We start from the raw sequence: 57671 nt of genomic DNA on the forward strand, positions 1-57671 counted from the left end.
GCTCAGTGGTAGAGCTATCGGCTGTTAACCGATCGGTCGTAGGTTCGAGTCCTACCTGCGGAGCCATTTTTATGGAGAGCTGTCCGAGTGGCCGAAGGAGCACGATTGGAAATCGTGTAGGCGGGTAACCCTGTCTCAAGGGTTCAAATCCCTTGCTCTCCGCCATTAAATTATTAAAGATATGGCCCCTTGGTCAAGCGGTTAAGACACCGCCCTTTCACGGCGGTAACACGGGTTCGAATCCCGTAGGGGTCACCATTTGGAGGATTAGCTCAGCTGGGAGAGCATCTGCCTTACAAGCAGAGGGTCGGCGGTTCGATCCCGTCATCCTCCACCATTTCTACTTATTTTTATTGTCGCGGGGTGGAGCAGTCCGGTAGCTCGTCGGGCTCATAACCCGAAGGTCGCAGGTTCAAATCCTGTCCCCGCAATTCGGTCTGGTAGTTCAGTTGGTTAGAATGCCTGCCTGTCACGCAGGAGGTCGCGGGTTCGAGTCCCGTCCAGACCGCCATTTGTTGGCTCAGTAGCTCAGTCGGTAGAGCAAAGGACTGAAAATCCTTGTGTCGGCGGTTCGATTCCGTCCTGAGCCACCATTTAAATTGATTGCCGATGTAGCTCAATTGGTAGAGCAACTGAATCGTAATCAGTAGGTTGGGGGTTCAATTCCTCTCGTCGGCACCTTAAGCTGACAATGGAGTATTATATGTGGAGGGGTAGCGAAGTGGCTAAACGCGGCGGACTGTAAATCCGCTCCCTCCGGGTTCGGCGGTTCGAATCCGTCCCCCTCCACCATTTTTAGGGGTATAGTTTAAAGGTAGAACGAAGGTCTCCAAAACCTTTGGTGTGGGTTCGATTCCTACTACCCCTGCCAATTTTATATTGTGGCGATTGTGGCGAAGTGGTTAACGCACCTGATTGTGGTTCAGGCATTCGTGGGTTCGATTCCCATCAGTCGCCCCATTAATATTCATTATTGGGCTATAGCCAAGCGGTAAGGCATCGCACTTTGACTGCGACATGCGTTGGTTCAAATCCAGCTAGCCCAGCCAATTTGCGGAAGTAGTTCAGTGGTAGAACACCACCTTGCCAAGGTGGGGGTCGCGGGTTCGAATCCCGTCTTCCGCTCCAACATATGGCGGCATAGCCAAGTGGTAAGGCAGAGGTCTGCAAAACCTTTACCACCGGTTCGAATCCGGTTGCCGCCTCCATAAGAAACTGCCAAGTATGGATAAGAATAGGTATTTAGATTTCGCCGGGGTGGCGGAACTGGCAGACGCACAGGACTTAAAATCCTGCGGTAGGTGACTACCGTACCGGTTCGATTCCGGTTCTCGGCACATGCTTTACCTAACATTTTAATATGCCGGTGTGGCGGAATTGGCAGACGCGCACGACTCAAAATCGTGTTCCGTGAGGAGTGTCGGTTCGACCCCGACCACCGGTATCATCTCATCGCTTGCCAATGCGATGAAATCAACGTTTCTTACACTTTTGTAAGGAGCGTTTTTTATTTGTCAATATTACAATTTTTACTGAAATATCGTCTATGTATCTTTCATTAAGCAAGGAGAATCAAAAAAAGGAACGGCGAACAAACAAATTATCCATTGAAGAATTATCCGATATTAACTCACCGAGTGGAGTAAAAGAAAAACCGAGCGTTTTCCGCTCGATTAATGTTTCTTTCCGTATTGTGTTATACCAAAATAATCACTAGTTGCATATCCGTTATATTTCACATCTAAATCATGAAAAATTCTATGTACACGGATCAAGTACTTTACATCCTTCTTTTCATTGGCAATTTCAAGTAATTCTTGAGCTTGCAGAAAATCCGCTTTTAAATCTGGATTATCAACCCCATTAATTATTTCAGTTAGATTTTGTTTGTACTTGTCATATTGATTTTGAAAGGCAGCAAAACTAAATTTTTCGCTTCTTCCCCAACATAGCGCATTATTCCAATATTCATGGTTACTAGAGATGTATTTTCCTATTATCCCCTCATTAATATTCGATCGTTCCAGTTGTTGTACTGGCAGTTCCTTAGTTGTCATCGTGCTATTCTTGGTAAAAAACATCGCAGTTAAACCAATCACAATAACTAGGAAAATAAGAATAGCAATAATGATCGGTTTACGTTTAATCATTCTCACCTCAATCGATAAAGATTGGCTTTTAAACTAGATTAGCAAATATTCCCGAGAAAGTCATTTATTAACCCTGATAAAGAAGTAAACAAACAAGCGTAGAAATGCAATATCATTCGACAAAATTCGCAAATTCCTCTTGACGATTGTAAAAAAGATATGTATCATTATAGAGGTCAGTTGGTTCATAAAATTGTCACACATTTAAACCAATGCGGGTGTAGTTTACTGGTAAAACCTCAGCCTTCCAAGCTGATGTAGTGGGTTCGATTCCCATCACCCATACATATTAACTAACGCAGTGTATCGTTACATAGGAGAACGATGCATTGCGTTTTTTCTTTTTTAGGATGATCCGCCCCATTTTCAAAAAAAGATGCCTTATTGGCACCCAAGAATACGGAAGGAAGCTTCTCCGCCGTGTATTTGTGTAAACATGTTCATTAATGATTCCGTTAGCTTTTTAGCATTTTCCAAATCAGTTGAGGGTCTTAAATAAATGATTTGCAAAGCATTTTTTGTTTCAAAAGTTACAGGTGTTCTTTCAGAATCGACAAAAGGACTTCCAAACGGTCCTTTTTGGTCAGAAGAAACAATGAGGCGTTCCAACGAATTGTTTCTCCCATTTAATCCTGTGTACTCCTCGGCTTTAATACCAATGCGAATTTCTACTAATCCTTGTAACCGATCTAGATCGTAGATTCCAATCGGTACTTGATATTGCAGTGAGAAAAAATTATTGATATCAATGGCGCTTTGAACGGAAGGAAGATAATTTTGCTTTTGTACTCTTCTATATAGTGCTTCAACAGAAGGACGATAGCGATTTGGGTCTTTACCAGTCCTTTTAAAAATGCCTCGCCATTCATGGATGCCAGGCAGGTCTGTAACAGGTTTATTCTCCAAATCAAAGAAAATTGACTCTTGAAAAAGCTGGAGCCTTCCTCTTAGCATTTGTGGTGAATCCCCAACCGTGATATTTCTGTATTCAATAACCCCTAGCTTAAAGTTAGAGATTTGCTCGATTATTTCCGATGAAAGTTGAATTTCCAACCATTCCACCTCCAAAATTGATTGAAAATAGTTTATCATAAATAGATGTGCTACTAATAATATAACAACTTTAATAGATGAAATAAGTTGGAAAGGGGGTTAAGACATTGGATGTAAAAATGTTAAAACAAGAACTAATTGCTTATAGTAAAGAAATCGGAATTGATAAAATTGGATTTACTTCTGCTGACCCATTCACTGAGTTGAAAAACCGGTTAATAAGACAGCAGGAACTTGGTTTTCAATCGGGGTTTGAAGAACCTGATATTGATAAAAGGGTTACACCTGGATTATTACTAGAGGAGCCACGGTCAATTATCTCAATCGCACTCGCTTATCCCTCCAAAATGACTGTTCGTGTGGAAGGGAAAAAGGGAGAACGAAGGGGTATTTTTAGCAGGGCATCGTGGGGGCTGGACTATCATCATATTCTTAAAGACAGGTTGAAAAAGCTGGAAGAATTCATCATCACCAAGCAACCAGATGCACGGTTGAAATCAATGGTCGATACAGGGGAGCTTTCTGACCGTGCCGTCGCTGAAAGAGCGGGAATTGGCTGGAGCGGAAAGAATTGTGCCATTATAACACCGGAGTTTGGCTCCTATGTATACATTGGCGAAATGATAACCAGCCTGCCATTTGAGTCGGATACGCCAATTGAGGATCAATGCGGGTCCTGTACAAAGTGTTTGGAGGCTTGTCCGACAGGTGCTTTGGTGCAGGGGGGACAGATTAATGCCCAGCGTTGTATATCCTTTTTAACACAAACGAAAGGGTTTATTCCTGATGAATTTAGGGATAAGATTGGCAATCGTGTCTATGGATGTGACTCCTGTCAAACAGCTTGTCCGCACAATAAAGGGAAGAACTTTCATTTCCATGATGAAATGGAACCAGATCCAGAAGTGGCCAAACCATTATTGAAGCCGATATTAAAATTAAGTAACCGTGAATTCAAAAACCAGTTTGGCGATGTATCAGGATCCTGGAGAGGGAAGAAGCCAATTCAAAGGAATGCCATCATGGCACTCGCCCATTTTAAGGATGAAACAGCAGTGCCTAACTTAATTGAGGTCCTAGAAAATGAAGCTAGTCCTGTTTCGAGAGGGACGGCTGCCTGGGCGCTTGGAAAAATTGGCGGCGAAACGGCTTTAATTGCCTTAAAAAGTGCACTAAGCAGTGAATCAGATAAAAATGTGCTAACTGAAATCGAAAAAGGATTAAAGTTTTACAGCTAAAGGGTTGGAAGCTGCAACTCTTGTTAGTTTTGAAATTCTCCTTTCTCTCATATGTATGAATTGAGAGGAGTGGAAGGCTGTGAATAAATCGTTTCAGAAGCTATTTGATACGAGGGTACAACAATTTGTCTCTGATAAAAGAAGTCACAAGATTTTTTTTCCAAAGGCTGAAAAAAAGCAACAGGCGTTTGCCAAGAGATCCGCAGAAATTGTAAAAGTGAAAGCAGCCGGCAGAATCATGGAAGAATCGGACGAAGAAGAATTTCAAACCGTTAAATACCTTGCCCATTATCAATACTTAATAAAACAAAAGGGTATTCTTTATATGGAAGAAGAAGTGGAAATAAGAGTGGCCAAGTTTTATAAAGACGTGTTGGTTTCGGACGAGGAAATAAAACCAGAGTATCAAGAACACGATGCGACCACTGCTATACCTGATTTTGATAGTGATGAAGAGCGCTTAAGCTATCAATATAATCGCTTAAGGGCGGTGCAGTACGCGGAGCGCTGGTGGAATAGTTATAATCCCGCCTATAAAAGGTTTGAAAATGATTGTACGAACTTTATCTCCCAATGTGTTCGAGCAGGCGGGGCACCGATGAGGGGATTTCCGAATCGTGGGAGTGGGTGGTGGCTGCAAAATAAAAACTGGAGCTATAGCTGGACGATGGCCCATTCATTGCGCATGTACTTGGCTAATTCCAAAATCGGCTTAAGAGCAAGAGAAGTGAGCAGTCCGGATCAGCTGTTATTAGGAGATGTCATTTGCTACGATTTTGAAGGGGACGGGCGATTCAATCATAATACGATTGTTACGGGCAAAGATGCAAATGGGGAGCCGTTAGTTAATGCCCATACTTATAACAGCAGGATGAGGTACTGGGCCTATGAGGATTCTTCTGCCTATACTCCAAATATCAAATATAAGTTTTTTACCATTGTCGATGAATAATTGTTAGTCCTTGAACGGATGAAGGAAAGTGGTATAATTCTTGTTAGAGTTTTAATAATTGTCTAGAGCAAGCACCCTAGCGGCGAGACGCCTTTGAACAGGGGGCTTGCGCTTTTCTTATGAGGTGAAATTCGTGTCCATTCATGTAGTTTTATATCAACCACAAATTCCTTCTAACACGGGGAACATTGCCCGGACCTGTGCCGGTACAGATACCACTTTGCACCTAATTCGGCCATTAGGCTTTTCAACGGATGATAAGATGTTAAAAAGAGCCGGATTGGATTATTGGCAATATGTAAACATCGTTTATTATGATTCCTTAGATGAATTTTATCAAAAAAATGCTGGTGGTCAATTTTTCTATCTAACCAAATTCGGGAATAAGCCACATAGTACTTTTGATTATAGTGATCCAAGCCAAGATTATTATTTTATATTTGGCCGGGAAACAACGGGACTCCCAAAAGATGTTATTGAAAAAAACAAAGATGTTGCACTAAGGATTCCGATGACCGATCATATTCGTTCCTTAAATTTATCTAATACGGCGGCCATTCTCATTTACGAGGCATTGCGCCAGCAAAACTACGCTCATTTAACCTAAACGAAAAAGCTGCCTGATTACGGCAGCTTTTTTCGTACTTATTTAGTTGAGCCTGGCTTATCATTATAACCTGAAGTGAAGATTGCTGCTAAGAATGCAATCATTACTAAAATAACAATGAAAGTGTTCATGTTATGTATTGCCCCCTTCGTCATACAACTTTTCATTATGGATGTATATATATATTTTTATTATAGCCTAACTTTCAAAAATGAAAAGGGCAAGATTCGTTTTATTGTAACAAAAAAGATAGACAGTAACTCATTTGGGTCACGCATGTTCAAGTCTATAGGTGCATAGAGTATATTAATCGTCTCTGATTAAGCTACAGGGGAGGGTATAAATGGATATTCTAAAAAAAATCGAGATGTTTCGTGAAGAAGAGGAAAAGCTCCGTTGGGAAGGATCGTTTGCTGATTATTTACAGTTGTTGAAAGAGAAGCCATGGGTAGCACAATCTGCGCATTCACGGGTTTATAATATGCTTAAGGACGCTGGAATCACCGAAGAAAAAGGGACGAAGAAGTATGAGTTTTTTAGCAACCAATTATTTGGATTAGAGGAATCACTTGAGCGGCTTGTTGAAGAATACTTTCATCCGGCAGCAAAAAGGCTTGATGTAAGAAAGCGTATTTTACTGTTAATGGGTCCGGTAAGCGGGGGAAAGTCCACGCTTGTCACGATGCTAAAAAGAGGGCTAGAAGCCTATTCACTCACGGATAGAGGCTCTGTATTTGCTATTAAAGGATGTCCGATGCATGAGGATCCACTTCACCTAATTCCACATCATTTACGCAAGGATTTCCATGAGGAGTATGGGATTCGGATTGAAGGCAATCTTTCACCGCTGAACATGATGCGGCTTGAACAAGAATATGGCGGTCGTATTGAGGACGTATTAGTGGAACGAATCTTCTTCTCAGAAGATAAACGAACAGGAATCGGTACGTTTAGTCCATCCGATCCTAAGTCACAGGATATTGCCGACTTAACAGGAAGTATTGATTTTTCAACGATTGCGGAGTTTGGGTCGGAATCAGATCCAAGGGCCTATCGTTTCGATGGCGAACTTAATAAAGCGAACCGGGGAATGATGGAGTTCCAGGAGATGTTAAAATGTGACGAGAAATTCCTCTGGCATTTGCTGTCGCTAACACAAGAAGGGAACTTTAAAGCAGGCAGGTTTGCGTTAATTAGTGCTGATGAATTGATCGTCGCGCACACCAACGAAACAGAATATCGCTCTTTTATCTCTAATAAGAAAAATGAAGCGCTCCATTCCAGGATTATTGTTATGCCAATTCCCTATAATTTAAAGGCATCTCAAGAAGAGAGAATTTATGAAAAGATGATCAACGAAAGTGATGTATCTGATGTTCATATTGCCCCGCATACGTTAAAGGTGGCAGCCATGTTTACCATTCTTACACGACTTAAGGAACCGAAAAAAGGCGATGTTGATTTGTTGAAGAAAATGCGCCTCTATGATGGTGAAAGCGTGGAAGGGTTTAATATGGCAGACATTGATGAATTGAAAAAGGAATATCCAGATGAAGGCATGAGCGGGATTGACCCGAGGTATGTGATAAACCGAATTTCATCCACTATCATTCGAAAAGAAGTGCCTTCTATTAATGCTCTAGATGTTTTAAGATCTCTTAAAGACGGGCTGGATCAACATCCGTCAATAACGGCTGAGCTCAGGGAACGATATATGAATTATATCTCCTTAGCCCGAAAAGAATATGATAATATTGCCAAGAATGAGGTTCAAAAAGCATTTGTCTACTCGTATGAAGAGTCGGCAAAAACATTAATGGATAATTATCTGGACAATGTTGAGGCATATTGCAATAAATCAAAGCTTCGTGACCAGTTAACTGGGGAAGAAATCAATCCGGATGAAAAACTGATGCGCTCGATTGAGGAACAAATTGGTATTTCTGAAAATGCGAAAAAGGCCTTCAGGGAAGAGGTATTAATTAGAATTTCAGCCTTTGCTAGAAAAGGTAAAAGGTTTGATTATAACTCCCATGACCGCCTGCGTGAGGCGATCCAGAAGAAGCTGTTCGCTGATTTAAAAGATGTAGTGAAGATTACCACCTCATCAAAAACGCCTGACGAACAACAGTTGAAGAAAATCAATAATGTTGTGGCCCGGTTAATTGACGAACATGGCTACAACTCGACATCAGCAAATGAATTGCTGAGATATGTCGGAAGCCTATTAAATAGATAATTGAGGGTTAATATAGTGAGGACTGGCAGAACGAATCTGCCAGTCCTATTTTTTAAAAAGATAAGAACGCATTCTGACTTTGAGAATTGTCCAGCTCCAGCGCCCTAGCGGCTAATGTCCTTCGCTCTCCGCCCTACGATAAGTCAACATCGGGCAGCGAAGCNCCGTGTTTCCTTCAGTTGGAGCGCTCCGGGCCATACGCCGCTGACCAGGGCGCTTGCGCTTTTCGTATATCCTGTCCAAATTTAATAGGCAAAAAACCAATTGTCGAAATTCTTTGTAAATTATTTTTCGTTTCTGCATAGGATAAAGTAATCTATCTTTTATCTAATTTTTTCATTCGCGTTATTGTATGTTAGTGATTCAAAAGTGTGCAGTTTGAAGTTGAATAATTTGATAAGGAGGGGTTTACATTGTCTGTTAACAACCATCAATTTGTCATTTCAAGAGAAGATTGGTCCCTCCACCGTAAAGGCCACGATGACCAGCAGCGGCATCAGGAAAAAGTCCAGGAGGCAATACGCAACAATCTTCCAGACTTAATTACAGAAGAGAGCATTATCATGTCAAATGGCCGGGATGTTGTTAAAATTCCAATACGTTCATTGGACGAATATAAAATTCGGTATAATTATGACAAAAACAAACACGTGGGCCAGGGAAACGGTGACAGTCAAGTTGGGGACGTAGTGGCACGTGACGGCTCAAGCGGGCAGAAAGGACCAGGCAAAGGCCAAGGAGCAGGGGATCAAGCCGGTGAGGATTATTTTGAGGCAGAAGTGTCATTAATGGAGCTGGAGGAAGCATTATTTAAGCAATTAGAGCTTCCAAATCTTAAAAGAAAAGAAGAGCAAGAACATTTAGTTGAAAACATTGAATTCAACGATATCCGCAAAACGGGTTTAATGGGGAATATTGATAAGAAACGGACGATGATGTCTGCTTTTAAACGGAATGCCATGAGTGGAAAACCGGCATTTCACCCGATTTATAAGGATGACTTGAAATTCAAAACATGGAATGAAATCGTGAAACCAGATTCGAAAGCAGTAGTCATCGCAATGATGGATACGAGCGGAAGTATGGGAATATGGGAAAAATATATGGCGCGCAGCTTTTTCTTTTGGATGACCCGTTTCTTAAGAACAAAGTATGAAACGGTCGAAATTGAGTTTATTGCCCATCATACTGAGGCAAAGGTTGTTTCTGAGGAAGACTTCTTTTCGAAAGGAGAAAGCGGTGGAACGATTTGTTCATCCGCATACCGCAAAGCCCTGGAGATCATTGATGCCAAATATAGCCCACGAAAGTTCAACATTTACCCATTCCACTTTTCAGACGGTGATAATCTCACATCGGATAATGCCCGCTGTGTGAAATTAGTCGAAGAATTAATGAAGGTATCGAATATGTTCGGATATGGTGAGGTCAATCAGTATAACCGCCATTCGACCTTAATGTCTGCTTACAAGAACATCAAGGATGAACATTTCCGCTATTATATTCTCAAACAAAAAGCAGATGTTTTTCATGCGATGAAGAGCTTCTTTCAAAAAGAAGAAACAAGTTTGAATGCGTAAAGAAAAATTGGCAGGTGCCTCACACCTGCCAATTTTTGGTCTGACTATTGGTATAGACTACTATACACCGCTAATGTTAAGATTAAGGTATAACCCGAAAGGATGTAATAAAGATGACCTTGAAAGATATTCCTATTTTACTTAAAGGAATCCAAGTTTATACAGAAAAAAATATGATTGAAAAAGGATATGTGCGCATAAAAGGCCAAAAAATAATGGAAATAGGATCAATCGATCAGCTAACAAATGAAGATGAATGTGAAGTAATTGAACTTCCAGCCAGCTTTAAGGCAATTCCAGGCTTTATCGATGTTCATATTCATGGAGTTAATGGAGCCGATACAATGGATGCGACAAAGGAAGCGCTTGATACAATGGTCAGAGCTCTCCCTAAAGAAGGAACAACTAGCTTCTTAGCGACCACTATAACGCAAGAAGGGAAACAAATTGAACGGGCATTAATAAATGCCGGACACTATATCGAAGGTCAGCAATCTGTGGGTAAAGCTGAAATACTTGGTCTGCATCTTGAAGGACCATTTGTGAACGCTAAAAGAGCAGGCGCACAGCCAATCCAACATATCATCGACCCAGATCTTGCCTTATTTAAGGAGTGGCAGGAGCTGACAAAAGGAAATATTAGACTTGTCACCTTAGCACCCGAACGGCCTGGGGGATTAGAAATGATTCGTTATTTAAAGGAAGAGGGAATCATTGCTTCAATTGGTCATACAGATGCAACCTTTGAAGAGGTAAACGAAGCAATTGAAGCAGGTGCAAATCACGTTACCCATCTCTTTAATCAAATGAGAGGATTACACCATCGTGAACCAGGTGTGGTTGGTGCCGCCTTTTTGCGCGATGAATTAATCGCTGAAATCATTGTCGATGGGGTCCATGTTCATCCAGAAATGGTAAAGCTCGCTTTCAAACAAAAACAGAGCGAGGGGTTAATTTTAATTACAGATTCGATGCGGGCAAAATGCTTGAAAAATGGCCAATATGACCTCGGTGGTCAAGAAGTTACCGTAAAAGATGGGAAGGCAGTTCTTGAGGACGGAACACTTGCAGGAAGCATTTTGAAGCTTGGACATGCTGTGAAAAATACTTTGACCTATACAGGCTGTTCCCTTATGGAGGCTATTCAAATGGCAGCTGTGAATCCTGCCAAACAATTGAATATTTATGATCGGAAAGGCAGTATAACAGTAGGGAAAGATGCAGATATCGTTATTATCGATGATAATATGGAGGTCTATATGACCATTTGCCGCGGATTAACCGCTTTTAGAAAGGATGATAAAAATGAAAATGATTAAAGTAGACAATTATCAGCAAATGAGTGAAAAGGCTGCTGAATATATTATCGACAGGGTAACGAAAGTTCCAGGTATTAAACTTGGCTTAGCTACAGGTGGGACACCAATCGGTACTTATAAACATTTAATCGAAGATTATCAAAACAACGGGACATCTTATCTAAACGTAACCACTTTTAATTTAGACGAATACATCGGACTATCAGGTGAAGATAAGAATAGTTACCGCTATTACATGAATGACTTGTTTTTCAATCATATTGATATTAACAAAGAGAAAACACATGTCCCACAAGGAGATGTTGGTGATATGCAAACCGAATGTCTTCGTTATGAAGAATTAATCGCAGAAAACGGAGGAATTGATTTACAAATCCTTGGAATTGGCAGTAATGGCCATATTGGATTTAATGAGCCTGGGACATCCTTTCAATCCAAAACACATATTGTCGATTTAGCTCCCTCTACAATTGAAGCAAACGCAAGATTTTTTAACCAATTGGAGGAAGTTCCTACAATGGCAATCACGATGGGGATTTCAACCATAATGAAAAGTAAAGAAATTTTGCTCCTCGTTTCCGGGGAAAGTAAAAAAGAAGCACTGGAAAAACTTATGAACGGTCATGTCGATGAAAAATTCCCTGCATCTATTTTGAAAAATCATCCACATGTTACGATAATTGCGGATAAAGCGGCAGTTGCTGATTAACGGGTTAGCCCCTGAAATATTGTTCCTTTAAATAAGATATTCAAAATCCCGTATCTGGCGGGTTAATTCAGAAAGGTGTAAGAGGAGAATGATTAATAAGAATTCCCCCATTCCGCTTTATTATCAACTGGAAGAACACATTAAACAGTTAATTGAAAAAGGTGAGTTAAGACCTGGAGATTCATTGCCAGCAGAAAGAGAATATGCAGAGAAATACCAAATTAGTCGAATGACAGTGAGACAGGCCTTCACACAGCTAGTCAATGAGGGATATCTACATCGTATCCAAGGAAAGGGAACTTTTGTCTCTGAGCGGAAAATTGAACAAACGCTTCAAGGTTTGACAAGTTTTACGGAGGATATGAAAGCTAGGGGGTTGGAGCCGGGGAGCGAACTGATTCACTTGAAGATTATTCCGGCCACAAGTCAGATTTCCGCACAGCTATCTATTTCCGAAGATGATCCAGTCTATGATATCAAACGAATTCGCTTAGCAGATGGGGTACCAATGGCCTTAGAAACTAATTATATTTCAGCGAATCTCATTAAGGGTATTACCGAACAAATTGTGAACCAATCTTTATACGCGCATATTGAAAATCAATTAGACCTAAGCATTGACAGCGCCTCACAAATTATCGAGTCGTCAATTGCTAGTCTAGACGAAGCAAAATATTTAAAAATCACTAAAGGGGCACCAGTACTGCTAATCCAAAGAAATTCTTTTCTAAAAGATGGTACTCCTGTTGAATTTGTGAAATCAGTATACCGTGCGGACCGTTACAAATTTATGATTCAGATGAAACGATCATAGTGATATTGGTCCTTAAGACGTTTATTACCATTCATACTTTCTCCTGAACAAAAGAAAAATAATAAAGTAAGAAATTTTTTTTCAAAAGGAGGAAGTTAGCTTGATAAAAAAACCTGTCGGTGTCTTATTAACAGCGATCTTGACAATGGGACTTGCTGCTTGTAATACCAACAATAAAAATAATCTTAATGACCATACAAACGATAGGATAGGGATGAATACAAACCGAAACAATCCTCTTGATGTTCGTTATAATAACGGAATTGACAATAATGGACCATTTACTGTGAATGACCGTTATCGAGGACGGGATGATTTAAATCTCTTTAATGTAAAAGATAATAACAGAAAAAACGATGATATGATTTCAGCTTATCAAACAACCATGAACAGCGATCAGTATCCTCACACAAGGGCTGTGTTAATAAAAGATGCGAAATATCAATTTATTACCATTGATCCAAGTCAAGGAAATGGGTTTCAGTCAGGCGTAGTTCAACAAGCTCCATCGTATTATCAGCAGCAAAGACCAACAGCCAAAGAACCGGTACAATATAATGTGCCGCAGCAGACACAACCAATTCCAAAGCAAACACAACCAGCACCAGCAGCGCCGAAGCAAACACAACCAGCACCAGCAGCGCCGAAGCAAACACAACCAGCACCAGCAGCACCAAAGCAAACGCCAGGAACAAAGCAGCCTGGACAGACACAATCCAACGCACCAGCGACTGGAACTGTTAGTCAATTTGTCCAACAGGTCATCGATTTAACCAATACACAGCGAAGTAAAAATGGGCTTCCGGCGTTAAAAGCAGATACTCAGTTGAACAGCGTTGCACAAAAGAAGGCGCTAGATATGCAGCAAAATCATTATTTTTCACATACTAGTCCAACTTATGGCTCCCCGTTTGACATGATGAGAGATTTTGGCGTGACATATAAATCTGCGGGAGAAAATATTGCCCAAGGACAACCCTCGCCGCAAGAAGTGGTAACTGCTTGGATGAATAGTGAAGGACATCGAAAAAATATTCTCAGCGCAAATTATACTCATATTGGGGTAGGATTTGAAGAAGCAGGAAAACATTGGTCACAAATGTTTATTGGGAAATAAGAAAAGCGCAAACTCACTGGCCAGCGGTGTCTTGCCGCTAGGGCGCTGGAGCAGGATAATTCTCGAAGTCCAATGATATATATTTAATATAAAGAACCGGCGGTTGAAGAAAAACACCGTCGGTTCTTAATTGTTTTTGCTAATGGACGTAATGGCGGGAAATTCAAAATAAAAAGTTGTACCTGCACCCATAATACTTTCTACATGCAAGTTACCGTCCATAGCACGGACAATACTATAAACAACCATCATTCCTAGCCCAGTGCCATTTTTCCCTTTTGTTGAATAAAAAGGCTCTCCTAGTCGTTCGAGTTGTTCTTTCGACATTCCAATTCCTGTGTCTCTGATAATAATTGTAACATAATTCTGACTATATTCGGTTGAGATTGTTAAATAACCGCCATTTGGCATTGCCTCAATCGCATTTTTGATCACATTGACAAAGCATTGGCGAAACGCTTGTGGATCTCCTGTTATAAAACCAATGATTGAAAAATCCGTTACTATTTCAACCGAATTTTTATTAGCTAGTGGCTGGAGTAGTTTGATTATTTGCCTTAGTTCACTTTTTACATTAATCTCCTTTGACATCTCAATTGAGGGCTTGGCAAAAGTTAAATAATCTTGAATTACCCTTTCAGCTGAACGTAGTTCTTCTCTTACAATAGTCAAGTACTCTTTTCTTTTCTGCCTTGAAAGATGATCATCTTCGAGCAGCTGGACAAATCCGCTCGCGGCTGTCAGTGGATTTCGAATCTCATGGGAAATGGCAGCTCCCATTTGTTCAACAGCTTTTAACTTCTCTGCTTTAATTAGCTGTTGCTTCAATTGAATATTCTCTTTGAAATATTCAATTGAATAGGAAATAATCCCAATTCCGCCTGCCGGAATAACAAGGTAAGCAAACCAAGCATCCAGCCAATAGGAGTTGTCATTGCCCAGTTCCATCCCGAAAACTGTAAGGGCACCAATCACCATGCCAAAACAAATAGAAATGAAAACCCGGCGCAAGGGCAGCTGCTTTATGAACCAAGGATATAACCGCCATACGGCAATAGAAAATGGAACATAAAGCATGATTGATTGGTAAAAGCCTTCATCAATTCCGTAGAAACTCCTGATAACAATTGTTGCCACAACAAGAATTGGACCAATCCCGAGATAAAGAGCACCAATGACCAATGGTATACTTCTTAGATCATACCTTGCATAAGAAATCGGATTATAGGAGAATTGAATACAGATCCATATCATAACGAAAAAAAATAATATAATTGAGGATTTAGCCAAGGTGAATTTTTTATTTTTTTCGAGAAAGATAAAGCCAAAAAATAATAGAATGATTAATATGGAGAGATTTAAGAAAAGGTGTTTTGTAATTTCCATTAACTTCACCATCCATGGCCTGATAGGGAAATTTTACATGTATTTTCAAAAAGATACAACAAAATTTGCTAAATAGTAAGAAAAAAAAAGGGCGTTCTGCCCAGTTGTTCATAAATAGGAGGGATTATCTATGAACAATCCCTCCGTACTTTATTGATAGGCTGTGATGGTATTTCGGCCATTTGTTTTAGATAAATAAAGGGCTGAATCAGCCATTTTTATTAACGCCTGGGGTATTGCTGATGAATTGGGAACGATGGTAGCAAGACCAATACTTAGTGTAACGGTATCAGCAATTTTTGAGCTGGTGTGAGGTATTCTAAGTGACTGAATGGTCTCCTGAATGTGCTGTGCTACTTTCATTCCATCTTTTGTTTTAGTAGAAGGCAAGATCAACGCAAATTCTTCCCCGCCATAACGGCACAAAGTATTATCTGAGTTATCGCTAATTTTACTTTTAATGGCTCCGGCAATGGTCTGCAAGCAAAAATCTCCAGTAGGATGACCGTAAGTATCATTGTATTTTTTAAAGTAATCAATATCAAACATGATTAATGTAATAGGAGAATTTGATTTTATCGAATTAGCCCATTCATTTGAAAGCGTTTCATCAAAATACCTTCTATTTGAGATACCTGTTAAACCATCCATATAGGAGAGTCGATTTAGTAGCTCATTGGCCTCTTGTAATTTTTGTTCTGTTAGTTTCCGTTCGGTAATATTTCTGGATACGATAATGACCTTTTTGCTGCCGTCTTCTTCGAAGTGGACGCTCTTTAGCGTCGATTCAATCCAAACATAGTCACCCAAACTTGAACGATACCTGTAGGTTGATCCAGCAACACCCTCATGGAGTGCCTTATCGAACATTTCATTCGTACGTTCGACATCTTCAGGATGGATAAAATTCTCCATCTTTTTCCCTAGTAATTCTGGATATTCATAATGGATGATTTCTTTTACTGCTGGAGAAATATAAATATACTCTGCCTTTTCATTGTGCATCGTGATCATGTCACTAGAATATTCTGCAATTAAGCGAAAACGTTCTTCAGTGTCTTTCAATTTATATTGTGCTTCATTTGAATCCACAACGAATACAAAAAAGTGATACGCGATAAAACCGCCAGTTAATGAAATAAGATAATGAATGGTTAAAAGAGTTTTAAGGGTTTGTGAATCATCAATTTTTATAATAAAGACAATTGATAGAATTAACAAAGCACAAAGATTCATAACAAAGGCCTTTAATGTGCGAGAAAGCCGAAGCGGTGATATCGCTCCGCAAACCAGTCCAATTAATAATGCCCCAATTGCTGGGAGTATGGCAGCATTACTAAAGCCGAAAAGGATGAATCTTCCAATCGCAATAATAACAGATGCAATGATTGCAGGAATATATCCGCCAAATGAGGCTGCAATAACGATGGCTAAGTGTCGTAAGTCCGCAATGCTTCCGGAATTTATTTGAATACTAAACAACATAAGAATATTACCAAGGGCCCCGAAAAAAAGTCCCCAAAGCAGTTTAGATGATAGAGGTGAGGAAAAGCGTAACGGTTTATCTTTAAATAACACTCCCATCATTGAGAAGGAAGCAATTAAAAGGGTAGCATTCGAAATAAAATCTCTTAACATGTAAATTCTCCTGAAATCAAATTGAAGTGCTTCTGGTATTGTGCGATAATAGCTTTCTTAAATAATTGTAAAGCATTCCAATTATACTATGTATTTGATATATATGACAAAAAAATAATAATTCGACATAAAAACGGCTGCCAGTAATTTGGCAGCCGAATGTTTATCTCCATTTAATCTCCTGCAGCAATTCCTGCCTAAATAGTTGAATCAAAAATTCATTATAAAAATCTTTTCTAACAATTACTTGATACTTGTTGTTGGGATGAATGTAATAATGGATATCGGATAAGATTTTATTGTCCTCAAAAAACTCGCGAACTTTTATTAGTCTTTTCTTTAACTCACTATCAAATAATGTAATCAAGAATTCAATATCATCCTCGTTAGCTATTTCCTTCAGTTCGAGAAGCTTTTCGTCATATTTATAATCTATAATCATCGGTAACCTCCTAAATTAAATATCTCAAGTAGATATACACCGTACAAATGATGATGGAAAGGATCATTAAAGGAAAGGCGATTAATAGGAATTTACCAAACGTAATCGAATGACCTTCCTTTGCGGCAAGCCCTGCAACAATCACGTTAGCACTGGCCCCAATTAACGTACCGTTACCGCCCAAGCAGGCACCCAGTGATAAGCTCCACCATAGCGGTTCTAAATTACTGACTCCAAGTTCCCCCATATCTTTAATCATTGGAATCATTGTAGCGACAAACGGTATATTATCAATAAATGCGGATGCAATCGCACTAACCCACAGTATTAAAATCGCTGTCGATTTTACATCTCCTCCGGTAAGGTGAACGGAGTAATCTGCTAATTTTGAAATAACCCCAGTTTCAATCAATCCCGAGACAAGAACGAAAAGACCGATAAAGAAGAATATGGTTGTCCATTCAACCTTCAAAAATGCCTTATCCAAATATTTTTCACCGGTTAAGAGAAGTAACAGAAAAGCCCCAGTTAATGCCACGGTTGCCGACTCAATGTGAAGCAGTTGATGCAGAAAGAAGCCTAAGATAGTGACAGTAAGTGCAAATAAAGACTTCCTTAAAAGGGTTTTATCAGTAATTTCTTCTTTTTCATCCATATCCATAAGGTTTGCCTTTAATTCGGCAGATGTCCGAAGCTGTTTTCGGTAAATGAAAGCCAATATTGCGATATTAACAAATAGGATAAAGAATGAAATAGCCGTTAGGTTGTTGATGAACGCCATAAAGGTAAGCTCTTTTACCGCACTGCCGAGCATAATATTCGGCGGGTCACCGATAAGTGTAGAAGTTCCCCCAATATTTGAAGCAATAACTTCAGTAATTAAAAAAGGGATCGGATTCACTCGTAATTGTCTGGTGATGCTGAAGGTAACTGGAACCATTAATAGAACTGTTGTGACATTATCTAAAAAGGCAGAACCAAGGGCGGTAATAATTCCTAAGACCACTAATATTTTTAATGGATCTCCTTTCACTTTTTTAGCTGCCCATATTGCTATGTATTTGAACAGACCTGTCTCGGCGGTAATAGCGACAATAATCATCATTCCAGTCAGTAATCCCAGTGTATTAAAATCAATATGTTGGAGTGCCTTTTCCTGCCCGATAATTCCTAGTAACACCATCATGATTCCGCCGGTCATGGCAATTATGGTGCGGTGAATCTTTTCAGTGACGATAAAGGCATAAGTGATAAGAAATACGCCGATTGCGCTGATAGCTTGCGTTGACATTTACTGACCTCTTCTCCTAAGAATTTAATTGGCGTCTTAAAAAAGTACAAAAGGAGCCCGTTTTGACAGACTCCACCATAATTCACCATATTTATTTATTACTTCATTTTATAAAAGTAATCTACTGATGTAAAGAGAAGTATTTCTGAAAATTAAGTCGAAGCTGTCCGAAATTATGAACGGATTGAGAGAAATTTTATTAGAAAGCAGCGTAAAACCCCTAGCTTTAGATACGGGGATATAAGCTGTTTTTTAAGTTTTTGATATGGGAAAATACTTTGTATTCTTTTAACTAATTTGATATAATGGGAACATAAGTTCCTTTATGAGGAGGTGAAAAGAATGTATAGCGCCTATAAAATACAAATCCATTCCGATCATGAACTATTCGAATATTGTGATTCTCTCTGCTTCAAAGCCAAAAATTTGTACAACATTACAAATTACTACGTTCGACAGGTATATACAGCTCTGAAGGTAGAAAAGAAAAATGAAAATCAACTACAAGTTCTGTTGGATATCGAAACATATTTACCGATAATGAATGAAATTCGACAGAAACACTATGAAAAGGAAATGGTAAAACCTAAGAAAATAGATAAAAAGGGTAAAGAAATAGAACCGAAGCTAAAACTCTTTAAAATGCCAACCAAAGATCAATCATTCATTGGGTATAGTTTTGTTGAGGCCTTGTTTAAAGTCATGAAGCAGGTTGATTACACTTCCATGCCGTCTCAGTCCAATCAACAAACAATGAAAAAGGTATTTGATGATTGGAAGAGTTTTTTTAAAGCGTCAAAAAAATATAAAATCAATCCAAGCTGCTTTTCGGGTAAACCAAAGATTCCTAAATATAAATCAAAAACAAGCAGAACAACGTGTTATTTAACGAATCAAATAACAGAAATTAAGGAAGGAAATGTTCTCAAGTTACCGGGAACCAGATTTCAACTGAAATTAGGAAAGGTAGCTCTTTCAGAAGGAAAGCTGCAACAGGTTCGAATCGTACCTTCCTATGGTCAATATGTTGTGGAAGTCGTTTTCAAAGCTGAACCGCAAGAAAAGGCGATTGTAAGAACAGAAGAACAAATCAATAAATTCATTTTCGAGCCGAAAAAAGTAATGGGTATTGATTTAGGAGTAGATAACCTGGCAACTATTGTCGATAACACGGGGCTTAAACCTCTGCTTATCAAGGGCACATGGTTAAAATCCATCAATCAATACTACAATAAATTACGAGCCAATTACATGAGTATCATTCGAAACGGAAAGAGTCCCAAAGAAGGCGTATTTACGACGAACCGTTTGGTTGCATTGGACCGAAAAAGAAACAACCGAGTGATGGATTTCTTACACAAGGCAAGTGTTAAAGTGGTTACTATTGCCGTAGAAAGAGACATCGATACCATCATTATTGGTAAAAATCCCGGGTGGAAATTAGACGTAAACATGAGAAAATCAGCAAAACAGACCTTCATCCAAATCCCCTACACAACATTGATTGACATGATTCGCTACAAAGCCGAACGCAAAGGAATTCAGGTCATTATCCGCGAAGAAAGCTACACATCCAAGTCATGTTTTATAACAAAGGATCCGATTCCGACATTTGGTGAAGTACACCAAACACCTTTTAGCGGACAACGAGTCAAAAGAGCTTTTTACAAAGTCACTGGATCAGAGATTCAAATACACGCCGACGTAAAACGGGGCTTTCAATATTGTTCGGAAACATGTATTTGGTGCCTTTGAAGGACTCGATAGAAAACAATTTCTCCAATCTCCTAAGAAGATCATCATCTTGAAAAGTAAGAAAAACGCAAAACGGAAGAAAAAAGCAAAGCTGAAGGCTGCGGCCTGATGTATTAGCGGGACTTGTGGTAGCCCTCGTAAAGACAATGCGGCTTTTTAGCCTATTCTTTCGAAACCCCTAGCTTTAGCAAAGGGGATACTCATAGGCCTATTTTTCTGATAAAATCCACTGTTTCTTCATGCTCTAGTTTTACTAATTTAAATAACCGTTTATCTCTCTTTACAAGGGGCAATCCGTTATCATCGGCAATTGGTCTTGTTTGGGATGTACCTTCTAAGACTTTCCACTTACCTGCTCTATGTTCAATCCGAAGGTCAATAATCCCAAGCCGGTTACCAAAGGCGCCAGCCATCACCACAGGTTTACCATTGATTGCTCCTGATTCCAAATTAGTATTAGGCAGGTTTTGAAAAATGGGTCCTGGGAAGGTGCTATGCGAATGTCCAGCAAGTATTGCGTCAATTTCGGGAATTTGTGTTAAATAATAGACAGCATTTTCGGTGTCGGGGCGATAGGCTTCATTACTAATACCAGTGTGGGCAAGGGCAATGATAATATCTGCCCCATCAGCCTTCATGACGGGCACAAATTCTTTCGCCGCATCTACAATTGGTTTGGCAAAGACTTTTCCTTCAAGATTTGCTCGGTCCCAGCTCATAATTTGTGTGGGCATGAAACCAATTACGCCAATTTTTAATTCATGCTGACGCCCTGATAAGTCAACCACATTCCTTTTAAGAATGACATAGGGAGCAAAGTAAGGCTTATTCTTTTTTACGGAAAAGACATTGGCATTGACAGCAGGCATTTTCGCACCTTTTAAGGCTGTCTTTAAGAATTTTAACCCATAGTTGAATTCGTGATTCCCGATGGCAATAGCATCATAGTTTAGATAATTAAAAGCTCGATAAACCGGATGTACCTTTCCTTTTTGCATCCCCCTGATTCTAGCTAAATACTCTCCAAGTGGATTTCCCTTTAAATGGTCGCCGACATCAAATAATAACGTATTCATTGCTTCGCTTCTTGCCTGGTGGATGAGTGTGGCTGTTTTGACGAGACCAACTCGCTGATTTGTCTTTGTCTGATAATAATCATAATTAATTAAATCTGCATGCAAATCTGTCGTTTCAAGAATTCTTAATTCAACTATTCCTTGATTATTTTCGACTGCATACGAAAAGGTAGAAAACGAATGCCAAAAAAGAATGAATGTAATAACTGGTATAGCAATCCTCTTTTCAAGCAATAGGATGACCTCCATGATGATCTTTCTTTTAAAGTAATGGTAGTATTTGTGTTTTTAAAAAATTTATTAGGAAATCCTTAATGAATCAGCCTGCTTTCTTGGGCTTTCCTTTTTAGACGGCCGCCATATTTTTCAATTGGTCCTTTCAATACTAAACCAAATATTAAAGTGATAATCGCGATAAATAGAAAGACGGTTAGGTCTCTTTTCGCGACATCCCATAGGATTCCACCAGTTGCTTCTCTCATTAGGCTTATGGCATAGGTAAATGGTAAATATGGATTGAGTTTCTGGAAAAAGGTTGGCATGACTTGGATCGGGAAGGTTCCTCCAGACCCAGATATTTGTAAAACAAGAAAAACAATTGACAATCCCTTTCCAACGTTTCCGAAAATGGAAACGAGCGTATAGGTAATTAAGACAAATAAACCACTAATTAATAATCCAAATAAGATAAACCACAGTTTAGCAGCTACATATGTCTTCAGTAAAAAAATATCCCCTAATGTGACGATTGCTGATTGCCCTAGCCCAATCGTTAAAAAGGTTAGAAATCTGCCTAAATAAAGGTGATTCGGATGATAGTTATCCGGCAAGTTGTTAAGTTCAACTGGAAGCATCGAAATGAGCAGTGTGGCACCTACCCAAAGGGCTAAGGTAGTAAAAAACGGTGACATCGCTGAACCGTAATTTGGAATTGAAAAAAGCCGTTTTTCCTTTAATAGAACTGGATTAGCAAAATAGTCACTTTCCTTCCGCACATCATTCCGCAGTAAATCAATGATTTCACGAATATCCTTAGATTTTTCGAATTCGCGAATTTGCTCGGCAAGACCTGTGATTTTCTGCTTTACCGCAGGGAAATTACTATTTATAAGAGCGATGTCTTTTTTCCCAATTGCTATTCCGTTAGAAGCATCGCTAAGTATTTTCTTTACTTGCGGAAGCGTCTTTTCTGCATTCGTAAGAATATCGTTTGCTTTGGTTGGGATTCTTTTTGCTGTATCGCCTACTTGCTTAATTTTAGGGGCAATTTGGGCATCGTATTGATTTAATATTGACCCAAGATTCGAGGAAACCCCCTTTGAAATTTGATTTGTACTTTCTAATAATGCTCTAGATGGTGCTTCAAGACCTTGGATTGTTTTAAGATTGTTTAACAGATTCTCTGAAGAATTCTTTTGTTGTGTTAATCTTGCTAATTCCGAATCAAAGGCGCTGGAGTTTCCCATTCCATTAAGTTTTTCAAACAGGCTGATTAGGAGTGTTTCCAGTTTAATGAGCGTATTCAGGCGGTTTATACCTTCGTCTACTGCACTTTTTTTATCCTCTGCACTTGCGGTATCCGATAATAACAGGTCCGTAATTTGCTCGATAGTTCCAGTTGTTTGCTCCATGTAGATTAAATTTTGTTTAACGGTCGGAGCAAGGTTTGCAAATGTATCTTCATTGCGGTCAAAAAACGTGGTAATTTGTCCGGATAGATCACGTGCTCGACCAATAATCCTTTCTACTTCTGTAATGTTCCTTTGTAGATCCGCAACAATAATTTGAGCCTGATTGGCATCTTCATCTGCGGTGTTGATGATATTTTCAGCCTCAGACAAGTGGTCATCCAGCCAAAATATCATAGTTTTCAATTTTTCAATATCTGGCAGGTTTTTTTGGAGCTCTATTCCAAGCTGATTAAAAATGTCGAATATTACCCCATTCGCAGTTTTTACGAAGTTCTTACTAATTTCATCTTTTATCCCGGTTGCCCCTTTAGCCGTTATTTTCGGGGCTATTGCATTTATTTTTTCGTTCACTGCATAAATGAGTTCGGGCTTTTCCGGGTTATCATTTATTACGGTAGCAATTTTTGCTGAGAAATCCTTTGGTATCGTAACGCTGGCAAAATAGTTACCGCGCTCGACTCCTTTTTGGGCTTCAGCGGTATCGACAAATTTCCAGCCAAGCGATTTATTATCCTTGAGAGATTTGATAATTTCCCTGCCAATATTAATATTTTTTCCTTTTAATACAGCGCCCGAGTCATCATTTGAAACAGCAATTGGAATGCCTTTCGTATTACCGTAGGGATCCCAAGAGGCTTTAATATTAAACCAGGCGTAAAGTGACGGGAGAATCATCAACGCGGTGATGATGATGGCGGCACCCCAATTGGTAACAATACTCAACAGATCATCTTGATAAATTTTTAAGACCTTTCTCATTAATGCTAACCACCTAAAATTCTTCCTTTAATATTATTATCTGTCTGATTTGGCAGTTGATTCGGGAAAGGACAATTTTTTGCTAATGACAGAAAGTTGTCAAAAACATATGAATAAATAATGAACTAATCCGTTTTTTAAAATATCCGTAGTGGAAATTATTTATAATGTAGCTATCTTAATGAGGAGGGTAACAGTAATGAATATTACAACCATCATTGAATTAGAGAATCAGGAAGTAGAACATATTGCAGGTGCTAAATTAGTGTTTGCTCAAGAACAAATTGACGGGAATATTATTGAAACATGTGTTGAATGTTTTCAGTTGGAAGATTCAACAGAAACGGTTACAACAGAAGATGCAATGCAACGGGTATTTGATCGGTTGCAGCAAAGGGGAATTATTCCGCCAAACGTAGAAGATTTTTCATTTGAAATGCCATCTTGTGAACGTCCAAAAAGAAAACCAGATAGCGTACCAGAACTGCCGCAAAAAGTAGTACTCTCATTTATGTCATAAGGGAAGTTCCTCGGAACTTCTTTTTGTGCATTCTCCGAATGGAAGTGTGACATTGGTCAAAGCGATTTATCGATAAGTATTTTATAATGATGGATGGATATCGGTGGATTTTTCAATTAACAGCGTTGAAAACGCTTTCAGAAAGTATAGGAGGGATAAAATCAGTTGAAATCATTAAGTAAAATTACCATTCTATCTGGTCATTTTGGTAGTGGGAAAACAGAGATTGCCATTAATTTAGCATTGGCTGAGAGACAGAAACATGAAAAAACCGCCATTAATGATTTGGATATTATTAACCCTTATTATCGTTCAAGAGATGCAGCGAGCATCTTTCAAGAGCATGATGTTGAATTGCTAGCCCCAAAGAATCGGCTTGCTGCTGCAGATCTTCCAATAGTGTCCGGTGAAATGTATCGTGTACTGCACGATCCTAGATACCGGTTAATTGTTGATGCTGGCGGTGATAAAGACGGGGCAGCTGCTTTAGGACAATATTATCATGAATGGAAGGATTTAAGCCCGGAATTACTGTTTGTCCTAAATGCTAATCGTCCGTATGTCAGCACTGTTGCCGGGGCTCGATATACGGTTGAGCAGATTGAAAAAGTTTCACGCATAAAGGTAACCGGGATTATTAATAATTCAAATATTGGCACTGAAACAACGATGAATGATATTCAAAATGGCTATCAATTAAGCAGTCGTCTAGCGGAGGAGTTGGATGTTCCTTTTTTATATACAACCATTTCAACCCATTTAAAAAAGGAAGCTGAAGATTTTGCGGAAAATTATCAAGTTGTTTTTATCGAACGGTACATGAAATTACCTTGGGAGAGTTAAAGGAGTTGAATCCATATGGAGAAAAAAGTCGTTTTTAATGAGGATACATGCAAATCCTGCAGTCTTTGTGTTCAAATATGCCCAACGAATGTTATTTTTCTAGCAGACTATTTAAATGGTAAAGGATACCGGCCGGCAAGGGTTGTCGATCAGGAAAACTGCATTAGCTGTGCAAAGTGTGCGCAAATATGCCCAGATGCGGTAATCGCTGTCTACCGGCCAGTTAAAATTTTGCAAACTGTGTGATTGAAAGAATGGAGGTTTATATATGGGGAAAGTGTTAATGAAAGGGAATGAAGTGATTGCAGAGGCAGCAGTGCATGCGGGCTGCAAGTACTTCTTCGGATATCCAATTACTCCTCAGAGTGAGCTAGTTGCCTACATGGCAAGACGGCTCCCAGAGGTCGGTGGATTATTTTTGCAAGCAGAGAGTGAAATTGCCGCAATCAATATGGTCTATGGCGCTGCGAGCACGGGTGTCAGGGTGATGACATCCTCCTCAAGCCCAGGATTTAGCTTGAAACAAGAAGGAATCTCTTATTTAGTTGGCTCCGAACTTCCTGCGGTTATTTGTAATATCGTTCGCGGCGGTCCGGGATTAGGAAATATTCAACCGGCCCAATCGGATTATTTCCAAGTAACAAAAGGCGGAGGGCATGGGGATTACAATCTTCCTGTATTAGCGCCGGCCAGTCTGCAGGAAATTGTTGAATTAACACAGGAGGCTTTCGATATTGCCGACCGTTACCGGACACCGGTGATTTTAATGGGCGATGGTATGCTGGGGCAAATGATGGAACCTGTTGAGTTTGGCGAACGTTCTGAAACAGAGCAGTTTAAGAAGGATTGGGCAACAACTGGTACGCGCGGCGATGGCGGACCGAAAATCATTACATCACTTGAGCTTGATGCGGAGAGTCTTGAGAGAAGAAATTGTAATCTTCAACAGAAATTTGCACTCATAAAGGAAAATGAGGTTCGCTATGAAACCTATTCAATAGATGACGCAGAATATATCATGGTTGCCTTCGGAACGACTGCACGAATAACAATGAATGCGATTAATAAGGCAAGGCAAGAAGGAGTCAAGGTTGGCTTGATTAGGCCGATTTCTTTATGGCCATTCCCAGAAGAGCCGTTCATCGAAACAAGGGACCAAGTAAAAGCATATATTTCTGTTGAAATGAGTGCCGGGCAAATGATTGAGGATGTTAGATTAGCGGTCAATGGCCATGCACCGGTAGATTTCTATGGCCGAACCGGCGGTGTCGTCCCTACCCAAGAAGAAATATACGATAAGATTATGATGGTTGCTAGGGGTGTTCAAGTATGACTATGAAAACGGTTTTTAAAAAAACGAATGGACTGACGGATAAGCCAACACATTACTGCCCCGGCTGTACACATGGAGTAATCCACCGTCTTGTTGGTGAAGTGTTAGAAGAATTGGATATTTTAGAAGATACTGTCGGTGTTGCCTCTGTCGGATGTTCGGTGTTATCGTATGAGTATTTTAACTGTGACATGACGCAGGCTGCTCACGGCCGGGCACCTGCTGTTGCAACAGGGGTGAAGCGGGTCCTGCCAAATCGAATTGTCTTTACGTATCAAGGTGATGGCGACCTTGCCTCGATAGGAATTAGTGAAGTGATTCATGCTGCCGCAAGAGGCGAGAATATCACGGTTATTTTCGTTAATAATGCGATTTATGGAATGACTGGCGGGCAAATGGCACCGACCACATTAATTGGCCAAAAAACGGCGACAACCCCATTTGGCCGAGATATTAGCATCCAAGGGCCACCAATTAAAGTGTGCGAAATGATGGCGACACTGGATGGGGCTGCCTATATTGAACGGGTTTCCACCCATGATGTTCCACATATTCAGAAGACAAAGAAGGCGATTAGGAAAGCATTTGAAACGCAGAAAAAGGGCTTAGGTTTTTCAATGGTCGAGGTATTATCGACCTGCCCGACAAACTGGGGACTCGATCCGGCTGAATCGCTTGAGTGGGTGAAAGATCAGATGGTTCCCGTATATCCTCTTGGTGTTTATAAGAACAAAGAGGGAGTGAAATGAACATGCTTGAAGAGATTATCATTGCCGGATTTGGCGGGCAGGGAGTTATGTCAATGGGACAGCTCATTGCCTACGCAGGAATGCTTGAGGGGAAAGGTGTTTCTTGGCTGCCTTCATATGGGCCCGAACAACGGGGTGGAACAGCGAATTGTGCGGTTGTAGTAAGTGATGAACCAGTTGGGTCGCCGCTTGTAACCAGACCATCAACGGCCATCGTTTTAAATAACCCTTCGTTTGACAAGTTCGAGCCGCGTGTCCGGCATGAAGGATTGTTGATTATTAATTCTTCCCTAGTGGTTGGAACTTCGGAGCGTAAGGATATTAAGGTGCTTGAAATACCGGCAACAGATATAGCCAATGATTTAGGAAATTCCCGGGTAGCCAATATGATTTTATTAGGTGCCTTTTTGGAATTGACAAAACTAGTTTCAACTGATTCCATTATTGAATCGTTAAAGAAAGTTCTTTCATCTGAAAAGCATCATTTGATTGAGGTGAACAAACAGGCATTGATAAAGGGTGCTGCGCTTGTCGCAGTGGGAATATCCTAAATATGCCCGGTAAATCAGAGGACGCTGAAAAAGTCCCTTAAATTTGGGTTGTGTGTCTAAATTGGCTGTTGATTTCCGCTCCAGGCGGCTTCGCTTTCCGCGGGCGTGCCGGGGAGCCTCCTCGGCGCTTTGGCGCCTGCGGGGTCTCCCCTGCCCCGTACTCCCGCAGGAGTCTTCGCCGCCTTCCGCTACAATCAACAGGGTTCTTTTAATTAGATAGATACCCTCACTAACAAAAAGACGCCTTAAAATTCACTTTTGGAATTTTAGAGTCGTCTTTTTTTTACTGCTATTCAGCACTATTGAAAAATCCAAAGATTTTCAGTGCCCTCGTAAATCAGGCTGGCTTTTTTCGTGAGTTACACTGTTTTTTATTCTCGTAGCCAAAGAACCACCAGTTCCAGTCGCCAAGCAGCTTCATTAGGGCTGGAACGAGGACCATCCGCACAATTGTGGCATCAATAAAAATTGCTGCGGCAATCCCGACACCTAATTGTTTAATCGGCATCACGCCCGTGAAGGCAAAGGCACCGGTAACAACAATCATGATGGCAGCTGCGGAGGTAATTATTTTACTCGTATAGGTTAAACCAGATATTGTTGCTGCGCTGTTATCACCTGTTTTTAAGTAAAACTCTTGAATTCTAGAAATAAGAAAGACCTCATAATCCATCGAAAGTCCGAACACCAGTGAAAAAACAAACACCGGCAAGATTAAACCGATAGTAGCAGGAGTCATTCCAAAATGCCCTTCTTGGAAAACCCAAACAACAATTCCAAACGTACATCCTAAGCTTAATACATTCATTAATATTGCCTTTACCGGAATGAGCACCGAACGGAAAGCTGCCATAAGAATAATGAGTGTTGAAATAACGATCAGCAGTAATCCATAGGGAGCCTTCTTAACAATTTCCGTAAAGATTTCCTGCTCAAACTTAATTCGTCCGCCAAATGATGCCTTTAGTCCTAACTCTTCATTAGACCATGTGTTTACCCATTGTCTTGCCTTTGTAGAATGTTCTCCGGTTTTTAAATACACTTCCAAAAGCATTTTATTATCTCTGATAAAGTGGTCTGTCACTGGAGCAAATTTTGCTTTATCCTCATTGGTAAGAAGTTGTAAAAGTTGTTCGCCATCCTTAGCTCCAGTTGCAGAAAAAGGAGAGTCAACCGAATGAACAAGCCGATCTTTTTCTAGTTCATTGACGACCTGAGTTACCTTTTTAAGATTGTTCTTCTTTAAGACATTTCCATTGGTTTCAAGGACAATCGTTACCTTTTTCTCATCACGTTTATCTTTCGCGATAAAATGTTCTTTATAGGTTTCTATTGCTAATCTAGATGGATATTTCGGTGGAAGTGAATCTGTGCCTGGTATCGATAACGTCATTTGCTTAACTGGCAAGAGCCCAATCAGCAGAATAGCCAATGCCGCCGCTGCCATCAGAACGGGACGACGCATCACAAACTGAGCAAACTTGTGCCAAATGCTTGTTTGCGCACTAGATATCCTGAGTACACTTAATTTATTGATGTTTTTTCCTATTATTGCAAGTAATGCAGGGAGAAAGGTTAACGCGCATAAAGCAGAAATAAGCACAACCGTCATGCCGCCAAGGGCAACATTTTGAAAAATATCAATTTGAATAAACCAAAGACCGGATAAGCCGATAAAAACACAAAGACCGGAAAAAATTATCGAGCGGCCGGCTGTTGCAATCGTTATTTCAATCGCTTCTTGAATCGATTTGCTTTGTAATTCTTCTTTATAGCGATTAATAAATAACAAGGCAAAATCAATGCTTAAGGCAAGGCCAATCATCGGCACAATATTTAAGATGAAAATGGATAAATCAGCGCCATAACTAAAAAAGTATACAGTTCCCATGGTGATGAGGATTGAAATAATCCCAATGACTAACGGCAGCGAAGCTGCGACAAGACTTCCAAATGCAAGGACGAGGACCACTAGGGCAATTGGCAGCCCAATCATTTCCGCCTTTGCCAAATCTTCTTGGCTTGCAGCATTTAGGTCTTGAACAATAATTGGCTCACCTGTCATGGTAACCTTTAAGCCCTGTTTATTTTTTAGCAAATCCTTTAATTCGGCAATTTCCTTCCCTAGGCCTTCTGCGTTTTTGTTAAAAGTAAGAATCCCATAGGCATAATGATCTTTAATCATTCCGTCTCGTTCGTAAGGTGAAATTATCTTTTCTGCCCCATCAAAATCCGTTAATTTTTTAAAGGTGCCATCAATAAAATTCTTGAAGTTCATGTCACTGACAGCTTTATCCTTTTCGAAAACAAGGATAATCGATGATTTGGCCTGTCCGAAGTCTTTTTCAAGTATTTTCCTTGTTTCATTATAATCGCCTTTATATTCAAAGCCATTACCGCCTAAAACTGATGGTAATTTTAAAGCGAAAATTCCAAACAAAAAAATAGCAAAAATCCAAAACATCAATACCCATTTTCGAATTCGGTATATGTATCCCGCTAATTTCTGCATGATCTCGCCTCCTTTTTATAAGGGAATGATTTCCTGATTATAGTATACAGAAGAAAACCAATATTTCGGATGACTATTTCATGTCATTTCTAATATGGATATGGGAACCCTCTAACTCGTTCTGTCAATTTTCCCCCTAGTACGAGATGAAAATTCACCTTTTGGTTAAACTATAGAAATAGACAAAAATGTTCAAAGTTGATTTTACAAATGTAAAGAAATTATGGACTAGCTCGTATTTCCTGTTACAATAAGGTAAATATTTTAGATGTAAGGTGATGTTTGTGGATCGAGAAAAGTTAACTAAGGTGATTGAAGCAGCTAAATTATATTATTTATTAGATTATAACCAAAACGATATTGCTAAGCTTCTGGGAGTTTCACGGCCAACAGTATCCCGATTATTACAGCAGGCGAAAAGTGAGGGCATTGTCCAGATTAGTATTATGGACCCTACAGAGGACGTTGCAAATTTAGCCATGCAGTTAGAAAAAAAGTTCAATTTAAAAAAAGCAGTAGTAGCTTCCATCCCGCAATACGAAAATCATATTATTAAAAATTACCTGGGGGAAAAGGCCGCCGTGTATCTTGATGACATTGTTAAGGATGATGACATTATCGGTGTGACATGGGGAACGACGCTATATCATATCGCTATCGAACTAAAGCAGAAATATGTGAAAAACGTCCATGTTGTTCAATTAAAAGGCGGTGTAAGCCATGCGGAAACGAACACTTACGCATCTGAAATATTGTACCTTTTCGGGAAAGCCTATAATACAACACCGCACAATCTGCCTTTGCCTGCGATTGTTGACCATGCTGTCGTGAAGCAGGCAATGGAGGCAGACCGCCATATTCGAAAGATATTAGAGCTGGGTGTCCAGGCAAATATCGCTTTGTTTACAATTGGTTCTATTAAAACGGACTCTTTATTGTTTCAATTAGGCTATTTTACAGAAAGTGACTTGGATTCTCTTTACGGAAAGGCGGTCGGCGATATTTGCTCGCGTTTCTTTGACCGACAAGGGGAAATATGTAACGAAAGCTTAAATGAACGGACGCTTGGCGTTAATTTAGAAAACCTCCGGCAGAAGGAGTACTCAATCTTAGTTGCGGGCGGACCGAATAAAATTGAAGGAATTTACGGCGCCTTAAAAGGTGGATACGCAAATGTGCTGATTACAGATCAATTCACAGCACATTTTTTACTAGATAAAAAAGACTAAAATAGCTATCGCTGCTATTTTAGTCTTTTTTAATATCCTTTCAATAAAAAAATTTTACATTTGTTCATAATATATTTACAAATGTTCAGCATTTTTGTTATAGTTACATTGTGATAAATTACTAAGATTCTATTATATAAATTTTATAAAATGGGGAGGATATTCATATGACACAAAATATTATAAGCATGATTGATCATACATTATTAAAAGCGGATGCAACTCGAGGAGAGATTGTTAAATTAGTCGAGGAAGCAAAAGAGTATTCGTTTGCCTCTGTTTGTGTAAACCCAACCTGGGTAAGGGCTGCGGCGGAAATGCTTGCTGACACACCTGAGGTGAAGGTGTGTACCGTAATTGGTTTTCCTTTAGGGGCGGCAACTCCTGAAACAAAAGCTTTTGAAACAAAAAATGCGATTGAAAATGGTGCAAATGAAATTGATATGGTGATTAACATTGCGGCACTTAAGGATAAAGAGAATGATTTGGTCGAAAGAGATATCCATGCCGTTGTAGAAGCGGCAAAAGGAAAAGCTTTGGTAAAGGTAATCATCGAAACATGCCTATTAACGAATGAAGAAAAAGTACGAGCATGTGAACTTTCGGTAAAAGCGGGAGCAGATTTTGTGAAGACTTCTACAGGCTTTTCAACAGGCGGTGCAACAGTTGAAGATATTCGCCTAATGCGCCAAACTGTAGGCCCAGAAATTGGTGTGAAGGCTTCAGGCGGTGTCCGTAGTGGTGAAGACGCGATTGCAATGGTGGAAGCAGGAGCAACTCGAATCGGTGCAAGTTCTGGTGTTTCAATAGCTAAAGGTGAGCTTTCTAATAGTAATTATTAATTTGATTAATATAAGGTTAACTAGAGTTTGTTCAGCATTAAATTTCCGAGGCGGAAAAGAGAAGCTAATCATCATTGATTACCTTCTCTTTTTTTGAATACATTCAAAGAATTGAAGCTTGCTAAAAAGAACATAATATACATAGATAATAAAAAAGGGATGATACCATGATTTATATCTATAATGATTATGGCGGGACACATACTACTTCATTAGCAGCGGCTTATCATCTGAAACAGTTATCACAATCAGAGCGGGAACTTAGTACTGAAGAAATATTAAATGTAAAATATTTTAACCAATTAACGAAAGAAGATTTTGGAAAGCTAATCTTACACGGGGTTGACGAGGATGGCCACTCCGTGTATACGATAGGACGGAAAAGGAATAAATATGTAGTTCCAGCATTAAAAGAAATGAGCTTATTATTACAGGAAAAATTTAAATTTGATGAAAAGATAGTCTTTTCAAATACCTCGCCGACTGTTCCCTTTACCATGTCAATGGGAGGATTTTTTTCAAGAGGCTTGAAAATTGATTTTATCGGGGTACCGTTATTAGTTAAGGGTGCGAAACAATGCTGTGATAATATTTATCGCTTAGTTCAAAATACGAAAGAAGTGGGGAGAACTACCTTCTCAGAAGATGTCATCATTTTGGAAAATAAAATGTATAAGTAAAAAGATAAGGTGTTGTAGATATGAACAAAACAATTGGATTTATCGGTGCTGGGAAAATGGCGCAGGCAATTATAGAAGGAATCGTCAAATCAAACATTATACCTGAAGAGAAGATCATCGCAAGTGCGATGACTGAAAAAACGCTCGAAAAAATAAAACACAACTATAATATTATTACCACACTACATAACAAAGAGGTTGCTAGGAGCGCCGACATCCTTATTCTTGCAGTGAACCCTGACCTTCATGAAATCGTTATTGAAGAAATTAAAAGCGATATAAAACAAAAGGCCATTATTGTCACGATAGCTGCAGGGATTTCTTTAATGGATATTGAGCGGGCATTTGGCACAAAGGTAAGAGTCGTTCGGACCATGCCAAACACACCTTCTTTAGTCGGAGAAGGAATGACTGCCCTTTGCGCTAATGACTACTTAAGCGAAGGAGAGTTTTTGGAAGTGGAGCACCTGTTTACCGCTTGTGGACAAACAGAGCGTCTCGAAGAAAAACTGATGGATGCAGTGCCATCCATCAGCGGGTCTTCCCCAGCCTATGTTTATCTATTAATTGAAGCAATGGCAGATGGTGGAGTACGGCAGGGAATACCAAGGGAAAAGGCTTACCGGCTTGCTGCGCAGGCCGTCTTAGGCGCTGCGAAAATGGTACTTGAGACTGGAATACATCCTGGCGAACTTAAAGACCAAGTTTGTACACCAGGTGGTGCAACAATTGAAGCGGTGGCAGCCCTGGAACAAAATCAATTTCGTGGAGCTGTAATGGCGGCAATGGAGAGCTGTACAAAAAAAGTAAAAATCTTACTATAATATACAAAAAAGAAAAAAGGAAGTACAAAAGGGCAGCCCTTTTGTTACTTCCTCTTTTTTGTATTAAAAAATTAGACTTAGAATAAAATAACAGATTCCTGCTAGTAGTGCAGAAATAGGAAGAGTAATGACCCAAGTAATCAGCATCCGCTGTGCTGTATTCCATTTAACACCTTTAATGCGGTGTGCTGAGCCCACCCCAAGGATTCCAGAAGAAATAACATGAGTCGTACTTACCGGTAGATGGATCAAGCTGGCGCCAAAAATAATTCCGGCCCCCGTTAAATCAGCTGCCACTCCGTTAATTGGGCGTATTTTCATAATCTTTCCGCCAACTGTTTTAATGATCTTCCAGCCGCCGATTGAGGTCCCGATTCCCATTGCCAGAGCACAAGAGAATTGAACCCAAAAAGGTACACCTGAATCTTCGGGAAGATAATTAGTAGCGATTAGTGCCATTGTAATAATTCCCATTGATTTCTGGGCATCGTTTGTTCCATGTGAATAAGATTGTAAGGCTGCTGTTGCTATTTGGATAAAGCGAAAATTACGATTCGTTTTAGCCAAATTGAAATTTTTAAAAACAACTTTAAATATACTGTAGATAATATAACCAACAACAAAGGCTAAAATAGGTGAAAGAATAAGTGCTTCAAGAATTTTTATAAACCCTTGGTAGTTCAGTACATTTAATCCTTTTGCTGCCACAGCTGCACCTGCTATCGAACCGATCAGAGCATGGGAGGAGCTACTTGGAATTCCGTAATACCAAGTGATCAGGTTCCAGGCAACAGCCGCTAGCAATGCAGCTAGAATAACAATCGAACCTGTATGTGTACCGCTGGTAGACAAATCAAATGGGTTGACGATATCCTTTGAAATCGTTTTGGCAACACCGGTAAATGTCATTGCTCCAACGAAATTCATGATGGCAGCTAACCAAATTGCATGGCGTGGTTTTAATGCTTTAGTTGAAACAGAAGTAGCGATTGCATTCGCTGTATCATGGAAACCATTAATAAAGTCAAATGCAAGGGCACAAATTACAATTAATATCGTGAGTATTAATATAAGGCTCATTTTTTTGCTCCTTAGGCATTTTTCATGATTATGGTTTCAAGCGTATTTGCGACTGATTGGCAGTAGTCAGCAACATCCTCAAGATTTTCGTATATTTCCTTATATTGAATAATACGGATTGGATCTTTTTCGATAGTAAATAGATGTTTAATCGATTGTCGTAAAACGTTATCGCATTTTGATTCATAATCTTTAATTTTAATAGCATGTTCACGAATTTTCGGTAATTTTTTGTTCGATAATAAGTCAACGGCCTTGTCGATTTCATGAACACTGCCATTGATTGCCTCGACAAACTTCAACATAAATTCGTCTGCTTGAGTAATCGAGTACATTTCGAATAAGGCAGCACAAGCTTCCAAGCCGTCAAGCACATCGTCCATACTCATGGCTAAGTGGAGGATGTCTTCACGTTCAATTGGAGTAATAAAGGCATCGTTTAATTCCTTTATTACTTCATGGACATAGCTGTCACCCTTTGTTTCAAGCTCCTTCATTTTCTCAGAAAAAATTTTTAAATCACTGATATTTTTTAACTTGTATTCTGTAAAGAAATTTGCACTTTCTTTTAAGTTAGTGGAAATATTGCTAAGCAATACCGAGAATTTGTCATTCTTTTTGAATGCCATTTGTTGAACCTCCATCGTATATAAAATATGTATGAACTTAAATAGTTTATCTGAAAAATGTCGAAAAAAGATATATCTTAATAAAAAATTTACATAAACTTAACATTAGAATATTCCGAATACTTCTTGTTGTTTGACGCATTTTAATTTACTTTTCACCGAGAGTCAGAAATTTATGTATTTAAGTTAATATTATCAGGTGTAATGAGCAAAAACATCAATATAGAAATTATGAGTATAAAAAAGAAAATAGGGTATTTTAAAAGTACAGGCAGCAAGAGAAAACCTTTCCACTACTGCCTTTGGTTTGTGATATATGCTAATAAATAAGTGAATGGTGAATACTAAAAAGGAGTGTTCTAATATGAGCTTCATTTGGGCATTAATTGTCGGTGGAATTATTGGATGGTTAGCAGGGCTTATTGTCGGAAGAAATATTCCGGGTGGCATTATTGGTAATATCATTGCTGGTTTTGTTGGTGCATGGCTCGGAACAGCCGTATTAGGAAACTGGGGGCCGCATCTAGCTGACTTTGCGATTATTCCGGCAATTATTGGTGCTGCTGTACTGGTACTTTTGTTAAGCTTCATAATGCGTGCCTTTAGAAAAACGGATTAAGCATAAATAGGATGGAATATAGAATAGCCTCCCAATCGGAGGCTTTTCTATATTGTATATAAATCAATCGGATGAAATATCTCTGATAAATCCCTAAATGGTGCAAAGCACTCAATTTTTTCATTTGTAAATGGATGAATAAACTCAATTTTTGCAGCATGAAGTGCCTGTCTTTTCACAAGTGGCTGCCCACCATATAAAGTATCGCCAATTAAAGGATGTCCAAGGTGGCTCAAATGGACTCTAATTTGGTGTGTTCTTCCTGTCTCAAGCCAGCATTTTACATAGGAGCGTTGTTTGTTTTGATCTATTTTTAACATTTGAAAGTGGGTAATCGCCTGAGATCCAGACGCTGAAACCCTTCTTCTCGTTCCATGATGGCGATCACGGCCAATCGGGGCATTGATTGTTCCTTTTTTTCGCTTTAATAGACCTTGTACCGCTGCAATATAGGTTCTTTTTATTTCCCGTTTTTCGAGCATTTTGTCAAAAATAGCACCTGCTAATGGATGTTTGGCAAACATAATTGCTCCTGTAGTTTCCCGGTCCAAGCGATGGATTTGGTGAATGTTCCTTAATTCCCCACCCGCTTGTAAATAAAATGCAGCAGCATTAATAAGGGTATCTGTCTCGGTCTTAGGGTCATTTGGATGAGTGTTCATAAAAGGCGGTTTATTTATTATTAACACATGTTCATCCTCAAACAAGACCTCAATTTCAAAGAAATTTGGAATTACTTGTAGTGTTTCTTCCTCAAATAGGTGAATTTGCAGCCTTGAGCCTGCAGCTAATGGCAAATTCCAATTTGCACGATTTCCATTTACCAGGACCTTATCCTCCATACGGAATATATGTGTTAATTTTTTGGGAGCTTCCCAAATATGGCGGAATAGCTCGTCTACTGTTTTGCCTTTCCATTCTATTGGGATGATTATTTCAAACCACTCGCCTTTTCGTTTCGTTGTAAGCATTCATCACACATCCCTCTAGTTTCTATTAATTACCACCGTTTAACCACGCTTAGTTATGTTATTCTTATCTATATAATACGACAGAAAAAAGGGATGGCAAAGGTGGGTTACAAGTGAAAATTGTTTTTGCCTCGATACCAAGTCAGAAAGAAGAAATTAATGGACTGGTGAGGTATATTTATTCCAATATTTTTCCGAACTTTTTTAGTGATGAGGAAATCCGTCAATTTGAAGAATTAAAGGTATTGCTTCCTTCTGAAGATTTTAACACATTGAAAGACGCTTTTCAGGTGATGACAAGTATGCAAACGTTAATATCCATTCTCGAATCTTCTCCCTTGGCTGAACAATATGAAGCTGTATTTAACAAGAATGTAGCAACACTTAAGGAATTCGGCTTGTTTTTTCCATTTGAATTTGAACAATTTGTAGAAGCAAAGTGTATGAAAAATCCGATGCTAAGCATTTACACAAAGGCTGACAATGAGTTGATTATATAGAAAAACCTTCGCCTGTTTACAGGCTTTTTTTTATTTCTTCTCTTAAACATAGTGTTTTTGAGGTATGATAGGATGTGAGTTGTTTCACTTGCCTGCAAAAATTGTCGGTTTATTTCTGGTGGTTTTTGAAGGAGTAACAAACTAAAACTTAGAAACAATATATAGGATAGAGAAATAGGAGGGGACCCCTTTTGAATTGGAAAGTTGTTGCAAACAGTTGGAATGAATTTGCTGGATTGGATCAAGAACTAAAAAATCAATTAGAAGAAATGAAAACGGATGAAAAGCAGTTAGAAGAGTCTTTTTATAAGAATCTTGAATTTGGAACGGGCGGTATGCGTGGTGAAATAGGCGCAGGTACAAACCGAATGAATATTTACACTGTCCGCAAGGCTTCTGCCGGCCTGGCAGCATACATAGAAGAAAGTGGAATGGAAGCAAAACGACGAGGTGTTGTTATTGCCTATGATTCACGTCATAAATCACCGGAATTTGCGTTGGAGGCTGCTAAGACACTGGCAACAAGAGGGATTCAAACCTATTTGTTTGATGAACTAAGACCGACACCGGAATTATCCTTTGCCTTAAGATACTTACATGCTTTTTCAGGCATCGTCATTACAGCCAGTCATAATCCGCCCGAATATAATGGCTATAAGGTTTATGGTCCCGATGGCGGGCAGCTGACGCCTAAGGCAGCAGATATTGTTATTACTAAGGTAAATGAAATCGAGAATGAATTAGTCATCGAGGTAGACAGTGAAGAAAAGCTAAGAGGCTTAGGTTTAATTAAAACCATTGGTTCAGACATTGACCAAGTTTATATTGAAAAATTAAAGACCATCTCTCTGAATCCGAATCTTGCTGAGGAAACCGATATTCATGTTGTCTTTACACCATTACATGGAACGGCAAATAAACTTGTCCGTGCTGGTCTTGCCGAATTAGGCTATAACAATGTAACAGTCGTCAAAGAACAAGAACTTCCAGACCCGGAATTTTCAACGGTAAAAAGTCCAAACCCAGAAGAACATGCTGCCTTTGAATTGGCCATTCGCGACGGTAAAGAAGTTGGAGCTGACCTTTTAATTGCGACGGATCCTGATGCTGACCGCCTGGGTATTGCGGTTCTTAATGATGAGGGCGAATATGTTGTTCTTACAGGCAATCAAACAGGAGCGTTATTACTGGATTATCTTCTTACTCAGAAACAGCAAAAAGGCATATTGCCAGCAAATGCGGTTGTGTTAAAGACAATCGTTACATCTGAGATAGGAAGAAGAATTGCTTCGGCCTATCAATTAGAAACGGTTGATGTATTAACAGGCTTTAAATTTATTGCGGAAAAAATTAAGGAGTATGAAGAAAATGGTGACCATACCTTCCTGTTTGGTTATGAAGAGTCTTACGGCTACTTAATCGGTGACTTTGCCCGTGATAAGGATGCCATCCAGGCTTCACTTTTAGCTACAGAAGTTTGTGCTTATTATAAAAAACAAGGCATGTCCCTCTATCAAGGGCTGATGCAAGTTTTTAATAAATATGGTTATTATCAGGAAGGCCTTCGTTCTTTAACTTTAAAAGGAAAAGAAGGAGCAGAAATGATTCAACGGATTTTAGCTTCCTTCCGAGCGGAGCCTCTCACTAGCCTAGGATCTTTCATAACGGATATAACAGAAGATTATTTAACAGGCCTTCGGGTTAGGAATGATAAAGAGGAAAAAATTGATTTACCGAAATCGAATGTTTTAAAATATATTTTTGAAGACGGTTCATGGGTGTGTCTAAGACCATCAGGAACTGAACCAAAAGTGAAATTTTACTTTGGGGTGAACGATAACAGCTTGGAAGAAAGTAAAACGAAACTGCTTGCGATTGAAAAAGCGTTTATGAAGCTTGTGGAACAAAAAATTGAAATGGTTCAAGAGAATAAATAAATCATCCATTTAGCCAATTGCGGAGTATACGTCCATCGAAATGGCTTGGTGAATGGTTAGTTAAAACGGCTTCCAACTAAGGAAGCCGTTTTTTTTTGTGGTGGAATTCTTTGCCCCGGTTGTAAATAATTTTCTAAACAAATTCTGTATCCACTTGTTTTTTCAGGAAAGACTATACATCGGTACTCCATTTTCATTTGGTTCAACGGTTTCGTTAGCATGGTCGATGTAACGAAGAAGATTATAAAGTTTCGTCTCAATCACAGTGTAGTCACGTTCAAAATTGTAGGCGTGCAGGAATTGTTCGATTCTTTTCGATAAAAACTGGTCTTTTGTCCGTACCATTAAAATCAGTAAATTGTCCCATTCAGAACGGTGCGTATAGTACAACGCCCGGTCGTAATCCATTTTATTCATATGTTTTTCTCTCCTCCTTATTAGGAGTTGAGATTATTGTATGACATTCTGCAATTAACTTTCACAGAAAATGTTGGACAATCAATGTTAGCGCTGTTTTCAACATTTACCTGTATAATTTGATGGTTCTATTGCTTGCAGCAGAAGCGAAAAAATACCCTTGAATGAAACAACATGGGTACTGGAAAAATAGTCATAGTTTACATCATTCCCTTGATTACTTCATACATTGTGATAAGAAGAAAAGGGGGAATGGCTAATGAATGTTGAAGGGCGAAAATCACTTGAATACGCGATTAGTGAAATTACTGAAATAGCAACCGGCTTTGGATTAGATTTTTATCCGATGCGCTATGAAATCTGTCCTGCAGAAATCATTTATACGTTCGGTGCCTATGGAATGCCGACCCGATTTTCCCATTGGAGCTTTGGGAAGCAATTTCACAAAATGAAACTCCACTATGATCTAGGTCTTAGCAAAATTTATGAACTTGTTATTAACTCGAATCCGTGTTATGCATTCTTATTAGATTCGAATTCGTTGATTCAAAACAAACTCATTGTGGCTCACGTATTAGCGCATTGTGATTTCTTCAAAAATAACGTCCGCTTTCAAAATACGAAGCGGGATATGGTCGAAAGTATGGCGGCCACTGCTGAACGAATCCATCAATATGAAATTCAATACGGTAAAAAGGAAGTAGAAACCTTCCTTGATGCTGTATTAGCGATTGATGAGCATATCGATCCATCTCTTATGAGACCTAAACTATCCTGGTCGATTGGCGATGATGAGGAAGAAGATCAAGAATACCAAGCGGTAACACCATATGATGATCTTTGGAAGCTGGATGAAAAAGAAAAGCAGGAAACTAATCAACCGAGGAAGAAGAAATTTCCACCACGGCCAGAAAAGGATTTATTGTTATTCATTGAAACGTACAGCAGGGAGCTTGATGATTGGCAGAGAGACATCTTGACAATGATGCGTGAGGAAATGCTCTACTTTTGGCCTCAGCTTGAAACGAAAATCATGAACGAAGGCTGGGCTTCGTATTGGCATCAACGGATATTAAGGGAATTGGATTTAACGAGCGGAGAAGCAATTGAATTCGCCAAATTGAATGCTGGAGTTGTTCAGCCGTCAAAAACAGGGATAAACCCCTATTATCTCGGCATCAAAATCTTTGAGGATATCGAAGAGCGGTATGACAACCCAACCGAAGAAATGAAGCAAAGAGGCGTCGAGCCCGGCTCAGGCAGAGAAAAAATGTTCGAGGTTCGTGAGGTTGAATCGGATATTTCTTTTCTCCGGAATTACTTAAATAAGGACCTGGTGATGCGGGAAGATATGTATCTTTTCCAGAAACAAGTCCGGGATTATAAAATCATCGACAAAGAATGGGAGCATATCCGCGACCAGCTTGTGAATATGCGGGTAAACGGTGGATTTCCTTACATCACCGTCAATGATGGTGACTACATGAAAAACGGCGAGCTTTACCTGAAGCACTGGTATGAAGGTGTGGAACTGGATGTGAAATATCTTGAAAAAGTGCTGCCATATATCCAGCAGCTTTGGGGCAGACCAGTCCATATCGAAACGATGATAGAAGAAAGAAGAATGCTGTTTACCTACGACAGCAAAAGCGTCCATCGGAAATATTTATAAGAAAAGTGCAAGCGCCCTGGTCAGCGGCGTATGGCCTGGAGCGCTCCAACTGAGATAAAGGAAACACGGAGAGCAGAGCGCATCCGATGTTGACTTATCGTAGGGCGGAGAGCGAAGGACACTAGCTGCTAGGGCGCTGGAGCTGGACAATTCTCGAAGTCGAAATTTTCTTTCTTATCTTATAACAAAAAGAGGATATCCCTACAGGGTAAAAACCCCTGCTGGGACATCCTCTTTTCTTATTAAATAGCAGCTAGTTCTTTTTCTAATGCTTTTTCTACAGGTACATATTCATACCCTAGATCTTTTGCTACCGCTTCATAGGTGATTTCTCCACCCGCTGCGTTAACGCCAAGCAATAAAGCTGCGTTTTCGGTGATGGCTTTGAAAATCCCTTTATTGGCGATTTGCAATGCGTACGGAACCGTAACATTTGTTAGTGCAATTGTTGATGTTCTAGGTACGGCCCCAGGCATATTGGCTACAGAATAGTGGACAACCCCGTGTTTGATAAATGTAGGGTTATCATGAGTTGTAATGTGATCGCAGGTTTCAACAATTCCCCCTTGGTCAATAGCAACATCAACAATAACAGAACCTGGTTTCATTATCTTAACCATTGCTTCCTTAACAAGTTTAGGGGCTTTAGCACCAGGAATCAATACAGCTCCGATTAGCAGATCAGCTTCCTCCACTGCTTCCGCGATGTTCAAAGGATTAGACATCAATGTTTTGATTTGATTTCCGAAAATATCGTCAAGCTGGCGTAGACGTTCAGCACTCAGGTCAATTATGGTAACATCAGCGCCTAAACCGATAGCCATTTTAGCAGCGTTTGTACCAACAATCCCACCACCGATAATGGTTACTTTCCCACGGTTAACCCCTGGAACACCTGCTAGCAATATTCCTTGACCGCCATTATTTTTTTGCAAGAACTGGGCACCGATTTGGGCAGCCATCCTGCCGGCAACTTCACTCATTGGGGTTAGAAGTGGAAGAGTCTTGTTTATGGCCACTGTTTCATACGCAACAGCGATAACTCCTTTTTCTTTTAATGCTTGTGCAAGTGCTGGCTCGGCAGCAAGGTGTAAGTATGTAAATAGAATTAAGCCTGGGCGGAAATATTGATACTCACTTGAAAGTGGTTCTTTCACCTTCATAATCATATCTGCTTTTGCCCAAACTGTTGCAGCACTATCAATAATCTCGGCACCGGCATTAATATAATCTTCATTTGTGAAACCGCTTCCAATTCCAGCGTCTTTTTCTACAATTACTTTATGTCCGACCGTCAAAAATGAAACAACACCAGCAGGCGTAAGCGCCACACGATTTTCATTATTTTTAATTTCTTTAGGTATTCCAATTAACATGCTAATTCCTCCCCCTAAAACGTTAAAATAATGTTGCTATAGCTAAAGTATATCATATTTTTGGAGCTTTTAATGCAGGATTTTCGTATATTTAATTCTTGGATAAAGAAACTCGGTCAAAAAGCTTAGATTTTTCATTATTCCATATACTAAAATGGTATAAGTAAAGGAGGTCTGGAAGGATGAAAAAAATTACTGCATTGATAAGTGCTGCTGTTTTATCCCTTTCACTAGCCGGCATTAGTGCATGTGCACAGACGGTGACAAGTTCAACCGCCAGCATGGCAGAACAAAACACGATGTCCGTTCTCTGGTATCAAACATCAGGGGAAGCTAAAGCTTTATATTACCAAGGCTACAACGTAGGAAAAATGAGGTTAGACGAAATCTTGAATAATTGGGACAAGAATAAACAGCTAAAACCAGCAATTGTTCTTGATTTGGACGAAACGGTGATCGATAATAGTCCGCTTTTTGCCGGGAAAATCGTATCAGGAGAGAACTATCCGTTAAATTGGAGTAAATGGGAAGACAGGGCAGCAGCAAAGCCATTGCCAGGAGCATTAGAATTTCTAAACTATGCCGATTCAAAGGGTGTTGCTATTTTCTACATTACTAACCGAAAAGAAGCAAAAAAAGCAATAACCATTAAAAATTTGCAGGCTGTCGGTGTACCACAGGCAACTCCCGACCATGTGTTTTTAAAACAAAAAGGTGAAAGCGGGAAAGAAAATAGGCGTCAGCAAGTTGCTAAAACCAATGAAATCGTGCTTTTATTTGGTGATAATTTAGGGGATTTTAGTGGATTTGACGAGTTATCGGTATCTGGAAGAATAGATGCTGTAACAAAACACAAAGAAGAATTCGGAAGAAAACTTATTGTGTTTCCTAACCCGATGTATGGGGATTGGGAAGGGGCAATCTATAATCACGACTCGAGCAAATCTGTTGATGAAAGACTGAAACTTAGGAAGGAAAGCTTACAGCCATTTCAGCCATAAACAATGATACTGCCGCCAAAAATTAGCGGCAGTTTTTTTCTAATAAATGGTTGGATTATATTTTCTTAACCAATACCATATTTTTCGTTGGACGAAATAAAAGAATCCGAGTATAGTAGTTAACATGAGTTTTTAGGGTTAGGGGGACTACTATGTTTGGTATCTCATTACCGCAATCATTTTACCAAATGAATACCATTTTCATTTCTATCCTTATTGAAGCCTTACCGTTTGTGACTCTCGGAGTTATCATCTCAGGAATCATACAAATATTTGTTACAGAGGATATGATTGCAAAAATCATGCCTAAGAACCGAATTCTTGCTGTCATCTTTGCAACATTTATGGGGATCTTATTTCCTTCTTGTGAATGTGGGATTGTACCGATTGTCAGTCGTCTTGTGTCAAAAGGAGTACCAATTTCTGCAGGGATTGCCTTTATGCTAACGGCACCCATTATTAATCCAGTTGTTTTATTTGCTACGTATATTGCATTCGGTAGTGATTGGAAAATTGCCGTGTACCGCTCGATTGGAGCAATCGCAGTTGCACTTGTTGTAGGAATTTTCATTGCTTATGGTTATAAAGGAAATCCTTTCAAAGAACAACATGATCACCATCACCATGAAAAAACAAGCTTTTGGAAGAAGGTTTGGCAGACTTTAGAACATGCAGTTGCAGAATTCTTCTCTATGGGTAAATATTTAATTATCGGATCACTAATTGCTGCTGCTGTTCAAACATATGTGAAAACTTCCGTACTCGTATCTATTGGTCAAGGTCCAGTATCATCATCGCTTGTGATGATGTTCTTATCCTTTATCTTATCGTTATGCTCGGAAGCAGATGCATTTATTGCTTCATCTTTCAGAACCACATTTGCTACGGGTTCTTTGTTGGCCTTTTTAATATTCGGGCCAATGGTTGATATTAAGAATTTATTGATGATGCTTGCAGCGTTTAAAAAACGGCTTGTGTTTATGATTGTTGGCGGAGTTACGGTTTGTGTATTTGTATACTCTTTATTGTTTTAAGGAGTTGGTACTATGATTAGAAGTTTAATATTAATCGGTTTAACCTATTTTGTTTTTCAACTGCATATAAGTGGTGATATTAATAAGTATATCAACATGAAATATTCTTATTTATCAGCAGCTGCTGGCTATGGATTATTAGTCTTGACAATTGTTCAAATTTTCATGGTGAATAAAGATCGCTCGGAAGAACATGTTTGTGATGATGAACATTGCGGACATAATCATGTCAAGGAAGATAAATGGTATAAAAAGCTTTTTGTCTATCCATTGTTCGCTTTTCCCATCATTTCAGGACTGTTTTTCCCAATCGCCACCCTTGATTCTAATATTGTTAAAGCAAAAGGATTCCATTTTCCGATTTATGATGAAGGAAAAGGAGACCCATTCTTCCAACAGCAATTTTTACGTCCAGACACGAGTGTTTATTATGGTAAGGATGACTATGATACCTTAATGAAAAAGGAAAAGAAACAATATATTAATAGAGATTCCATTTTGCTGGATGATAGCAATTATTTAAGCGGAATGGAAACAATCTATAACTTCCCAGGGGAATTTACCGGTAAGGATATTGAATTTAAAGGGTTTGTTTTCAACGATGCGGAAACAATTGACAAAAATCAACTTTTCATCTTCCGCTTCGGAGTAATTCATTGTATTGCAGATGCCGGTGTATTTGGAATGCTTGTCGATATGCCTGAAGGAACGAAATTGAAAAATGATGAATGGATTACTGTTACAGGTAAAATTTCGACGATTTATTATCAGCCATTTAAGGCGAATATTCCGATAGTAAAGGTCGAGAAATGGTCAAAAACAACTGCCCCGAAGGATCAATATGTGTTTAAAGGATATTAAAAAAGACGCCATAATGGCGTCTTTTTCTGTATGTTAACAAACTATTTACATGGATTCCTCTTTAACATTTTTTATGATGTTGATGGCAAAGAGAATAATCCCTATAACCATTAGTGTGCCGCCTGTAGCAACTGCGGGCTCCGCACTTTCTGTACCTGAAACTAAGAATGCAAGTCCAATCATCATAATAGGCAGAGAAATATTATGGATCCAGAAATGAACCTTTGCCAATACCGTTTTTGCTGCACTTGGAAACGCGACATAGATAAGACCTGCCATACCCATTGACATCCAACCTAATAAATTAATATGAACGTGGACAGGTGTGAAAGTGAATTTTTGTGTCATTGACATATACATCCCAATGCAAACCCCGATAACAAAATAGACAACAGAAATTTTTATAAACTTAATACCCATTTTTCTGCCTCCTTTTTCATATAAAAATAATGACTACAGTAGTAAATATGTAGGATTATTTTGAAAAAGAACTGAATTTAAGGGGACAAGAAAGGATATTTTTTCTTTGAAAAAGAGCAACCTAAAGGGCTGCTCTTTAAAATAAGGCCTTTATTCCTACTAGTATAAGGCCAATTAAAAATCCACAAACGGCTCCGTTTACCCGAATCCATTGCAAGTCTTTTCCTACATTTGTTTCAATCATATTGATAAGAGTCTTAGTATCAAGTTTGTCTAGATTTTCCTTAACCAGTATCCCTATTTTTGAATGATTTCGATCAACAAAGCTGGATATTTGTTTTTTCACCCATGCTTCTAGCTGCTTCGTTTTATCTGGATTTTCTTTAAACTCATTCAGACTCTTTATAACTAATGGAAGGATATATTCATCGTAAAAGCTGGGCTCTTCCACGAAATCATGAGCCTTTTGCTGAAACTCAGATAAAAAATCGATTATTTTTTCTGCGGGTTTCCAATTTGCAATGATTTGTAATTTAAATTGATTCAGCTCTTCATAAATCTTTTCATCTCTTTTAATCGTTTGCAGCTTGTTATTAATGTGGCTCAATAAGGTTTGTCTATTTTGATTAAAAGGATCGCGATAACTATCAACACCTTTAAGAATCAGGTTTTGAATCATATGCCCTAATTTCTCCTCGTTAACAAGGTTGCTAAATGATCTTAATGCAAACTGCATGAAACCGTCTGCTTTAATATTTTCAATCATTTCAACGGCCATGCCGCCAAGCTTTTGCTTCGTACTTTCCTTTTGGGCCCAATCATCAATTTCTTTAAGGATGAAATCAAGTGTCTTTTCGTCGTATTTCCGAATCGTAATTTGATCGACAAGTAATGGAAAGTAATAATTAATATCTATATTCTCGAGAAAGGTTTTTAGCTCTTTTTCAAGTATCGGTGCTATCATCTTGATCTCAATCTTTTTGATCAAATGCTGAATAAGAGTAATGATGTTTTTCTTTACCGGCTGAGCATGTATTTCTTTATTTACTATGGAAAATAATTTTTCGCTGAACTGGAACGTATCTATTTTTTCACGGATGCTCTCCTTTGTCAGCCAATCCTGCTCCACCATTGAAATGATTTTCGCAATAATCTTTTCTCTGTTTTTTGGCAAAAGGGCAGTGTGCGGGATTGGCAGACCCATTGGGTGCCGGAATAATGCCGTAACGGCAAACCAGTCTGCAAGTCCTCCCACAAGCCCAGCCTCAAATCCTCCTTGGAGGATAGTTTTCCACAGTGATTGCGGTATTGGAATAGTAGCTATAAATCCAGCAGCCATCACAATAAGAGAAATAGCCGCTAAATGCTGCGATTTACTTTTCTGTTTTAACATCTTTGTAACCCCTCATTTTAGATATATATTGGTGTCAATTGCTATTATCTCAATATTGCTGAAAAAAAAGCAAAAAAAATATCTTTTCAACAAGAAAAAACCACCTCTCAGCTTTGAGAGGAGGTTTTTTTCTGTGGTTTAATATGAGTAATAAGTCCATCCAAATCGGTGATATAAAATTGTATTTCAGGAGCTGTTTTAAGAAAGTGCTCCTGTAATAGCTGATAATAATTCACTCTGCGAAGCGGGTCATATTTTAAGATTGGATATTCCTTCCGCTCCTTGACATATTGGTCAACCGCTTTTTGAACGATATCCATTTCAATGGGAATTTGTTTCTCGCTTTCTTCAAATAAATCATATGTTTCCTTTGACATATAAAATTTTTTAGCAGGAATCCCTCCAAGCATTGGTGCTAGCTGTTGGTAGTCGATACTATTATCGTCCAGAACAAGAATCGTCCGGTAAACGCCCTTTGGTAATTTATCAGAAAACGTTCTGACGGCTTTTCGAACATCCTCAATCGTTACATCAATAACTGGGTATTCTCTGACCTCAATTTGTTCTAGATTGGCAGACTGCTCTCTGTCTTTCCATTTTTGTTTTGGAGATTTAAAATACCGTTGAACCATTGAATATACAGTCACACCGCCAATGCCAATCCCGGAAAAAATACCAATCAGTGTTAAAGTGGGATAAATATCATACTGGGAATCCAATAGTGCCCCCGCCTTATAGCCAGCATACACACATAGAGCAATGGTAATTCCGAATACCATATTTAAAGAAAGGGCTTTCATTAAAAAGGTTGAAAATTCGTTCCAATGTGCATCGTTGTGAGTCCTTTCATTCTTAAAAAATTTTCTAACTTCTTTTTTCATTTCTTCAGAGACATTATTTTCTGTGAAGAAAACCTCGAGATACTGTTGCTCAGATTTGTTTTCATTTTTTAACAGACAGGCTGTTTTTTCAATCGAGCCTTTTGTGTAATGAACATAAATCCATTTTTCTTCAAATCCTAATTCAAGATTTTCGGTAACTCTGCCCAAGTATTTTGTAAACTTGTGCTTCATAAATTAAGCCCCCTTAAATTGGTCATTTTGAGAAAGGGACCGAGAACGTGAAAGGAATGCTTCCTCTTTTGCTTCTTTAAGGATTTGTTTAGCTTTGTTCTTGGCCTCTTGAAGAATCAGATTCGCCTCATTTTCACTATGCTTCCTAATTTCTCTCGAATCTGTCCACGCTTGTTTAAGGAAGGTTTCACTTGCTTTAAGGTTCTTTTCAGCCTCAAGTTTATATTTTTCCGTTAATTTGAGCTGATTTTCAATGTGCTGTTTTCTATTATCAAGTATATTCACCAGCTTTTTAAAAACTAACTTCTTTAATATAAGAACAAGAACTGTGAAAATAATAGCTTGGTAAATCATCGTACCAAATGAAATCGGGATACCAAATAAAGTAATATCACCCAAAATAATTCAACTCCATTCATTTTTATATTATGTTAAACGGTGTGCAATGTAAACCATTGTAAGTGTAACAAAGATATAAGCCTGAATTGCACCAATAAACACACAAAATACCTGCCAGATCAACATTGGAATAGAAGCGAGGATAGCGGCTCCAAATCCATGGCTCACAGCACTTGCCAAAAGGGCCAGCATGACCTCACCCGCATAAATGTTTCCGAACAATCGAAGACCTAATGTTAATGTTGTGGCAAGTTGTTCTATTGCATTAATAGGAAATAGAAGTTTAAAGGGTTTGAAAAAACTTAGAAAAAAATGCTTGAAGCCATGTAAGCGAATATCGATGAAGTGAGTATAAACGATAATCATAATTGCTAATGTCATGGTTACATGTGCATCAGCAGTAGGCGATTTCCACCAAGCAACAGAATTCTCCTCTGCCGTTATAATCGAGAAGGGTACGCCCATAAGGTTTGCAATGAATAAATACATTAATAGAGAGACACCTGTTGACAAAATAAATAAATTGTTTGGAGCAATCATAGAAGAGTTCATAATATCCATCACAAACTCCACAACCCACTCCATAAAGTTTTGCCGCTTTTTTGGTGCACTTGTTGTAGGTTTTCTTGTAAATAAGTAGGAGATGAGGAAAACGATGATTGCAGCAATGGTCGTTGTAATGATGACAGATAAATCAAACGTTAAATTAAACCAAACCACTTGAGGTCTTGTATGCTCTATGATGTCCAACCCCTTTCTGTTTAAGGTATGGAACCAATAAATGGAGGTAGAGGAGAGAGATTAATTGATTACATTCTCATTATATAAAAAAACTTTCATTATTGTAAGATAGTTCACAATTTATTCCTAATTTTCTGAATAATAATGTAAGCATTGTAGGAACTATTGATACCATAGTTTTAATAGAACAGATTATTAAATTAAAAATAGCAATTTTGGGAATATTTTTATTATATTACTCTTTTAGAATTGTTGGCAAAGATTCGAAAAAAATTTTAATTGTGAAACCTTTTATTACTTTTAACGTCTTATTAAATGTTGTAAAATAAACATGGCATTAATTAAAGAAATAGGGGGAAACAAAAATGAGAAAGTTATTACTATTTTTATCCGCATTAACGATGGCAATCGGTTTGACTGCCTGCTCAAGTAATGATGATGCGAAAACGGATAAGAAAGATACACCAAAAGAAACAGCAAAAGAAACTGAAGCACCTAAAGTTGATGTTAAAAAAGAATTAGTTAGGTTCTATATGGAACTTGGAAATAAAATCAACGCAAAAGATGCTGATTTAAACGCTTATGAAAAGAAAGCATCGAAGGAAGATGCAAAGCCTGAGGATTTACCAACTGCTGAAGAAAAGGCAGCAGCCAGTGAATCAGCCGCTGCAGTCGCATCGGAGCTTAATGCTGTTCAAATTCCAGCTGATCTAAAGGACCAACAGGCGGATCTGGAAGCAGCTGTTAAAGAATATGCTGCTTCTTATCAAGCTAAAGCAGATGAATTGAAAAAAGACACTCCTAATCTTGAAGCGGCGGATGCAACCTTTGCACAAGCTGAAGAAAAATTGGGGAAAGTGTTTGAAAGCGCAAAATTATTACCACCAAGCTTAGGTAAGCAAGTAAACTAATTATCATAAAAAACAGGCCAGATGAATTTCATCTGGCTTGTTTTTTATCGTATTTTAATGAATTTTGATGACTGCCTCTTCTCTGTAAGTAACATGTAGTTCATCCAGGAGACCGTTGACAGATAAGTACGTTTCCGTATCTTCAAAAAACCAAACATCGTTATCTTCAACAAAGAAGGTAATGCCATTTATCACTTTTGTAATTCCTGCATGTGCAGGATGCTCTGCCGAAAAAGCGAGGCTGTAGCCTTTATGCTTCTCACCAAACCCGACATATTGCGGAAACATTCGAATGCTGAAGGGTTTATTGATTTCGAATTCTTTTGAAAACCATAAGGCAGCATTTTCATCAATAGATATTAACATATTTAACACCAACCTTTTCCTAGTTGATTGTAATTCATAAAGATAGTAATGGATTCTAAGGTTCACCATTTCCTTATAGTAAAAGCTTAATTCTTTTTTCGAAGTTTGCCTGTGATAAAATTCACTGACGACAGGAATATAGGACGAATTTAAAAAATGTTCATACTTCCGTTTTGAATTCTTCACATCTGTGTAAAGCAGTAATATTAAGGAAATCGATTGTTACTGTTTTTGTAACATATTAACAGTGTAAACCGTGATAAAATAAAAGAAATAAGAAAAGGGAGTTTTTGACTATGGAAAAGGAATTTGAAAAATTAACTGAAAATGTTATGGATATCAAAAGCTTAATCAATACATTTAATACGACATTGGAGAATATTGAGAGGAGACTTTCGAGATTAGAACAGATGGATAGTATCGAACATAGGGTAGAAGTAAACCAAATCGACCTATCCGATATAAAAGATTCTCTTCAACGTATTGAAGAGAAACAGAGCGGCGAAATTCAGCATATCAACCGCCGTCTTGATTCCCATTTAGTTAAAATAGCAAAAGCAGAAGAAGATATAATCATTCTCAAATCAAAATAATATTAGGCAGAAAGCAAAAAGGGGCTGTCCAAAAAGTCAGGTAACTGACCTTTGGTAGCCCCTCTTCTTTTAGTTAATGGCTGGTTCAATAAGGTCTGTTGATTTCCGCTCCAGCTGGCTTCGCTTTCCGCGGGGTGGGCGGTGAGCCTCCTCGGCGTAAACGCCTGCGTGGTCTCACCTGTCCCACTGCTCCCGCAGGAGTCTTCGCCGCCTTCCGCTCCAATCAACAGGGTGCAAATATCAATATTGTGCTTTTTAATATAGCCCGTTTTTTCTGTAAAAAATTGTAACCACTTACAATTTGGTAAATAGTGCTTTGATGCCTAGGTAAAGCAAAACAAAGGAAAAGACTAAAATTGCAAGTGCTCCGACAACGTGAAAAAATGATGTCATGCCAGCTAAAAATGAAATTTCTGGCATATGAATAAGGGCAAAACCAGCTAAGATACAAACGAAAAATAAATTTGCTAAACGATCCATTTTCCATCCCTCCTTACAAGCAGGATATGCTTAAAAAGGGCTTGTTGATTGGACAATTGTGCGATTAATAAAGGTTTTATACAAATAAAAAAAGACCGATATTGGTTTACTCGGTCTTTTTAGAAACTTATGAAAGCACTTCTGATTTTGACAGGGCGATTTGCTGGACGTCAGTTTCGCCGCCGTTAGTAGCATTTTTGGTTACTTCAATATATTTTATATGATGCTCTTCCATATCGAGGATTTTAAAGGAATACGTTTCGTGATGGATGATGTCCCCTTCTTTAGCTTCATAATTCTCAGTGAGAATCCAGCCGCCAATGGTATCAACGTCTTCGTCATTAATTTCAACGCCCAATAAATCATTTACCTCGCTGACTAAGACCTTCGAGTCAATAATATAATGGTTTTCCTTCATTTTACGAACCTCTGGCACTTCATCCATATCAAATTCGTCACGAATCTCGCCAACAATTTCTTCAAGAATATCTTCTACGGTAACAAGCCCTGATGTACCGCCATATTCATCCATCAATATTGCCATATGCATTCTTTCTTTTTGCATTTTTACCAGCAAATCATGGATGGGAATGGTTTCTATTACTCTAATAATCGGACGGGTATAATTTTCCAAGTTTCTTGTTGAAAGGTTTTCCTTTCCAATTAAATCTGTCATAATTTCCTTAATATTGATAAGCCCGATAATATGGTCCTTATCACCATCAATGATGGGATACCTTGTGAACTTTTCTTCACGTAAAACCTGAAGAAAGGTTTCTAATGAATCATCCTTGGATAATGAAACAATTTCAGTTCTTGGAACCATGATTTCTTTGGCAATGCGGTTATCAAATTCAAAAATTTTATTTACATACTTAAACTCCGATTGGTTAATTTCGCCGCTTTTATAGCTTTCAGATAGGATAATACGAAGCTCTTCCTCTGTATGAGCAATTTCATTTTCGGATACTGGCTTTAAGCCAAAAATGCCGGAAACGACCCGCGCAGATCCATTCAGAACCCAAATAAAGGGGTACATGAGCTTATAAAAAAAGATAAGCGGGCGGGAGACAGTCATGGTAATCCATTCAGCCTTTTGAATGGCTAGTGTTTTGGGTGCAAGTTCCCCGACCACAACGTGTAAAAACGTGATGGCTGCAAATGCAATTCCAACTGATAATAGGTGGGTTGCACTCTCAGGTACGTTCATCTTTACAAAAAGTGGTGCAAGCAACCCTTTTATCGTCTTTTCTCCAATCCACCCAAGACCAAGAGCCGTTATTGTGATACCTAACTGACAGGCGGACAGGTATTCATCTAAATTTGTGATAACCTTTTTGACCGAAACAGCCTTCGAATTTCCTTCTTCAATTAACTGATCAATTCTGGAGCTTCTAATTTTAACAATCGCAAATTCTGAAGCAACAAAAAAGGCAGTTAAAGCTATTAAAATGGCTATTAAAACCAAATTAAATATGTCCAAATAAGTTCCCTTATCCCGTTTCTAAACGAGAAAGGAGTCACCTCCCAATATTATACAAAACTTATTTTCTTCTAATCTCGTCTAATGGAAAGTATAAATTAACAATAATTATATAGAATTTAAATCATACAGTCAAACTTCCTTATAGTATAAGAGTTGATAACAACATTTTATGGAGAAAATTTGTAAATATGAACAGAAAAATAAAAATATTACAAAAAATATTCAACAAAAAACGTCTCCTATATCGGAGACGCAGTTGCCTTAAATACCTCAATATACAAAATATGATGCCCTTCAATTTCCTCAATTTTAAAAACGAAATCTTCTTTTTCAATGGATTCTCCTTCATGTACATCAAACTTCTGCGTTAAGAACCAGCCTCCAATCGTATCGACATCATTCTCTTCAAGAGTTGTCCCTAACAGGTCGTTAACTTCACTTATTAAGACCTTTCCATCTAAGATAAAGTGACCATCACCGATTTTTTGTATTAAAGGAAGTTCATCCAGGTCGAATTCATCACGAATTTCACCAACAATTTCTTCGAGAATATCTTCGACAGTCACGATTCCTGCCGTACCGCCATATTCATCCGATAAAACAGCCATGTGAGAACGGCTTTTTTGCAGCTTTACCAATAGTTGTTGAATAGGAATAGTCTCAATCACATGAATCACAGGCTTTAAATAATACAAAAGCGGTTCTTCTCCATTACACTTCTGTAGAATACAATCGGTTAAAATTTCTTTAATATTAACGATACCTAATATTGTATCCTTGTCACCGTCAATAACGGGATAGCGTGTATACCCTTCTTCCTTCACCGTTTCGATAATTTCTTCAAGGTCGGCCTCTTTTGGCAATGTAATGACTTCTGTTCGCGGAACCATGATTTCCTTAGCAATGCGGTCATCAAATTCAAATATCTTATTCATATAGCTGTATTCTGAATGATTGATTTCTCCGCTTTCATAGCTTTGTGAGAGAATCATCCGCAGTTCTTCCTCAGAAAGTACGATATCTTGTTCAGAAACGGGTTTAATTCCGAACATGCCTGTGATCAAGCGGGCTGACCGATTAAGCACCCAAATAAACGGATACATAAGCTTATAAAATAAAATCATCGGCGGCGCGAACAGCAGGATTATTTCTTCAGCCTTTTGAATTGCAAATGTTTTCGGAGCTAATTCACCAATGACGACATTGAAAAAGGTGATGATTGCAAAGGCTAAAATAAACGAGAAAATCTGATTTATTGATATCGGCAACTGAATCCATTCCAAAAGAGGGTTTAAAAGCTCACGGACTGTGGACTCACCACGCCATCCTAATAGTAAGGAAGTAATTGTAATGCCTACTTGTGTAGCTGATAAGTATCCATCCATATTGGAAATGACTTTTTTTGCAGACTCGGCTTGTTTGTTACCTTCTGACAGTAATTGGTCTATTCTCGTTGTACGCACTCTTACAATTGCAAATTCCGATGCTACAAAAAATGCAGTAAACGCGATTAGGAGTGCTATTATGACAATGTTCATCCAAATCATTGGTTCCCTTACAAAAGTAAGTTATTCCACCTCACTTACAAAATAACTCTTTGTCTCATTATTACCTTTCATTTCAAATTCTAATTGCGAGTTGTTAAAATTTATTAGTTCAATAATAGTCAAGAACAAAAAAAAGCTGCCTATTGGCAGCATTAAGGGATAACTTATCTTTGATGGGTAGGCGCTCCTCTCCATTCACGAGCCAGCATGCTGTAAATGATCAGATTATGAAAGCGCCCGTTTAATTGTTCTCCATCTCTAATGATTCCTTCTTTACTGAAGCCAAGTCTATCAGGAATCGCCTGGCTTTTCTTGTTTTTAACCCCGCAGCGAATTTCAATTCGGTTTAATCCTAATTGAAAAAAAGCATAGTTTAACAAGGCTTGAACTGTACGGGTAATTATACCGTGTCCTTCCGCCTTCTTAGCAAGGTAATAGCCAATGCTTGCCGTGCTGTTATACCAATCCATTTGATGTAATCCAATCGATCCAACAAGTTCCCCTTTGTAAATAATACCAACATTAAGGGCAGTATTCTCGGCAAATTGAGTAAGCCAAACCGGTATAATGGATTCGAAATGATAAAGGGCAGTCATACTGTCAACCCATGGCATCCATTCCCGTAAATGTTCGCGATTTTCTTCAACAAGCTGATATAGTTTTAATGCGTGTTGTCGTTCAAACAATTGAAGCTCAATTTCATGGTCAACTTTTAATGTAAACATAGGCAAAGCTCCCGAAAAAAATTTTAGTACATCATATGCTAAAAAGACTTTTTCGGAAGGTGTATATTGAAAAAAATCGCTGCTCAGAAAAATAAGCGGGGATTTTCTATACTAGGTTTATTCATGTAATTTGGGGATCAGCGGCAAGAGGGAGAGTAAGCGAAAAGGTGGTTTTCTCTGGTTTTGAATCACAAGACATCTCCCCTTTATGTTTTTCAATAATTTCTTTACAGACAAATAGCCCAAGCCCAGTGCCTAGCTTTTTTGTCGTAAAAAATGGCTCAAATATGGTTTTCTGCAATTCTGCCGGAATTATTGGTCCATTATTAGAAATATCGATTGTGATGTTCTGAGGATCTTTTAAATAGCTGACAATTTCTATCGTTGGATTCTCATGCACATGATGATTAAGAACATCAATGGCATTAAAAATGATATTAATAAAGACCTGTCTAATTTCGTCAGCATAACCATGCAGTGTAATATCTTCACTTAAATCCTTGTTTATTTTAACTTTACCGTCAAGAACACTCGGATAGAGAAAGTTTAATACTTCATCAATTAGCTGATTCATGTTGAATTCCGCTTTTTCTTTACCGATTAATTCTTTTTTCGATAAAAGCAGGAACTGAGAGATGCGAAAATTTAGTTGGTCTAATTCGCTTGAAATAATTTCTAAATACTTCATATTTGGATAATCTGCTTTCAGTAATTGAATAAATCCCTGAATAGATGTTAGCGGGTTCCTAAATTCATGAATGAAACTGGACGTCATTTGTCCAAGAAGTGTTAACCGATCCTGATGGGTCGAGTCGATGAATAAGTTTTTTTCCTCAATGATTTTGTTTTTTGCCTCTGTATAATGAGAAACGGCAAAATAAAGAAATTTATCGAAGCAAAAATTAATTCTATTCATCGATTCCTGAAGATCGGGCCAAGAAATACCCGTTTTACTTAGATAGCTGTATAAAATCGTTCTGCCCAAATTAACATTATAAACAAAGTCGCCAATGTTAATATTAGCCATTACTCTTTCTTGTGAAATTTTTTTCGCTAGACTTTCAAGCGTCACTAGAATTTCCTCGTCCGTCATCTGATGAGACGTTAATACAACGTTAAGAAGTGCTTTAGCATTTTTACGAATTTCCCCTGAAAAAGGGTCCCCTTTAAAGATAACATTTGAATTATCCCATTCTTGTAATAATTTTTCTTTATTTTTAGCAAAAAAGGCAAATAAAACGGTTTGATCATCTGTAAACATATTAACCCCCTCTGTACAAACTTCTTACAAGGATAATTCGCTTATTCTATGTAAAACCCTTTATTTATTGAAAGAAAAAAATTTCAATATCAGTCTTGATAGAACTAAATTGGGAAATAAACTCATACGTTTTTAACATGGATGTAATATATTCCTTGTCAAAGGGATTAATCAATAGTATATTCGATTATGGAATCAATTGAATATTTCCACAGGGGGGGCTGCTTTATGCGGCTGAGAGTGAACGTTCGAGTTCTGACCCTATGAACCTGTTAGTTAA

At 38.6% G+C, this 57671-nt stretch carries 54 protein-coding genes, 16 tRNA genes and 1 riboswitch (1 of these 71 running past the window's edge); of the genes, 45 read left to right on the forward strand and 25 right to left on the reverse strand.

What is annotated here, in order from left to right:
• The first annotated feature begins 73 nt into the window (after positions 1 to 73).
• From AA980_RS00240 to AA980_RS00310, 15 genes are all read left to right on the forward strand, one after another.
• Positions 74 to 165: transfer RNA gene (locus AA980_RS00240), tRNA-Ser, on the forward strand.
• A gap of 18 nt (positions 166 to 183) precedes the next feature.
• A tRNA-Glu gene (locus tag AA980_RS00245) sits at positions 184 to 258 on the forward strand.
• A gap of 3 nt (positions 259 to 261) precedes the next feature.
• Positions 262 to 337, forward strand: a tRNA-Val gene (locus AA980_RS00250).
• A gap of 20 nt (positions 338 to 357) precedes the next feature.
• Positions 358 to 431, forward strand: a tRNA-Met gene (locus AA980_RS00255).
• Between the two features lie 3 nt (positions 432 to 434).
• Positions 435 to 511, forward strand: a tRNA-Asp gene (locus AA980_RS00260).
• Between the two features lie 6 nt (positions 512 to 517).
• Positions 518 to 593, forward strand: a tRNA-Phe gene (locus tag AA980_RS00265).
• A 12-nt stretch (positions 594 to 605) separates the two neighbouring features.
• Positions 606 to 678 (forward strand) — tRNA-Thr (locus AA980_RS00270).
• A 29-nt stretch (positions 679 to 707) separates the two neighbouring features.
• A tRNA-Tyr gene (locus tag AA980_RS00275) sits at positions 708 to 792 on the forward strand.
• Between the two features lie 5 nt (positions 793 to 797).
• Positions 798 to 871: transfer RNA gene (locus AA980_RS00280), tRNA-Trp, on the forward strand.
• Between the two features lie 13 nt (positions 872 to 884).
• A tRNA-His gene (locus AA980_RS00285) sits at positions 885 to 960 on the forward strand.
• A gap of 14 nt (positions 961 to 974) precedes the next feature.
• Positions 975 to 1049 (forward strand) — tRNA-Gln (locus AA980_RS00290).
• 4 nt (positions 1050 to 1053) lie between these two features.
• Positions 1054 to 1128, forward strand: a tRNA-Gly gene (locus AA980_RS00295).
• Positions 1129 to 1134: 6 nt separating this feature from the next.
• Positions 1135 to 1208: transfer RNA gene (locus AA980_RS00300), tRNA-Cys, on the forward strand.
• A 43-nt stretch (positions 1209 to 1251) separates the two neighbouring features.
• Positions 1252 to 1337: transfer RNA gene (locus AA980_RS00305), tRNA-Leu, on the forward strand.
• Between the two features lie 25 nt (positions 1338 to 1362).
• Positions 1363 to 1444 (forward strand) — tRNA-Leu (locus tag AA980_RS00310).
• Positions 1445 to 1673: 229 nt separating this feature from the next.
• Here AA980_RS00310 and AA980_RS00315 read toward each other — a convergent pair.
• The gene (locus AA980_RS00315) at positions 1674 to 2150 is read right to left on the reverse strand and encodes a hypothetical protein (protein ID WP_024030877.1); all 477 of its coding nucleotides are present in this window, start codon (positions 2148 to 2150) and stop codon (positions 1674 to 1676) included.
• A 214-nt stretch (positions 2151 to 2364) separates the two neighbouring features.
• On the opposite strand from AA980_RS00315, the gene AA980_RS00320 reads away from it, so the two are divergent.
• A tRNA-Gly gene (locus AA980_RS00320) sits at positions 2365 to 2435 on the forward strand.
• 96 nt (positions 2436 to 2531) lie between these two features.
• Here the strand turns inward: AA980_RS00320 and AA980_RS00325 are convergent.
• Entirely contained in the window at positions 2532 to 3203 is a 672-nt protein-coding gene (locus AA980_RS00325; protein ID WP_024030876.1) for a B3/B4 domain-containing protein, read from the reverse strand.
• Positions 3204 to 3310: 107 nt separating this feature from the next.
• On the opposite strand from AA980_RS00325, the gene queG reads away from it, so the two are divergent.
• From queG to AA980_RS00370, 9 genes are all read left to right on the forward strand, one after another.
• Complete coding sequence (gene queG, locus AA980_RS00330; RefSeq protein WP_024030875.1) at positions 3311 to 4441, forward strand: tRNA epoxyqueuosine(34) reductase QueG; 1131 nt, start codon at positions 3311 to 3313, stop codon at positions 4439 to 4441.
• A gap of 79 nt (positions 4442 to 4520) precedes the next feature.
• Positions 4521 to 5393, forward strand: a complete 873-nt coding sequence (locus AA980_RS00335; protein ID WP_024030874.1) for an amidase domain-containing protein — start codon at positions 4521 to 4523, stop codon at positions 5391 to 5393.
• Positions 5394 to 5526: 133 nt separating this feature from the next.
• Positions 5527 to 6000 (forward strand): tRNA (uridine(34)/cytosine(34)/5-carboxymethylaminomethyluridine(34)-2'-O)-methyltransferase TrmL, encoded by a 474-nt coding sequence (trmL, locus tag AA980_RS00340; protein WP_024030873.1) that lies wholly within the window; start codon positions 5527 to 5529, stop codon positions 5998 to 6000.
• Between the two features lie 343 nt (positions 6001 to 6343).
• The gene (locus AA980_RS00345; RefSeq protein WP_024030872.1) at positions 6344 to 8239 is read left to right on the forward strand and encodes a PrkA family serine protein kinase; all 1896 of its coding nucleotides are present in this window, start codon (positions 6344 to 6346) and stop codon (positions 8237 to 8239) included.
• A gap of 413 nt (positions 8240 to 8652) precedes the next feature.
• Positions 8653 to 9819, forward strand: coding sequence for a sporulation protein YhbH (gene yhbH / locus AA980_RS00350; protein WP_024030290.1), 1167 nt, complete (start codon positions 8653 to 8655; stop codon positions 9817 to 9819).
• 113 nt (positions 9820 to 9932) lie between these two features.
• Positions 9933 to 11138, forward strand: coding sequence for an N-acetylglucosamine-6-phosphate deacetylase (gene nagA, locus AA980_RS00355; protein WP_024030291.1), 1206 nt, complete (start codon positions 9933 to 9935; stop codon positions 11136 to 11138).
• Positions 11125 to 11847 carry a glucosamine-6-phosphate deaminase gene (nagB, locus tag AA980_RS00360; RefSeq protein ID WP_024030292.1) on the forward strand — a complete coding sequence of 241 codons (723 nt, stop codon included), beginning with the start codon at positions 11125 to 11127 and terminating at the stop codon, positions 11845 to 11847. Before nagA ends, nagB begins: the two co-directional genes overlap by 14 nt.
• 88 nt (positions 11848 to 11935) lie before the next feature.
• Positions 11936 to 12661 carry a phosphonate metabolism transcriptional regulator PhnF gene (phnF, locus tag AA980_RS00365; RefSeq protein ID WP_024030293.1) on the forward strand — a complete coding sequence of 242 codons (726 nt, stop codon included), beginning with the start codon at positions 11936 to 11938 and terminating at the stop codon, positions 12659 to 12661.
• Positions 12662 to 12761: 100 nt separating this feature from the next.
• Positions 12762 to 13778: a CAP domain-containing protein gene (locus tag AA980_RS00370; RefSeq protein WP_024030294.1), complete on the forward strand. Its 1017-nt coding sequence runs from the start codon at positions 12762 to 12764 to the stop codon at positions 13776 to 13778.
• Positions 13779 to 13904: 126 nt separating this feature from the next.
• Here AA980_RS00370 and AA980_RS00375 read toward each other — a convergent pair whose 3' ends face one another.
• From AA980_RS00375 to AA980_RS00390, 4 genes are all read right to left on the reverse strand, one after another.
• Entirely contained in the window at positions 13905 to 15164 is a 1260-nt protein-coding gene (locus tag AA980_RS00375; RefSeq protein ID WP_024030295.1) for a sensor histidine kinase, read from the reverse strand.
• 150 nt (positions 15165 to 15314) lie between these two features.
• The gene (locus AA980_RS25595; RefSeq protein WP_024030296.1) at positions 15315 to 16802 is read right to left on the reverse strand and encodes a GGDEF domain-containing protein; all 1488 of its coding nucleotides are present in this window, start codon (positions 16800 to 16802) and stop codon (positions 15315 to 15317) included.
• Positions 16803 to 16965: 163 nt separating this feature from the next.
• Positions 16966 to 17244 (reverse strand): hypothetical protein, encoded by a 279-nt coding sequence (locus tag AA980_RS00385; RefSeq protein ID WP_024030297.1) that lies wholly within the window; start codon positions 17242 to 17244, stop codon positions 16966 to 16968.
• 10 nt (positions 17245 to 17254) lie between these two features.
• Positions 17255 to 18535: an ArsB/NhaD family transporter gene (locus AA980_RS00390; RefSeq protein WP_024030298.1), complete on the reverse strand. Its 1281-nt coding sequence runs from the start codon at positions 18533 to 18535 to the stop codon at positions 17255 to 17257.
• A gap of 342 nt (positions 18536 to 18877) precedes the next feature.
• On the opposite strand from AA980_RS00390, the gene AA980_RS00395 reads away from it, so the two are divergent.
• Positions 18878 to 20290: an RNA-guided endonuclease TnpB family protein gene (locus AA980_RS00395; RefSeq protein WP_053005472.1), complete on the forward strand. Its 1413-nt coding sequence runs from the start codon at positions 18878 to 18880 to the stop codon at positions 20288 to 20290.
• Between the two features lie 200 nt (positions 20291 to 20490).
• Here AA980_RS00395 and AA980_RS00400 read toward each other — a convergent pair whose 3' ends face one another.
• Positions 20491 to 21600, reverse strand: coding sequence for a metallophosphoesterase (locus AA980_RS00400; RefSeq protein WP_024030627.1), 1110 nt, complete (start codon positions 21598 to 21600; stop codon positions 20491 to 20493).
• A gap of 77 nt (positions 21601 to 21677) precedes the next feature.
• Positions 21678 to 23816 (reverse strand): YhgE/Pip domain-containing protein, encoded by a 2139-nt coding sequence (locus tag AA980_RS00405; protein WP_024030628.1) that lies wholly within the window; start codon positions 23814 to 23816, stop codon positions 21678 to 21680.
• Positions 23817 to 24015: 199 nt separating this feature from the next.
• On the opposite strand from AA980_RS00405, the gene AA980_RS00410 reads away from it, so the two are divergent.
• The 6 genes from AA980_RS00410 to AA980_RS00435 all read left to right on the forward strand — a co-directional run bounded on the left by AA980_RS00410 (position 24016) and on the right by AA980_RS00435 (position 27812).
• Positions 24016 to 24336 carry a hypothetical protein gene (locus tag AA980_RS00410; protein ID WP_024030629.1) on the forward strand — a complete coding sequence of 107 codons (321 nt, stop codon included), beginning with the start codon at positions 24016 to 24018 and terminating at the stop codon, positions 24334 to 24336.
• A 165-nt stretch (positions 24337 to 24501) separates the two neighbouring features.
• Entirely contained in the window at positions 24502 to 25179 is a 678-nt protein-coding gene (locus AA980_RS00415) for a hypothetical protein (protein ID WP_024030630.1), read from the forward strand.
• 15 nt (positions 25180 to 25194) lie between these two features.
• A complete protein-coding gene (locus tag AA980_RS00420) occupies positions 25195 to 25425 on the forward strand; it encodes a 4Fe-4S dicluster domain-containing protein (protein ID WP_024030631.1) in 231 nt (76 codons plus the stop codon).
• A gap of 22 nt (positions 25426 to 25447) precedes the next feature.
• On the forward strand, positions 25448 to 26512 hold the full coding sequence (locus AA980_RS00425) for a 3-methyl-2-oxobutanoate dehydrogenase subunit VorB (protein WP_024030632.1): 1065 nt from the start codon (positions 25448 to 25450) through the stop codon (positions 26510 to 26512).
• Entirely contained in the window at positions 26509 to 27261 is a 753-nt protein-coding gene (locus tag AA980_RS00430) for a thiamine pyrophosphate-dependent enzyme (protein ID WP_034724971.1), read from the forward strand. The genes AA980_RS00425 and AA980_RS00430 overlap by 4 nt, the downstream gene beginning before the upstream one ends.
• Positions 27258 to 27812 (forward strand): 2-oxoacid:acceptor oxidoreductase family protein, encoded by a 555-nt coding sequence (locus AA980_RS00435; RefSeq protein ID WP_024030634.1) that lies wholly within the window; start codon positions 27258 to 27260, stop codon positions 27810 to 27812. Before AA980_RS00430 ends, AA980_RS00435 begins: the two co-directional genes overlap by 4 nt.
• A 337-nt stretch (positions 27813 to 28149) precedes the next feature.
• Here AA980_RS00435 and AA980_RS00440 read toward each other — a convergent pair whose 3' ends face one another.
• Positions 28150 to 30324: an MMPL family transporter gene (locus AA980_RS00440; RefSeq protein WP_024029514.1), complete on the reverse strand. Its 2175-nt coding sequence runs from the start codon at positions 30322 to 30324 to the stop codon at positions 28150 to 28152.
• Positions 30325 to 30602: 278 nt separating this feature from the next.
• On the opposite strand from AA980_RS00440, the gene AA980_RS00445 reads away from it, so the two are divergent.
• The 4 genes from AA980_RS00445 (at position 30603) to proC (ending at position 33899) form a co-directional block, all read left to right on the forward strand.
• On the forward strand, positions 30603 to 31553 hold the full coding sequence (locus tag AA980_RS00445; protein ID WP_034724465.1) for a sugar-binding transcriptional regulator: 951 nt from the start codon (positions 30603 to 30605) through the stop codon (positions 31551 to 31553).
• A gap of 167 nt (positions 31554 to 31720) precedes the next feature.
• Positions 31721 to 32395, forward strand: coding sequence for a deoxyribose-phosphate aldolase (gene deoC / locus AA980_RS00450; protein ID WP_024029512.1), 675 nt, complete (start codon positions 31721 to 31723; stop codon positions 32393 to 32395).
• Positions 32396 to 32562: 167 nt separating this feature from the next.
• The gene (locus AA980_RS00455) at positions 32563 to 33075 is read left to right on the forward strand and encodes a DUF3189 family protein (RefSeq protein WP_024029511.1); all 513 of its coding nucleotides are present in this window, start codon (positions 32563 to 32565) and stop codon (positions 33073 to 33075) included.
• Positions 33076 to 33095: 20 nt separating this feature from the next.
• The gene (gene proC, locus AA980_RS00460) at positions 33096 to 33899 is read left to right on the forward strand and encodes a pyrroline-5-carboxylate reductase (RefSeq protein ID WP_024029510.1); all 804 of its coding nucleotides are present in this window, start codon (positions 33096 to 33098) and stop codon (positions 33897 to 33899) included.
• 63 nt (positions 33900 to 33962) lie between these two features.
• Here proC and AA980_RS00465 read toward each other — a convergent pair whose 3' ends face one another.
• On the reverse strand, positions 33963 to 34979 hold the full coding sequence (locus AA980_RS00465; protein ID WP_024029509.1) for an inorganic phosphate transporter: 1017 nt from the start codon (positions 34977 to 34979) through the stop codon (positions 33963 to 33965).
• Positions 34980 to 34990: 11 nt separating this feature from the next.
• Positions 34991 to 35608, reverse strand: a complete 618-nt coding sequence (locus tag AA980_RS00470) for a DUF47 domain-containing protein (protein ID WP_024029508.1) — start codon at positions 35606 to 35608, stop codon at positions 34991 to 34993.
• A 364-nt stretch (positions 35609 to 35972) separates the two neighbouring features.
• Here AA980_RS00470 and AA980_RS00475 point away from each other — a divergent pair, with 364 nt between their 5' ends.
• A complete protein-coding gene (locus tag AA980_RS00475) occupies positions 35973 to 36227 on the forward strand; it encodes a GlsB/YeaQ/YmgE family stress response membrane protein (protein ID WP_024029507.1) in 255 nt (84 codons plus the stop codon).
• A gap of 47 nt (positions 36228 to 36274) precedes the next feature.
• On the opposite strand, the gene AA980_RS00480 is transcribed toward AA980_RS00475, so the two are convergent.
• Positions 36275 to 37198, reverse strand: coding sequence for an RluA family pseudouridine synthase (locus AA980_RS00480; RefSeq protein WP_024029506.1), 924 nt, complete (start codon positions 37196 to 37198; stop codon positions 36275 to 36277).
• Positions 37199 to 37311: 113 nt separating this feature from the next.
• Here AA980_RS00480 and AA980_RS00485 point away from each other — a divergent pair, with 113 nt between their 5' ends.
• Positions 37312 to 37698 carry a YhcU family protein gene (locus tag AA980_RS00485; RefSeq protein WP_024029505.1) on the forward strand — a complete coding sequence of 129 codons (387 nt, stop codon included), beginning with the start codon at positions 37312 to 37314 and terminating at the stop codon, positions 37696 to 37698.
• A 191-nt stretch (positions 37699 to 37889) separates the two neighbouring features.
• Positions 37890 to 39635, forward strand: coding sequence for a phospho-sugar mutase (locus tag AA980_RS00490; RefSeq protein ID WP_024029504.1), 1746 nt, complete (start codon positions 37890 to 37892; stop codon positions 39633 to 39635).
• Positions 39636 to 39797: 162 nt separating this feature from the next.
• Here AA980_RS00490 and AA980_RS00495 read toward each other — a convergent pair whose 3' ends face one another.
• A complete protein-coding gene (locus tag AA980_RS00495; protein ID WP_024029503.1) occupies positions 39798 to 40052 on the reverse strand; it encodes a YhdB family protein in 255 nt (84 codons plus the stop codon).
• 259 nt (positions 40053 to 40311) lie between these two features.
• On the opposite strand from AA980_RS00495, the gene AA980_RS00500 reads away from it, so the two are divergent.
• On the forward strand, positions 40312 to 41724 hold the full coding sequence (locus AA980_RS00500) for a SpoVR family protein (protein WP_024029502.1): 1413 nt from the start codon (positions 40312 to 40314) through the stop codon (positions 41722 to 41724).
• A 242-nt stretch (positions 41725 to 41966) separates the two neighbouring features.
• Here AA980_RS00500 and ald read toward each other — a convergent pair whose 3' ends face one another.
• Positions 41967 to 43100 (reverse strand): alanine dehydrogenase, encoded by a 1134-nt coding sequence (gene ald, locus AA980_RS00505; RefSeq protein ID WP_024029501.1) that lies wholly within the window; start codon positions 43098 to 43100, stop codon positions 41967 to 41969.
• Positions 43101 to 43282: 182 nt separating this feature from the next.
• Here ald and AA980_RS00510 point away from each other — a divergent pair, with 182 nt between their 5' ends.
• The 3 genes from AA980_RS00510 (at position 43283) to AA980_RS00520 (ending at position 45996) form a co-directional block, all read left to right on the forward strand.
• Complete coding sequence (locus AA980_RS00510; RefSeq protein WP_024029500.1) at positions 43283 to 44101, forward strand: 5'-nucleotidase, lipoprotein e(P4) family; 819 nt, start codon at positions 43283 to 43285, stop codon at positions 44099 to 44101.
• Positions 44102 to 44253: 152 nt separating this feature from the next.
• Positions 44254 to 45135: a permease gene (locus AA980_RS00515; protein WP_024029499.1), complete on the forward strand. Its 882-nt coding sequence runs from the start codon at positions 44254 to 44256 to the stop codon at positions 45133 to 45135.
• A gap of 12 nt (positions 45136 to 45147) precedes the next feature.
• Positions 45148 to 45996 carry a TIGR03943 family putative permease subunit gene (locus AA980_RS00520; protein WP_024029498.1) on the forward strand — a complete coding sequence of 283 codons (849 nt, stop codon included), beginning with the start codon at positions 45148 to 45150 and terminating at the stop codon, positions 45994 to 45996.
• A gap of 45 nt (positions 45997 to 46041) precedes the next feature.
• On the opposite strand, the gene AA980_RS00525 is transcribed toward AA980_RS00520, so the two are convergent.
• The 5 genes from AA980_RS00525 to atpB form a co-directional block, all read right to left on the reverse strand.
• The gene (locus AA980_RS00525) at positions 46042 to 46416 is read right to left on the reverse strand and encodes a hypothetical protein (RefSeq protein WP_024029497.1); all 375 of its coding nucleotides are present in this window, start codon (positions 46414 to 46416) and stop codon (positions 46042 to 46044) included.
• 136 nt (positions 46417 to 46552) lie between these two features.
• Positions 46553 to 47809, reverse strand: a complete 1257-nt coding sequence (locus AA980_RS00530; RefSeq protein WP_024029496.1) for a DUF445 domain-containing protein — start codon at positions 47807 to 47809, stop codon at positions 46553 to 46555.
• A 107-nt stretch (positions 47810 to 47916) separates the two neighbouring features.
• The gene (locus AA980_RS25600) at positions 47917 to 48882 is read right to left on the reverse strand and encodes a DUF3939 domain-containing protein (RefSeq protein WP_024029495.1); all 966 of its coding nucleotides are present in this window, start codon (positions 48880 to 48882) and stop codon (positions 47917 to 47919) included.
• 3 nt (positions 48883 to 48885) lie between these two features.
• A complete protein-coding gene (locus AA980_RS00540) occupies positions 48886 to 49281 on the reverse strand; it encodes an ATP synthase F0 subunit B (protein ID WP_024029494.1) in 396 nt (131 codons plus the stop codon).
• Positions 49282 to 49308: 27 nt separating this feature from the next.
• Positions 49309 to 50031 (reverse strand): F0F1 ATP synthase subunit A, encoded by a 723-nt coding sequence (gene atpB / locus AA980_RS00545; protein WP_235815170.1) that lies wholly within the window; start codon positions 50029 to 50031, stop codon positions 49309 to 49311.
• A gap of 356 nt (positions 50032 to 50387) precedes the next feature.
• Here atpB and AA980_RS00550 point away from each other — a divergent pair, with 356 nt between their 5' ends.
• Positions 50388 to 50933, forward strand: a complete 546-nt coding sequence (locus tag AA980_RS00550) for a hypothetical protein (protein WP_024029492.1) — start codon at positions 50388 to 50390, stop codon at positions 50931 to 50933.
• 54 nt (positions 50934 to 50987) lie between these two features.
• On the opposite strand, the gene AA980_RS00555 is transcribed toward AA980_RS00550, so the two are convergent.
• A complete protein-coding gene (locus AA980_RS00555; RefSeq protein WP_024029491.1) occupies positions 50988 to 51299 on the reverse strand; it encodes a HesB/YadR/YfhF family protein in 312 nt (103 codons plus the stop codon).
• Positions 51300 to 51595: 296 nt separating this feature from the next.
• On the opposite strand from AA980_RS00555, the gene AA980_RS00560 reads away from it, so the two are divergent.
• Positions 51596 to 51892 carry a hypothetical protein gene (locus tag AA980_RS00560; protein WP_024029490.1) on the forward strand — a complete coding sequence of 99 codons (297 nt, stop codon included), beginning with the start codon at positions 51596 to 51598 and terminating at the stop codon, positions 51890 to 51892.
• Between the two features lie 294 nt (positions 51893 to 52186).
• Here the strand turns inward: AA980_RS00560 and AA980_RS00565 are convergent, their stop codons facing one another.
• The 5 genes from AA980_RS00565 to AA980_RS00585 form a co-directional block, all read right to left on the reverse strand.
• Positions 52187 to 52372, reverse strand: a complete 186-nt coding sequence (locus tag AA980_RS00565; RefSeq protein WP_024030715.1) for a hypothetical protein — start codon at positions 52370 to 52372, stop codon at positions 52187 to 52189.
• Positions 52373 to 52499: 127 nt separating this feature from the next.
• Positions 52500 to 53855, reverse strand: coding sequence for a hemolysin family protein (locus AA980_RS00570; protein ID WP_024030716.1), 1356 nt, complete (start codon positions 53853 to 53855; stop codon positions 52500 to 52502).
• A 242-nt stretch (positions 53856 to 54097) separates the two neighbouring features.
• Positions 54098 to 55405, reverse strand: a complete 1308-nt coding sequence (locus AA980_RS00575; protein ID WP_034725018.1) for a hemolysin family protein — start codon at positions 55403 to 55405, stop codon at positions 54098 to 54100.
• A 164-nt stretch (positions 55406 to 55569) separates the two neighbouring features.
• A complete protein-coding gene (locus tag AA980_RS00580; protein WP_024030718.1) occupies positions 55570 to 56130 on the reverse strand; it encodes a GNAT family N-acetyltransferase in 561 nt (186 codons plus the stop codon).
• Positions 56131 to 56251: 121 nt separating this feature from the next.
• The gene (locus AA980_RS00585) at positions 56252 to 57391 is read right to left on the reverse strand and encodes a histidine kinase N-terminal domain-containing protein (RefSeq protein ID WP_024030719.1); all 1140 of its coding nucleotides are present in this window, start codon (positions 57389 to 57391) and stop codon (positions 56252 to 56254) included.
• Positions 57392 to 57595: 204 nt separating this feature from the next.
• Positions 57596 to 57671: riboswitch (TPP riboswitch) on the forward strand (it continues 31 nt past the right edge of the window).

It is taken from the genome of Neobacillus vireti, from assembly GCF_001026695.1.
In the GTDB taxonomy this organism is placed as follows: domain Bacteria; phylum Bacillota; class Bacilli; order Bacillales; family Cytobacillaceae; genus Neobacillus; species Neobacillus vireti.

Bases quoted from the DNA above. Each gene is read 5' to 3' on its own strand.
- AA980_RS00315 (WP_024030877.1), bottom strand. From the start codon at position 2,150: ATGATTAAACGTAAACCGATCATTATTGCTATTCTTATTTTCCTAGTT.
- AA980_RS00345 (WP_024030872.1), top strand. From the start codon at position 6,344: ATGGATATTCTAAAAAAAATCGAGATGTTTCGTGAAGAAGAGGAAAAG.
- nagA (WP_024030291.1), top strand. From the start codon at position 9,933: ATGACCTTGAAAGATATTCCTATTTTACTTAAAGGAATCCAAGTTTAT.
- nagB (WP_024030292.1), top strand. From the start codon at position 11,125: ATGAAAATGATTAAAGTAGACAATTATCAGCAAATGAGTGAAAAGGCT.
- phnF (WP_024030293.1), top strand. From the start codon at position 11,936: ATGATTAATAAGAATTCCCCCATTCCGCTTTATTATCAACTGGAAGAA.
- AA980_RS00375 (WP_024030295.1), bottom strand. From the start codon at position 15,164: ATGGAAATTACAAAACACCTTTTCTTAAATCTCTCCATATTAATCATT.
- AA980_RS25595 (WP_024030296.1), bottom strand. From the start codon at position 16,802: ATGTTAAGAGATTTTATTTCGAATGCTACCCTTTTAATTGCTTCCTTC.
- AA980_RS00385 (WP_024030297.1), bottom strand. From the start codon at position 17,244: ATGATTATAGATTATAAATATGACGAAAAGCTTCTCGAACTGAAGGAA.
- AA980_RS00390 (WP_024030298.1), bottom strand. From the start codon at position 18,535: ATGTCAACGCAAGCTATCAGCGCAATCGGCGTATTTCTTATCACTTAT.
- AA980_RS00395 (WP_053005472.1), top strand. From the start codon at position 18,878: ATGTATAGCGCCTATAAAATACAAATCCATTCCGATCATGAACTATTC.
- AA980_RS00405 (WP_024030628.1), bottom strand. From the start codon at position 23,816: ATGAGAAAGGTCTTAAAAATTTATCAAGATGATCTGTTGAGTATTGTT.
- AA980_RS00410 (WP_024030629.1), top strand. From the start codon at position 24,016: ATGAATATTACAACCATCATTGAATTAGAGAATCAGGAAGTAGAACAT.
- AA980_RS00420 (WP_024030631.1), top strand. From the start codon at position 25,195: ATGGAGAAAAAAGTCGTTTTTAATGAGGATACATGCAAATCCTGCAGT.
- AA980_RS00425 (WP_024030632.1), top strand. From the start codon at position 25,448: ATGGGGAAAGTGTTAATGAAAGGGAATGAAGTGATTGCAGAGGCAGCA.
- AA980_RS00430 (WP_034724971.1), top strand. From the start codon at position 26,509: ATGACTATGAAAACGGTTTTTAAAAAAACGAATGGACTGACGGATAAG.
- AA980_RS00435 (WP_024030634.1), top strand. From the start codon at position 27,258: ATGAACATGCTTGAAGAGATTATCATTGCCGGATTTGGCGGGCAGGGA.
- AA980_RS00440 (WP_024029514.1), bottom strand. From the start codon at position 30,324: ATGCAGAAATTAGCGGGATACATATACCGAATTCGAAAATGGGTATTG.
- AA980_RS00445 (WP_034724465.1), top strand. From the start codon at position 30,603: ATGTTTGTGGATCGAGAAAAGTTAACTAAGGTGATTGAAGCAGCTAAA.
- deoC (WP_024029512.1), top strand. From the start codon at position 31,721: ATGACACAAAATATTATAAGCATGATTGATCATACATTATTAAAAGCG.
- AA980_RS00455 (WP_024029511.1), top strand. From the start codon at position 32,563: ATGATTTATATCTATAATGATTATGGCGGGACACATACTACTTCATTA.
- proC (WP_024029510.1), top strand. From the start codon at position 33,096: ATGAACAAAACAATTGGATTTATCGGTGCTGGGAAAATGGCGCAGGCA.
- AA980_RS00465 (WP_024029509.1), bottom strand. From the start codon at position 34,979: ATGAGCCTTATATTAATACTCACGATATTAATTGTAATTTGTGCCCTT.
- AA980_RS00470 (WP_024029508.1), bottom strand. From the start codon at position 35,608: ATGGCATTCAAAAAGAATGACAAATTCTCGGTATTGCTTAGCAATATT.
- AA980_RS00475 (WP_024029507.1), top strand. From the start codon at position 35,973: ATGAGCTTCATTTGGGCATTAATTGTCGGTGGAATTATTGGATGGTTA.
- AA980_RS00480 (WP_024029506.1), bottom strand. From the start codon at position 37,198: ATGCTTACAACGAAACGAAAAGGCGAGTGGTTTGAAATAATCATCCCA.
- AA980_RS00495 (WP_024029503.1), bottom strand. From the start codon at position 40,052: ATGAATAAAATGGATTACGACCGGGCGTTGTACTATACGCACCGTTCT.
- AA980_RS00500 (WP_024029502.1), top strand. From the start codon at position 40,312: ATGAATGTTGAAGGGCGAAAATCACTTGAATACGCGATTAGTGAAATT.
- ald (WP_024029501.1), bottom strand. From the start codon at position 43,100: ATGTTAATTGGAATACCTAAAGAAATTAAAAATAATGAAAATCGTGTG.
- AA980_RS00510 (WP_024029500.1), top strand. From the start codon at position 43,283: ATGAAAAAAATTACTGCATTGATAAGTGCTGCTGTTTTATCCCTTTCA.
- AA980_RS00515 (WP_024029499.1), top strand. From the start codon at position 44,254: ATGTTTGGTATCTCATTACCGCAATCATTTTACCAAATGAATACCATT.
- AA980_RS00520 (WP_024029498.1), top strand. From the start codon at position 45,148: ATGATTAGAAGTTTAATATTAATCGGTTTAACCTATTTTGTTTTTCAA.
- AA980_RS00525 (WP_024029497.1), bottom strand. From the start codon at position 46,416: ATGGGTATTAAGTTTATAAAAATTTCTGTTGTCTATTTTGTTATCGGG.
- AA980_RS00530 (WP_024029496.1), bottom strand. From the start codon at position 47,809: ATGTTAAAACAGAAAAGTAAATCGCAGCATTTAGCGGCTATTTCTCTT.
- AA980_RS25600 (WP_024029495.1), bottom strand. From the start codon at position 48,882: ATGAAGCACAAGTTTACAAAATACTTGGGCAGAGTTACCGAAAATCTT.
- AA980_RS00550 (WP_024029492.1), top strand. From the start codon at position 50,388: ATGAGAAAGTTATTACTATTTTTATCCGCATTAACGATGGCAATCGGT.
- AA980_RS00555 (WP_024029491.1), bottom strand. From the start codon at position 51,299: ATGTTAATATCTATTGATGAAAATGCTGCCTTATGGTTTTCAAAAGAA.
- AA980_RS00560 (WP_024029490.1), top strand. From the start codon at position 51,596: ATGGAAAAGGAATTTGAAAAATTAACTGAAAATGTTATGGATATCAAA.
- AA980_RS00565 (WP_024030715.1), bottom strand. From the start codon at position 52,372: ATGGATCGTTTAGCAAATTTATTTTTCGTTTGTATCTTAGCTGGTTTT.
- AA980_RS00575 (WP_034725018.1), bottom strand. From the start codon at position 55,405: ATGATTTGGATGAACATTGTCATAATAGCACTCCTAATCGCGTTTACT.
- AA980_RS00580 (WP_024030718.1), bottom strand. From the start codon at position 56,130: ATGTTTACATTAAAAGTTGACCATGAAATTGAGCTTCAATTGTTTGAA.
- AA980_RS00585 (WP_024030719.1), bottom strand. From the start codon at position 57,391: ATGTTTACAGATGATCAAACCGTTTTATTTGCCTTTTTTGCTAAAAAT.